Origin of the sequence: Vibrio sp. 10N.247.310.23, assembly GCF_041467155.1 — a bacterium.
GTDB lineage: Bacteria > Pseudomonadota > Gammaproteobacteria > Enterobacterales > Vibrionaceae > Vibrio > Vibrio crassostreae_C.
On sequence record NZ_JBFSTZ010000019.1, the window covers coordinates 1 to 57,671 of the forward strand.

The 57,671-nt window shown below is 40.4% G+C and carries 43 protein-coding genes and 9 pseudogenes (1 of these 52 running past the window's edge); 27 read left to right on the top strand and 25 right to left on the bottom strand.

The window, feature by feature from the left end; genetic code table 11:
• Window positions 1-90: 90 nt before the first annotated feature.
• From AB6D93_RS15035 to AB6D93_RS15050, 4 genes and pseudogenes are all read left to right on the top strand, one after another.
• Window positions 91-360 (top strand): annotated as a pseudogene (locus tag AB6D93_RS15035) (lipase); the annotation flags it as partial.
• A pseudogene (locus AB6D93_RS15040) lies at window positions 350-1,542 on the top strand (outer membrane protein transport protein). The pseudogenes AB6D93_RS15035 and AB6D93_RS15040, both read left to right, overlap by 11 nt.
• Before the next feature lie 194 nt (window positions 1,543-1,736).
• On the top strand, window positions 1,737-3,044 hold the full coding sequence (locus AB6D93_RS15045) for an efflux RND transporter periplasmic adaptor subunit (protein ID WP_102333514.1): 1,308 nt from the start codon (window positions 1,737-1,739) through the stop codon (window positions 3,042-3,044).
• Entirely contained in the window at window positions 3,031-6,108 is a 3,078-nt protein-coding gene (locus tag AB6D93_RS15050; protein ID WP_102333513.1) for an efflux RND transporter permease subunit, read from the top strand. Before AB6D93_RS15045 ends, AB6D93_RS15050 begins: the two co-directional genes overlap by 14 nt.
• An 88-nt stretch (window positions 6,109-6,196) precedes the next feature.
• Here the strand turns inward: AB6D93_RS15050 and AB6D93_RS15055 are convergent.
• From AB6D93_RS15055 to AB6D93_RS15075, 5 genes and pseudogenes are all read right to left on the bottom strand, one after another.
• Window positions 6,197-6,948: pseudogene (locus AB6D93_RS15055) on the bottom strand (DUF481 domain-containing protein).
• A 191-nt stretch (window positions 6,949-7,139) separates the two neighbouring features.
• Window positions 7,140-8,036, bottom strand: coding sequence for a hypothetical protein (locus tag AB6D93_RS15060; RefSeq protein ID WP_065584767.1), 897 nt, complete (start codon window positions 8,034-8,036; stop codon window positions 7,140-7,142).
• Window positions 8,037-8,311: 275 nt separating this feature from the next.
• Window positions 8,312-8,602, bottom strand: coding sequence for a putative quinol monooxygenase (locus AB6D93_RS15065; protein ID WP_065584768.1), 291 nt, complete (start codon window positions 8,600-8,602; stop codon window positions 8,312-8,314).
• A gap of 192 nt (window positions 8,603-8,794) precedes the next feature.
• Window positions 8,795-10,165, bottom strand: coding sequence for an endonuclease/exonuclease/phosphatase family protein (locus tag AB6D93_RS15070; protein ID WP_065584769.1), 1,371 nt, complete (start codon window positions 10,163-10,165; stop codon window positions 8,795-8,797).
• 279 nt (window positions 10,166-10,444) lie between these two features.
• The gene (locus AB6D93_RS15075; RefSeq protein WP_017062601.1) at window positions 10,445-11,587 is read right to left on the bottom strand and encodes a fatty acid desaturase; all 1,143 of its coding nucleotides are present in this window, start codon (window positions 11,585-11,587) and stop codon (window positions 10,445-10,447) included.
• Window positions 11,588-11,753: 166 nt separating this feature from the next.
• On the opposite strand from AB6D93_RS15075, the gene AB6D93_RS15080 reads away from it, so the two are divergent.
• On the top strand, window positions 11,754-12,299 hold the full coding sequence (locus AB6D93_RS15080; RefSeq protein WP_017062600.1) for an N-acetyltransferase: 546 nt from the start codon (window positions 11,754-11,756) through the stop codon (window positions 12,297-12,299).
• 169 nt (window positions 12,300-12,468) lie between these two features.
• Here AB6D93_RS15080 and AB6D93_RS15085 read toward each other — a convergent pair whose 3' ends face one another.
• From AB6D93_RS15085 to AB6D93_RS15095, 3 genes are all read right to left on the bottom strand, one after another.
• Window positions 12,469-13,494: a GGDEF domain-containing protein gene (locus AB6D93_RS15085; RefSeq protein WP_065584644.1), complete on the bottom strand. Its 1,026-nt coding sequence runs from the start codon at window positions 13,492-13,494 to the stop codon at window positions 12,469-12,471.
• 282 nt (window positions 13,495-13,776) lie between these two features.
• The gene (gene ylqF / locus AB6D93_RS15090; RefSeq protein WP_086714176.1) at window positions 13,777-14,721 is read right to left on the bottom strand and encodes a ribosome biogenesis GTPase YlqF; all 945 of its coding nucleotides are present in this window, start codon (window positions 14,719-14,721) and stop codon (window positions 13,777-13,779) included.
• 896 nt (window positions 14,722-15,617) lie between these two features.
• Window positions 15,618-16,616 carry a hypothetical protein gene (locus AB6D93_RS15095; RefSeq protein ID WP_133154074.1) on the bottom strand — a complete coding sequence of 333 codons (999 nt, stop codon included), beginning with the start codon at window positions 16,614-16,616 and terminating at the stop codon, window positions 15,618-15,620.
• A 393-nt stretch (window positions 16,617-17,009) separates the two neighbouring features.
• On the opposite strand from AB6D93_RS15095, the gene AB6D93_RS15100 reads away from it, so the two are divergent.
• Window positions 17,010-17,666 carry an inovirus Gp2 family protein gene (locus AB6D93_RS15100; RefSeq protein ID WP_086714178.1) on the top strand — a complete coding sequence of 219 codons (657 nt, stop codon included), beginning with the start codon at window positions 17,010-17,012 and terminating at the stop codon, window positions 17,664-17,666.
• Between the two features lie 37 nt (window positions 17,667-17,703).
• Here AB6D93_RS15100 and AB6D93_RS15105 read toward each other — a convergent pair whose 3' ends face one another.
• From AB6D93_RS15105 to radC, 5 genes are all read right to left on the bottom strand, one after another.
• Window positions 17,704-18,204 (bottom strand): lecithin retinol acyltransferase family protein, encoded by a 501-nt coding sequence (locus AB6D93_RS15105; protein ID WP_102333512.1) that lies wholly within the window; start codon window positions 18,202-18,204, stop codon window positions 17,704-17,706.
• A 102-nt stretch (window positions 18,205-18,306) separates the two neighbouring features.
• Window positions 18,307-18,867 carry a tyrosine-type recombinase/integrase gene (locus tag AB6D93_RS15110; RefSeq protein WP_102333511.1) on the bottom strand — a complete coding sequence of 187 codons (561 nt, stop codon included), beginning with the start codon at window positions 18,865-18,867 and terminating at the stop codon, window positions 18,307-18,309.
• A gap of 211 nt (window positions 18,868-19,078) precedes the next feature.
• Window positions 19,079-19,507, bottom strand: a complete 429-nt coding sequence (locus AB6D93_RS15115) for a DUF2787 family protein (RefSeq protein ID WP_017102422.1) — start codon at window positions 19,505-19,507, stop codon at window positions 19,079-19,081.
• Window positions 19,508-19,533: 26 nt separating this feature from the next.
• A complete protein-coding gene (locus AB6D93_RS15120; protein ID WP_102333510.1) occupies window positions 19,534-19,959 on the bottom strand; it encodes a DUF2787 family protein in 426 nt (141 codons plus the stop codon).
• A complete protein-coding gene (gene radC, locus AB6D93_RS15125) occupies window positions 19,956-20,432 on the bottom strand; it encodes a DNA repair protein RadC (RefSeq protein WP_102333509.1) in 477 nt (158 codons plus the stop codon). The genes AB6D93_RS15120 and radC overlap by 4 nt, the downstream gene beginning before the upstream one ends.
• Window positions 20,433-20,651: 219 nt before the next feature.
• Here radC and AB6D93_RS15130 point away from each other — a divergent pair, with 219 nt between their 5' ends.
• The 5 genes and pseudogenes from AB6D93_RS15130 to AB6D93_RS15150 all read left to right on the top strand — a co-directional run bounded on the left by AB6D93_RS15130 (window position 20,652) and on the right by AB6D93_RS15150 (window position 25,503).
• Complete coding sequence (locus AB6D93_RS15130) at window positions 20,652-21,089, top strand: RNase H family protein (protein ID WP_102333508.1); 438 nt, start codon at window positions 20,652-20,654, stop codon at window positions 21,087-21,089.
• A 118-nt stretch (window positions 21,090-21,207) separates the two neighbouring features.
• The gene (locus AB6D93_RS15135) at window positions 21,208-21,414 is read left to right on the top strand and encodes an AlpA family transcriptional regulator (RefSeq protein WP_102304078.1); all 207 of its coding nucleotides are present in this window, start codon (window positions 21,208-21,210) and stop codon (window positions 21,412-21,414) included.
• Between the two features lie 152 nt (window positions 21,415-21,566).
• Window positions 21,567-21,752: pseudogene (locus tag AB6D93_RS15140) on the top strand (DUF2913 family protein); the annotation flags it as partial.
• Window positions 21,753-22,076: 324 nt separating this feature from the next.
• Window positions 22,077-23,993 carry a TonB-dependent siderophore receptor gene (locus AB6D93_RS15145; protein ID WP_016787628.1) on the top strand — a complete coding sequence of 639 codons (1,917 nt, stop codon included), beginning with the start codon at window positions 22,077-22,079 and terminating at the stop codon, window positions 23,991-23,993.
• Between the two features lie 4 nt (window positions 23,994-23,997).
• On the top strand, window positions 23,998-25,503 hold the full coding sequence (locus AB6D93_RS15150; RefSeq protein WP_102333507.1) for an AbgT family transporter: 1,506 nt from the start codon (window positions 23,998-24,000) through the stop codon (window positions 25,501-25,503).
• Window positions 25,504-25,893: 390 nt separating this feature from the next.
• Here the strand turns inward: AB6D93_RS15150 and AB6D93_RS15155 are convergent, their stop codons facing one another.
• The 4 genes and pseudogenes from AB6D93_RS15155 to AB6D93_RS15170 form a co-directional block, all read right to left on the bottom strand.
• Window positions 25,894-26,202, bottom strand: coding sequence for an AzlD family protein (locus AB6D93_RS15155; protein WP_086714187.1), 309 nt, complete (start codon window positions 26,200-26,202; stop codon window positions 25,894-25,896).
• Window positions 26,199-26,930 (bottom strand): annotated as a pseudogene (locus AB6D93_RS15160) (AzlC family ABC transporter permease). Before AB6D93_RS15160 ends, AB6D93_RS15155 begins: the two are co-directional and overlap by 4 nt.
• 284 nt (window positions 26,931-27,214) lie before the next feature.
• On the bottom strand, window positions 27,215-28,384 hold the full coding sequence (locus AB6D93_RS15165; RefSeq protein WP_086714188.1) for an MFS transporter: 1,170 nt from the start codon (window positions 28,382-28,384) through the stop codon (window positions 27,215-27,217).
• A gap of 31 nt (window positions 28,385-28,415) precedes the next feature.
• Window positions 28,416-28,838 carry an IS1-like element transposase gene (locus AB6D93_RS15170; RefSeq protein ID WP_086714189.1) on the bottom strand — a complete coding sequence of 141 codons (423 nt, stop codon included), beginning with the start codon at window positions 28,836-28,838 and terminating at the stop codon, window positions 28,416-28,418.
• A 396-nt stretch (window positions 28,839-29,234) separates the two neighbouring features.
• Between AB6D93_RS15170 and AB6D93_RS15175 the strand changes: the two genes are divergently transcribed.
• Window positions 29,235-30,209, top strand: a complete 975-nt coding sequence (locus tag AB6D93_RS15175) for an alpha/beta fold hydrolase (protein ID WP_086714190.1) — start codon at window positions 29,235-29,237, stop codon at window positions 30,207-30,209.
• Between the two features lie 161 nt (window positions 30,210-30,370).
• Here the strand turns inward: AB6D93_RS15175 and AB6D93_RS15180 are convergent, their stop codons facing one another.
• The gene (locus tag AB6D93_RS15180; RefSeq protein ID WP_086714191.1) at window positions 30,371-31,264 is read right to left on the bottom strand and encodes a LysR substrate-binding domain-containing protein; all 894 of its coding nucleotides are present in this window, start codon (window positions 31,262-31,264) and stop codon (window positions 30,371-30,373) included.
• 210 nt (window positions 31,265-31,474) lie between these two features.
• Between AB6D93_RS15180 and AB6D93_RS15185 the strand changes: the two genes are divergently transcribed.
• The 3 genes from AB6D93_RS15185 to AB6D93_RS15195 all read left to right on the top strand — a co-directional run bounded on the left by AB6D93_RS15185 (window position 31,475) and on the right by AB6D93_RS15195 (window position 35,430).
• Entirely contained in the window at window positions 31,475-32,242 is a 768-nt protein-coding gene (locus AB6D93_RS15185; protein WP_086714192.1) for a carbohydrate deacetylase, read from the top strand.
• 108 nt (window positions 32,243-32,350) lie between these two features.
• A complete protein-coding gene (locus AB6D93_RS15190; RefSeq protein ID WP_102333506.1) occupies window positions 32,351-34,198 on the top strand; it encodes a hybrid-cluster NAD(P)-dependent oxidoreductase in 1,848 nt (615 codons plus the stop codon).
• A gap of 482 nt (window positions 34,199-34,680) precedes the next feature.
• Window positions 34,681-35,430 carry a 3-oxoacyl-ACP reductase family protein gene (locus tag AB6D93_RS15195; RefSeq protein ID WP_086714194.1) on the top strand — a complete coding sequence of 250 codons (750 nt, stop codon included), beginning with the start codon at window positions 34,681-34,683 and terminating at the stop codon, window positions 35,428-35,430.
• Between the two features lie 607 nt (window positions 35,431-36,037).
• On the opposite strand, the gene AB6D93_RS15200 is transcribed toward AB6D93_RS15195, so the two are convergent.
• A complete protein-coding gene (locus AB6D93_RS15200) occupies window positions 36,038-36,745 on the bottom strand; it encodes an SDR family oxidoreductase (protein WP_086714195.1) in 708 nt (235 codons plus the stop codon).
• 168 nt (window positions 36,746-36,913) lie between these two features.
• Entirely contained in the window at window positions 36,914-37,885 is a 972-nt protein-coding gene (locus AB6D93_RS15205; RefSeq protein WP_086714196.1) for a LysR substrate-binding domain-containing protein, read from the bottom strand.
• 1,114 nt (window positions 37,886-38,999) lie between these two features.
• On the opposite strand from AB6D93_RS15205, the gene rarD reads away from it, so the two are divergent.
• From rarD to AB6D93_RS15225, 4 genes and pseudogenes are all read left to right on the top strand, one after another.
• The gene (rarD, locus tag AB6D93_RS15210) at window positions 39,000-39,929 is read left to right on the top strand and encodes an EamA family transporter RarD (protein WP_086714197.1); all 930 of its coding nucleotides are present in this window, start codon (window positions 39,000-39,002) and stop codon (window positions 39,927-39,929) included.
• Window positions 39,930-40,027: 98 nt separating this feature from the next.
• Window positions 40,028-41,058, top strand: a pseudogene (locus tag AB6D93_RS15215) (IS630 family transposase).
• 359 nt (window positions 41,059-41,417) lie between these two features.
• Entirely contained in the window at window positions 41,418-41,579 is a 162-nt protein-coding gene (locus tag AB6D93_RS15220) for a diacylglycerol kinase (RefSeq protein ID WP_102333505.1), read from the top strand.
• A 113-nt stretch (window positions 41,580-41,692) separates the two neighbouring features.
• Window positions 41,693-41,974, top strand: a pseudogene (locus AB6D93_RS15225) (IS30 family transposase); the annotation flags it as partial.
• A 285-nt stretch (window positions 41,975-42,259) separates the two neighbouring features.
• Here the strand turns inward: AB6D93_RS15225 and mrdA are convergent.
• Together mrdA and AB6D93_RS15235 are read right to left on the bottom strand one after the other, a co-directional pair.
• Entirely contained in the window at window positions 42,260-44,146 is a 1,887-nt protein-coding gene (gene mrdA / locus AB6D93_RS15230) for a penicillin-binding protein 2 (protein ID WP_102333503.1), read from the bottom strand.
• 191 nt (window positions 44,147-44,337) lie between these two features.
• A complete protein-coding gene (locus AB6D93_RS15235; RefSeq protein WP_086714200.1) occupies window positions 44,338-45,633 on the bottom strand; it encodes a dicarboxylate/amino acid:cation symporter in 1,296 nt (431 codons plus the stop codon).
• Between the two features lie 563 nt (window positions 45,634-46,196).
• Here AB6D93_RS15235 and AB6D93_RS15240 point away from each other — a divergent pair.
• From AB6D93_RS15240 to AB6D93_RS15260, 5 genes and pseudogenes are all read left to right on the top strand, one after another.
• Window positions 46,197-47,122 (top strand): annotated as a pseudogene (locus AB6D93_RS15240) (alkene reductase).
• Window positions 47,123-47,328: 206 nt separating this feature from the next.
• On the top strand, window positions 47,329-48,120 hold the full coding sequence (gene trpC / locus AB6D93_RS15245; RefSeq protein WP_086714121.1) for an indole-3-glycerol phosphate synthase TrpC: 792 nt from the start codon (window positions 47,329-47,331) through the stop codon (window positions 48,118-48,120).
• 704 nt (window positions 48,121-48,824) lie between these two features.
• Window positions 48,825-49,550 (top strand): EAL domain-containing protein, encoded by a 726-nt coding sequence (locus AB6D93_RS15250; RefSeq protein WP_086714120.1) that lies wholly within the window; start codon window positions 48,825-48,827, stop codon window positions 49,548-49,550.
• Window positions 49,551-49,611: 61 nt separating this feature from the next.
• Entirely contained in the window at window positions 49,612-50,181 is a 570-nt protein-coding gene (locus AB6D93_RS15255) for an AbiV family abortive infection protein (RefSeq protein ID WP_229647824.1), read from the top strand.
• A 28-nt stretch (window positions 50,182-50,209) separates the two neighbouring features.
• Window positions 50,210-50,536 carry a hypothetical protein gene (locus tag AB6D93_RS15260; RefSeq protein ID WP_229647823.1) on the top strand — a complete coding sequence of 109 codons (327 nt, stop codon included), beginning with the start codon at window positions 50,210-50,212 and terminating at the stop codon, window positions 50,534-50,536.
• Between the two features lie 694 nt (window positions 50,537-51,230).
• Here the strand turns inward: AB6D93_RS15260 and AB6D93_RS15265 are convergent.
• Window positions 51,231-52,157, bottom strand: a complete 927-nt coding sequence (locus AB6D93_RS15265) for a LysR family transcriptional regulator (RefSeq protein ID WP_228761174.1) — start codon at window positions 52,155-52,157, stop codon at window positions 51,231-51,233.
• 152 nt (window positions 52,158-52,309) lie between these two features.
• Here AB6D93_RS15265 and AB6D93_RS15270 point away from each other — a divergent pair.
• Window positions 52,310-52,818 (top strand): annotated as a pseudogene (locus tag AB6D93_RS15270) (transposase); the annotation flags it as partial.
• Window positions 52,819-53,098: 280 nt separating this feature from the next.
• Window positions 53,099-53,869, top strand: a complete 771-nt coding sequence (locus tag AB6D93_RS15275; RefSeq protein WP_086714118.1) for a TerC family protein — start codon at window positions 53,099-53,101, stop codon at window positions 53,867-53,869.
• A 770-nt stretch (window positions 53,870-54,639) separates the two neighbouring features.
• On the opposite strand, the gene AB6D93_RS15280 is transcribed toward AB6D93_RS15275, so the two are convergent.
• Window positions 54,640-55,866 carry a tyrosine-type recombinase/integrase gene (locus AB6D93_RS15280; protein ID WP_086714117.1) on the bottom strand — a complete coding sequence of 409 codons (1,227 nt, stop codon included), beginning with the start codon at window positions 55,864-55,866 and terminating at the stop codon, window positions 54,640-54,642.
• Window positions 55,867-56,403: 537 nt separating this feature from the next.
• Entirely contained in the window at window positions 56,404-57,354 is a 951-nt protein-coding gene (locus AB6D93_RS15285; protein WP_102333903.1) for a peptidoglycan DD-metalloendopeptidase family protein, read from the bottom strand.
• 258 nt (window positions 57,355-57,612) lie between these two features.
• Between AB6D93_RS15285 and AB6D93_RS15290 the strand changes: the two genes are divergently transcribed.
• Window positions 57,613-57,671, top strand: partial view of a hypothetical protein gene (locus AB6D93_RS15290; RefSeq protein ID WP_102333571.1) — the 5' portion only. The gene runs 7,303 nt beyond the window's last position; 59 of the gene's 7,362 nt are visible here — the first part of the coding sequence; the start codon lies at window positions 57,613-57,615; its stop codon lies beyond the right edge, outside the window.

The window sequence follows — 57,671 nt, forward strand, 5'->3', positions numbered from 1 at the left end:
GCCTTACCCATGTTGTCACCGCTCTAACCATCATAAAGGATCAGATCGCAGGACTCGAAAAAGGTTCAATTGATTTAGGCAACAACGCCCCCAATAACGGGTACAAAGCGTGATCAGATCGAACTCGGTGGAGTCATAAGAACGACAACCGGTGGACATGGTACGTACTTATTCCCGTATGAAGGCCCCGTTGATGAAAATGGCCTACCGGGTATGCCAGGCGGAAATATGTCAGATGTACGTGAAGCCGTGACAACCCAACAGTTAGCTGTTGCTTCGATGGTGATGACTGACGGTTCGCTTGTTGTCATTAATAACGAAGATCATATCGAAACAGAGGTGCCTCAAAATGAAGAATAAACTTTTTTGGGCACTGCAGTTGCTCTTGTTCCTTGCCTGATTAACGCGGCCGGTTTTCAACTTAACGCACAGTCCGTAACAGGGTTAGGTCGTGCATTCGCGGGTGATGCTGTTATGGCCGATAGTGCGGCAATTGTGGCTAAGAACAGCGCTGCGATGGCTTACATCGAGCAACCAACACTTTCTGTAGGTGCTATCTATGTCGATAGTGGTATTGATGTGTCTAATGTTAGCTACACGCCAATGATTGGTGATACTGAAATGTTGGATGACCAATCATTAGACGCAGGGACATTAGTTCCAAACATTCATTATGTTCATTCTATCGAAGATTCGAAGTTCACATTAGGTGTAACGGTTCACTCCAATCTCGGTACTGACGTTGAATTTGATAACTCGTTCGAAGCTGATGAGTTTGGAGGAAAAACGGCGCTTTCCAGTATCAATGTGGGTTTCGCTGTGGCTTACGAGTTGTCTAAAAAAATCAATTTGGGCATAGGGCTAGATGTTATTTACGGTGAGGGCGAAATATACCGCCAAAACTTGTTAAACGTAGATGCAGACGGTTTCGTTTTGGGGGCTAACGTTGGTGCGACTTACCAAGTCAATGAACATAACAAGTTTGGTATTAGTTACCGTTACAGCCCAGATATCGAAGTGGAAGGTGACATTACCAAAGGCGGCGTTCCTGCCGACAAGATGAACGTACCTCTACCAGACACTCTAGAGTTTTCCGGTTGGCACCAGCTCAACGAACAGTGGGCTTTCCATTACAGCTTGCAGTGGGTGAACTGGTCTGAATTTGACTCGCTAACATCTGACTCTTATGACGACTCTATTAAAGAGTATCAATGGAAAGATGCAGGACATGTTTCTGTCGGTGGTACGTACACCATGTCAAAAGAGGTCGTTCTAAGAGCGGGTTACATGTACGACATTTCCCCGACTGACGAACTCACATCGCTCTCTATTCCTGATGTTAACCGTCACTGGCTCACGGTCGGAGGGACATATAACTTCACCAATGCCAGTTCTGTGGACGTTGGAGTCGGATTTATCATCGGAGAATCACAAGATATTGACGAAAACCTGACGACGATTCCAGGAACGAGTTCCAATATAACTGCTGATGTGACTGCCGATGCTCTTTTGCTTGGTGTTCAATATCAGCATCGTTTTTAACTTTTACTTTGGAGTTCAGAACGTAAAAATTTAGGAATCATATAAAAATTGCAGGGCTCGACAGTGAGTTGAGCCCTTTTCTCATTATTAGCTGTTTTAGCATTATTTAAATAGCTGGAAGCTCATTAAGTAAGAAATAGCTGCTTAGAAAAACGTTTTAATTCAGACGAATTCAACGGTTATGGTTATTAAAAATGAAATTTACAAAGCTTAGCAAAACAATCTGTTTGGCACTGTTTGCCTTACATATCTCTCCATCGTTTGCCCAAGATTCAAACTTGATTCCTGTGACTATCGAAAAAGCGCACAAACAAGCATTCACATCTTCAATCAACGAGGTTGGCAAAATCAGGGCAACGGATTCTGCTGCATTGACATTCAGTGCCTCCGACAAAATTCTCAACATCCATTTCAAAGATGGAGATTCAGTTAAAAAAGGCGAGTTGATCGCTCAATTGGACAATACCAAAGCGAAAGCCGATCTAGACAAAGCAAGAAGCTCTCTAGCGTTAGCAAAGTCGAAATTAAAGCGAGTACAAGAATTACTAAAGAAACAGCCCGACTCTATGTCTCAACAAGATGTGGAAGAACTGGGAGAGCAGGCGAATTTAGCAGCAGCGGATTACCGACAGAAAGAAGCGCTGATGAATGACTATTTATTGGTAGCGCCATTTGATGGGCAGTTAACTAATTTTACCCACTCAGTGGGCAGTAAGATTGATGGCGCAACCGCGTTGGTGAGTTTGATTAAACTCGATCCTGTCGAAGTTCAGTATTCGATTGGACAATCGGATTTAGGCAACGCAAAACTTGGGCAGAATGTCTCTATCCAAGTTGATGCTTTTGTCGATGAAGCGTTTTCTGGTGTGGTGGATTACATTGCGCCCGCGGTTGATGAGAGTTCAGGTCGCGTAGAAGTACACGCGCACGTGACCAATCCAGATCATCGCTTAGTTCCGGGCATGTTTGCCAAAGTAAGCCAAATGACGAGCGAAGACACGACTCAAATGGTGGTTTCCCAAAATTCCGTTCAAGCAAAAAATGCACAACGTTTTGTATGGATTGTGAATGGCGAAAAAATCGAGCAACGCATTGTTGAATTAGGCGTGAACACTAACGATGGGTACGTCGTTGTAGAAAGCGGGTTGAAACTGGGTGATCAGGTCGTAGTGACGGGACAACAGAACCTAAAGAAAGCGTCTCTAGTTAAGGTAATGAACCCTAATGCGGAGCAGAAAACGGTTGAGTTAATAACGGAGCCGGTAGATAAAGTGGTCACTAAGCAGACCGTTCAGCACGAGGTAGAAAAGACCGAAACACAGATTGATGAAGCACATCCGGTTGAGCCTTCGGTTGATTGGACGGAAGCAACAAAAGGTGTAGATGAAGCGATCAATGAAAATAGCGAGCAAGCAGAGACTAGCGCGACTGTTGAGCCGTTATCGAGCGAAACCCACAGCAAGGAAGCCGTAACAAAGGAGAATCTGAATGAAGCTTCCTGAGATTTGTATCAAGCACCCTGTGTTTGCGTCTGTTCTGAGTATCACCATTGTTTTGCTTGGACTTTTGTCGTTTCAAAAGCTCTCAATCCAATACTTTCCTGAACATAAAACACCTTCAGCAACGGTCACTGCTGCGATCAATGGTGCCAGTGCTGAGTTCATGTCGCGCAATGTGGCAGATAAACTGATCACGGCGGCAACGGGCTTAGACAGCGTGAAAACCATGACGACCGACTGTCAGGAAGGAACGTGTAATCTAAAAATCATCTTTGAAGATGACATTAATGACGTCGAATACACGAGCTTGATGAACAATCTGCGTAGCAGTGTTGAAGCGATTGGTGATTTCCCTCCTAGTATGACGGATAAGCCAACGGTAACGGATGACTCTTCTGATACCAGCATGCCGAGTAACATCATCACGTTTGTGAATACCGGCAAGATGTCTAAGCAAGACATGTATGACTACATTAGCCAGCAAGTCGTGCCCCAGTTTAAGCACATACAAGGTGTGGGTGGGATTTGGGGGCCGTATGGTGGCAGTGAAAAAGCGGTTCGTGTGTGGTTACAACCAGATCGAATGATGGCGCTCAATATGAGTGCATCCGATGTGGTTGGAACATTAAGCTCATACAATGCGACATTTACCGCGGGTACTATCAAAGGTCAGGTGCGAGATTTCTCCATTAACCCAGTCAACCAAGTGACCAGTGTTGATGATGTGCGAGATTTGGTGGTTCGTGTCGATAACGGCAAAATCATTCGTATTGGCGATATTGCTGAAGTAAAAATGGGTGAGGAGAGCCTTACACCGAGTATTCTTCGTGTTGACGACAACTTAGCTATGTCGATTCAGGTACTGCCACTGAAAAGTGAAAACCCAGTGACGGTTGCCAATAAGGTTAAGAAGCAAATAGACGTGATTCAACCTCAGTTGCCTGAAGGCATTGAGATGAAGATGGTCTACAACCAAGCTGATTTTATTAAAACTGCAATTGACGAAGGCTTCATGACTTTAGTTGAAGCGATTGTTCTGGTTTCAGCCGTTGTCGTGTTGTTCCTTGGTTCAGTTCGTGTGGCGTCTATTCCTATTATCACCATTCCTGTGTGCGTAATAGGCGTATTTGCCGTCATGCATTTACTTGGATTTAGCATCAACGTACTGACGATTCTCGCTATCATTCTCGCCATTGGTTTGGTGGTTGATGATGCGATTGTTGTGGCTGAAAACTGCTACCGTCATATCGAAGAGGGTGAAACGCCGTTCAATGCTGCAATTAAAGGGTGTCGAGAGATCGTATTTCCAGTGATTGCGATGACGCTGACTTTGGCCGTTGTTTACTTACCAATTGGCTTGATGGCAGGCCTAACCGCCGATCTATTCAGGCAGTTCGCGTTCACGCTTGCAGCAGCGGTGATCATCTCTGGGTTTGTGGCGTTAACGCTCTCACCAATGATGAGTGCTTACTTAATGAAGCCAGTATCAACCCCGGCGAAGTGGTATCAAAAAGTTGATGCGAAACTGAATGTGTTATCGGATTTATACACGAAAGAGTTAGGCAAATGGTTTGATCGTAAGGCTCTGATGAGTGGTATTGCTTTAGTGCTGATCGCTTTATCGGCCTTAGCGGTTTGGACAATGCCTCAAGTGTTGCTTCCAACGGAAGATACTGGTTTTGTTGAGGTCACTTCAACGCCTCCTACAGGAGTCGGACGTCAGTATCACCTAGACAACAACGAGCAACTCAACAGTGTGTTCAAAGGTGATAATTCAGTAGAAGCGAATTTATCTTACATCGAAGGGACTCCGACCAATCACGTTTTATTGAAATCATGGGGCGAGCGTGACCAGTCAGCTGATGAGTTGGTGAACGAGTTTATCGCTAAAGCGCAAAGTTCGGTCTCTGCTTATGGCATGTCTTTCAAGGTTCGCTCGGCTGATAACTTGAACATTGCCACTAATATGATCCTAGAGTTAACGACGGTTAACCGTGATACCACCGTATTGTCGGAAACGGCGAATGAGGTGGTGGAGGCGCTTGAGAGTTATGAGGGCGTGACCAACATTAAAAATTCGATGTTGCGTGACCAATTGCGTTATGACTTGTCGATTGACCGCAATGCTATCGTATTGTCTGGTGTGGATTACAGTAATGTCACCAATGCGCTATCTACTTTCTTAGGATCAGTGAAAGCGGCAGATCTACAAGCGGATGATGGCTATACGTACCCAATTCAAGTTCAAGTAAATCTTAGTGATCTTGGCGATTTCAAGGTGCTCGATAAGCTGTACGTGGATTCACAGTCGGGTCAAAGGCTTCCTTTATCTCAGTTTGTATCAATCAAGCAAGTGACATCGGAATCTAATTTCAAGACGTTCATGGGTAAAGACAGTGCTGAAATCACCGCGGACTTGATGCCCGGATATACGGCGAGCGACGTGAAGGCATACATTGATGACACGGTACCAAGTCTGTTGAAACCTGCTCAGAGCTACGAGTTCAATGGCGTAGTTAAAGACCTGGTTGATTCAACCGCGGGCGCACAAGTGCTGTTCGTATTGGCGTTGATTTTCATCTTCTTGATCTTGGCGGCGCAGTTTGAAAGCTTTGTTGACCCAATGATCATCTTGCTAACGGTTCCATTGTGTATTGTGGGCGCGATTTTGACGCTTTCGGTATTTGGTCAAAGCCTCAATATTTACTCGAAGATAGGATTGCTGACACTGGTTGGTCTCGTGACCAAACACGGTATTTTGCTGGTGGAGTTTGCCAACGAGAAACGCAAATCTGGCGCGAGTGCGAAAGAAGCGGCGATCAGCAGTGCACGTTCAAGGTTACGTCCAATCTTGATGACCTCACTGACGATGATCCTCGGTTCATTGCCATTGGCACTGGCGGATGGCCCGGGTTCCTTAGGTCGAATCAATATTGGTTTGGTTCTGGTCGGTGGCTTGTCTGTCGGAACTTTTTTCTCATTGTTCTTAGTGCCAGTCGCGTATGTCGGTATGGCGAACCTAAAGCAAATGGATTTGTTGACTCGATTGAGAACGAAACCAGCGTAGCGAGATGTTTTAGGTTTAGCTAGATACTTCAAGGCCCTCATTGTGAGGGCCTTTTGCTGTTGTGGGCTAGATTAAGTGAGGAGAGCGGTTAGAAGTCGTAGTTTAGATTCATTGAGCTGTAGATTTCGGCGTTACTTTGGTCTGATGCGACAGTGGTGTTGTAGATGTATTCGGTATCAAAAGTCAGCGCCAAATTGCCCATCAATATGTTCTTTAGATAGCCTTTGAGGTTGTAATTGGTGTTCTCTTCACCGTAAGCCATGTTAGCCGTTGCCCACATAGAAAACGTTTCTGTGATCGTCAGAGAGCCATCAACACTGGCATTCACGATTAGTTCATAGTTCTCTTTGTTCGGGAACTCTTCATCGGAGGATTGCCGTTGACTGATTCGGTAACCCGGACCAGCAGAGCCTTGAAGTTTGATTCTTTCAGTATCATAAAAGTGGCGACCCAATCCTGTAGCCGTTATAAATTGCTTACGATAAGTACCAAAGTGGTCGTGTTCAAAACGTGTTGTTGCGACCAAATAGGTGACTTCGTTCAAGTCATAGCTGATGCCATAGTTGGTGGTATAGCGATTGGTGCCGTCTTCATCGTTTTCAGCATCGGTATAGTAGGTATCAAACTGAACTCGTTGGCCCCAGTTCTCTTTTTGTATCCAACAGAGATTCCAGAGTTGATCGACAAAGATGAACTGGTGTTTTGCGAGTAGATAAACCCGAGCTTGGTCAGGGGCGTAAAAGGGGATTCTTCAGTTTCTTCTTATACCTCAGAAGCTTCGCTTAATACAACGTCGTCCTCGAGTACTACTTCTTCAACCTCTTCTCCAAATACGGGCATAGAGAACGCGATGAGAAATAGAGGCAGCTTTGCTAGGGAGCGTGTGTATAAAACTGTGTTTGTTAATGGGCGCGTTGTTTGCGAGATAGCGTGTGTCGACATAATGGTTTGGTATATAAAATGATAGAACACGACGAACGCAAGGTTAGTCGTGAAGAGTCGCCAATGATTGAATCGAAAAAGCTAGTGAGTTACGACGCCATAGGTAAAGGCGAAAAAATCGTTTTTATCGCTGAGAACCCGCTACCTCGATGAGGATTGAAATCTTCAATGTGGACAAAGAATTCAAGTATCTCAGAAGGTTTATCGTCTTCGATTAATAAGAACTCGAGTAGCCCTTGTTCGACATGCCATGAAACTATGGTCTCGCTTGATTGATCTGCTGAAATCTGTTCAACATTGATCACAACGCTCGTCTCGGGTAAGACATTGAAAGCATCTTGCGCACATTTGAGAATACAGCTGGAGACATACTCTCGATATAAAGCATTGCTTTCAGAAAGAGACATCGTTTCAAGCTTCACTTCACCTTGGCACATTACCTTTTTTTCTTTAGGGATCACGTTGTGCTTATTAACCTGAATATTGATTTCTAGCAGGTGACCATTCTTATAAGTATTGAAGTTATGGTTAATCAGCTTAGTGTCGGCTACCGCGGCGTTAATAGAGTTCTGCTGAGCTTCGGAAAGGGCAGAAAGCTTTGCTTCGCTATCGTTGTTTAAAATACCTTTCGATAATTGATTGCCCTTGGCCCAGTAGCTGTAGCTTTGAACCCAATGCACAAACTCTGTCTTGTATTGCTCGATGTCCTGTTCGGCGGCACGCTCAATATTGTTGGTGAGGGTGTACAATTTCGACTTGTTGCCTAGCAGCATATCTAGCCAGCTAGGCTTGTACTCATCGAGTGCTTCCATGGCTTTGACTTTATGATCGAATCGAACTGTTGGCATTACCGGAGCAGGCTCCATCGCAATCGACTCCCAATTCATTTTTGGGGCCGGAATGGTATGCACGGATTGGATTAAGTATAGGTGCTGATTGAATAAGTTCACTTCACTTACAGCGTCCTCAAGTTGTTTGGTATTCATCTACATTCCTGTCGACTGTTGTTCTTGTAATTTGGCGCTTAGTTTATGGTCAAAGCGCGCGAACAGTATTTAAATGAATGTGAATGATCTTTCGTGAGGTTACTTGATATTGGTTTAGGAATATTTCGACTGTGGAGAGATTAGCTTCTGTTTATGAGGGAGGAAGCGGCACATCGAGCCTGGCACAAAATGAACTCGAAACAACATGACAGGCAAGAAAAGCGAAACCCTGCGTTGAAAGCAGGGTTTTTATTGAATCAGTACTGAGTGACTGGTTAGGCAATGTGCGTCATTTTGTTAATCACAAAGGTTTCAATACAGTTTTCAGTCGCAGCCATGTACTCGGCGATGTGTTGGCTCGCTAAGTGTTTCTCTAGATGAGCTTCAGAATCCCAGTTCTCATGAAAAACGAAGTGAGCAGGGTTACTGTTATCTTGATGGAGGTCGTAGTTGATACAGCCTTCTTCGGAGCGGGTTTTATCGATCAATTTAATCATCTCTGATTTAACTAGCTCAGTTTTATCTTCTTTAGAGACGATCGTTGCAATAATGGTTAGCTTAGTCATTGTGAATTCCTAGGGCAATAAATCTCTGGGTCCGGGTAATATAAGTATCTATAAACCAAAGAAAAAGATACGATCTATCCAATGACTATGGCTGTTTGTGTCCATAATTCTCTTTGTAATCGCGAGATTTTTAATGAATTACGCTCATAAGAAAGCCCGACACTAAGCCGGGCATTTTAAAAAGTGAATGAATTAGTTACTGAAATCAGCCTTTACCCAGATCATGCGGTGGTCAGATGAAACATCTTTACCGTTACCATAATCACCAATTCGTGAGTCATTGAATAGCTTGCGTCCTTCTTCATAAGAAGCGGCCCAGTAAACACCAGAATCAACGATGTTAAGTGTTGCTGAAGGCAGTGCGTAATCTACAGCAAGTCCAAATGTTGAAGTGATACGGTTCGGTTGTGGGTGAGACGATGATTTATCTACCGCATGTTCAGCTGCGCCATAACTTGTTGGATACAAGCTGCCATTGGTGACGTCTTGGTTAACTAACGAGTCGTTATGCAAATCTTGCATTACAGAGCTAATGCCGTCGCCATCAACAGGATCTAGGTTTTGGTCACCCATCATAACAAAGTGCTTGCCTTGCTCTAGGCCACCTGTTTTTCCAGTGTCATCATAGATGAACGACTTGTTTTGGATGTATTGGTGCCAGAAGTCGACTTCCGCTGCGTTTTGCTCAATGTTCTTACCCACATCAAAAGCTGGAGGAGTAGGGTGTGACATCAACAAGTGAACGGTTTCTGTCCCGTTTTTAGTTGGAATTAGGATCGGCGCGTCAACGTGGTTTTTTGACGATAGACGAACTTCTTCCCATTCAGCTGCTGTGTACCACTCGTCGCCACAGTTCATGCCGACAGGGAACTTACTAGGATCATCACAAACTGTGATTGTTGGGATGGTTGCACCTTCAAGATCTTTCCATTTAAATTCTTGGAATGTGCGAGTGTTGGCCGTGTCTATCTCATATTTAGACATTAGAGCAAACGCATACTGACCATGGTAGAAACCGAAGCCCCACGCATCACCGGGAAGTGTTCCAAAATTACCGTCATTGTCTAAATCAAAACCAAATTCGTTCAACAAACCTGTATTGGTCGAGTAGCTTTCAAAATATGGATATGAAATTGGTTCTAGGTTCGCGTCGCCACCTGCACCTTCGATACTTTGAGCAACAGAAAGGTAGTTCTTCTGGAAGCCTTCGAGCGCTGATTTGTCGGTACCAGTACCATTATTGTTAAATTCAGCCATCATCAGCACATCAGGTCGATTCTTTTGAATCACGGCAGCGACGTTGCGGATCTGGATAACCTTGGCAGCTGTTACTTTGTCAGCGTCATCAATCGTGTTATCCAAATAGTCGGTTACTAGTTTTGTTTGAGCGCTTGGTTCAATCTGCATTTCTGTTACAAGGTCTTCGAAGGTGGCACGATCAAAAGACAAGTTATAAGTCGCGATCTTTACTTCTTCAGGTTGAACGTAATCTGTGTCACTGCTGCAACCAATCAAAAGTGCAGAAGAGATGGCGAAAGCGATAGATGTTTTTAACAATTTCATAAAGTGGGTCCGCTAAATGCTGAAAGAAATTTGGGACGCGCATGTTATGAGATGGATATCATTCTGTAAGTGATTCTTGTCACAGGCAAGGCTCTGAAGTGATATCTTGTTGCATTGAAAATGTGACATTTGGAACTAGTGTCTGTAATTAGAATAAAGACTTAAAATTCATAAATTTAATTAGAACTGTGAATTAAAAAAGCCCTCATAGCAATATGAGGGCTTTTGAATAAGAATCAAACTGTGTTGTTACTGGGGTGTTAAGCGTACTGTTTTAGCTTAAGCGTATTGCTCAACCGTCATTGCCCAATTTTTCTTCTGTTGTTCGAAATTCATTTTGATTTGCTGATAACGAACCTTAAGAACAGAGTGTTCGTACTTCTTCACAACGTCTTCGCGCTTGCTTTCAAGTAGCTGTTTTTTAACTTCGTAATATTCGTTCATGTTTGATACTAGAGCATCAAACTCTTGTTGAAGCTTCTCTGCGATTTGTTGCTTGTCGGCACGATGCATGATTTTTTGCTGGGTGCGTTTAAGTAACATTGACGCTTCAGCTTTCTCAATACGAGCTTGAGGGGTTTTCTTAAGCTTACTTGCCAGTCCCATCAACGAAGCACTCTTAATCAACCATTTTGTTGGATCGTATTGCCACCAGTAGATGCCGTTACGGTAGTCGTTCTCAAAGATGTGGTGGAAGTTGTGGTAGCCTTCGCCGAAAGTGAGTACTGCTAACACACCGTTATCACGCGCTGTGTTTTTGTCAGTAAAAGGTTGGCTACCCCAGATGTGAGCAAGAGAGTTAATAAAGAATGTTGTGTGGTGGTTAAGTACCAAACGAACTGCACCTACGATTAACAACATGCCAATCACGTCACCGTAAATCACGCCTAAAGCGATAGGAACACCGAAATTCATTAGTAATGCTAACAGAACATAGTGCTTGTGCTGCCACATAACAATCTTATCTTTTTTAAGGTCACGGCAGTTTTCGTAGTTTTCGTACATTGAGGTGCTGTAATTACGAATCATCCAGCCAATGTGTGAGTACCAAAATCCACGTTTTGCAGAGTATGGGTCTTTGTCGTTGTTATCGACATGCTTGTGGTGAACACGGTGATCAGAAGACCAGTGTAGCGCGCTGTTCTGCAGGGCAAATGCACCACCTAATGCAAACAGGAATCTTAGGCTTGAATGCGCTTCAAACGCTTTATGTGACCATAAGCGGTGATAACCTGTCGTGATTGAAAGGTTACAGAACGTAAAGCAGATTGCTAGCCATATCCAGTGCTCCATGCCATAGCCAAAAAAGTAGCCATAAACGGGAGCCGCTACAACAGCAAGCAGCATACTAAAAGAGAACACAAAAATATTGAGCCAGATTAATGGCGGCTTTTTTGTAGATTGTTTGTCGGCACTATTCATTAGCAAATTTCCATTGGGCTTACATCTGTGCGCTAGAATATCAGCGTACACGTGTAAGTCAATATTGAAAGTGTAAACGTGTATTAGTATGTTTTGCTTAAATATTGTATAAAGGTAGTGTGAAATGTAGTAGCAAGTCATAAATGGAAGTACTAAGGGCTAATAAATGGAAATTAAGGTAGCTGAATATAAAGATTATGAGCGGATTGCCCAATTACACGCGGATAGCTGGAAGCTATATTACCGTGGCATTCTTGCTGATGATTACCTAGAACATGATGTTTTGGAGGACAGATCTGTTATTTGGCAGACTCGTTTGATTAATCCTCCTTTCAACCAACATGTTTTATTGCTTGAGGAAGGCGGTTTACTGGTTGGTTTTGTCTGCGCGTTCGGTAATCACAACTTTGAGCGTGGTACGTTCATCGATGCGTTACATGTAGATAATAATTATCGTGGACGAGGTGTAGGCAAGCGTCTGTTGTCTGAATTGTCGAAGTGGTTGCAGCAATACTATTCGGACTCAGGGCTTTACCTAGAGGTGATGTCTGAGAACCACCAAGCGATTGCTTTTTATCAGGCGATTGGTGGCAAAGAAGAACTAGAGCAAGTTTGGAACGCACCATGTGGCAGCCAAGTGAATGAAAAAGTGATTTCTTGGAGCTCTCCCGTTGAACTTGAACAGAAAACAGCGAGCGTTGTGTATTCTTAGTCGATTCTTGTTGAATACTGTTTTTTTGCTGAGTAGCAGGTTCTTAACGAAGCTATTTTAAAGCAGAAGAACAAAGACAAAAGCCCCGAGTATTAAGTTGCTCGGGGCTTTTTTGATTGAATTAGTGGTCGTTTTAATGATTCGCAAAGATGCGTGAAATATTGGGCGATTAATCACACCATGTGATCTTATTCCTACCGCCTTTTTTCGAAATGTAGAGTGCTTGGTCAGCGTCGTCGATAAGCTGCTCGACAGAACCAAGGGCTTGAGGGGCATGTTTCACACCGATTGAAATTGTTACTTCTAATCTAAGGCGAGTAGGGGATTCTAAAAGGGCATTAACCAGCGATTCAATTGAAGCCTCGGTTTCTCCTTGGACCAGCACCAAAAACTCTTCACCGCCGTATCGAAAGCAGTTACTGCTAGTCGGTAGTCGTTTTTGAATCTCATCGGCCAGTTCTTTAATCACCATGTCACCCATTTGATGGCCGTAGGTGTCGTTAATCGATTTGAAATGATCAATATCTATCATGAGCGATGTAATGGATCGCTGACGGTCTATGCTCGGTTCTATCACCTGATGAAGATAAAGGCGGTTGTAGCAGCCCGTTAGTGCGTCTTGATAGGAAAGGGCCTCGAACATATTAGATTGCTTGCGAAGCTGAATCGCTTGTTTGCGGAGTTGCTCGGATTGAGCGAAACGTTTGTGTACTTCCAGGTCACGTCTAACACAGGCCGCTGAGATTAGGATGTAAGCCGAGATATAAACGGAAATTGTTTCTATTTCATGCTCTGGCTCCGCTTCATAAAGCAGTGGCGCAAGGCCGATGAGATAAGCCAAAAAGATAAACGACAGCGTAGATATACTGTATCTGGCTGACAATCTTGAAAACGTACCAATGTAGATCATCACTAAAATGATGCCACCTTGGTAATCGAAGTTGTTCAGCTCGATGGCTAGTCGACCGATATAGACCAAGAAAAGTGAGCTAATTACAAGGAAGGCACTTTCTACGAGTTCCAAAACGTTGGGTTTGTTTGTAATACAGTATCTGGCGGCGGCCATCATCAATAAAAAAAGTATGACTCGGAAAATGATAGGCGTAATGCACTCGCTACCAAAGTGGATGTAGTCGGTGACGATAAAAGCACAGAATATTGAGATAGGGATGTAGATGAAATTTATGTACGGCAAATAAATTTCATTATCGAAATAGGTTTTAAATCTTTGATTCTTGAACCCAGAATAAGAGCGCATTGAGAAATTAGCCGAGATTGATACACAATAATTTGCGTAGTATGTCACAGTCTTTGGGATTGTAAACGACCATTTCTATAGATTTGTCAGTATGTTAGCTAGATCAACAAACGGTAGCGGGCAATATTCACGCTCTATTATCGATAGAGCGTGAATATCTAGAGGCTGGTGTAAGAGTGGTAAACAGAAATTAAAGCAGATTATAAAAACTAATCGCGATTAACGCTTGTTCTTCAGGTAACGCTTACGACGCTCTTCTTTTTTCTTAATCTGTTGTTCCGCTTTCAGCGCAGCCGCTTCTTCAACTTCGATCAGCTCTTGTGTGATCATTTCTGGCAACTCAAGCGTTACCTTACCTAAAGTGCCATTACGCAATTCGTGAAGCAGGATTTCTGAACATTTGTGAATGTCGATATGACCACCGGCACGAAGTGCACCACGCTTACGGCCAATCGCTTCCATCAGTTCGATGTCAGACTCAGGCAGCTCTTCAATTTGGTAGCGCTCTTGCAAAAGGTTAGGGTACTGTTTTGCTAGGTACTCTACTGTGTAAAATGCCACTTCATCGTATTCCATTGCTGTATCTTTTACAGCACCTGTTGCAGCCAAGCGGAAGCCACTGTGTGGGTTTTCTACTTTAGGCCAAAGGATTCCTGGAGTATCTGAAAGGATCACGCCATTTTGCAGATTGATACGTTGTTGGCGACGAGTTACCGCAGGTTGGTTACCAGTAACCGCAATCGTACGTCCAGCCAAGCAGTTGATGATGGTCGATTTACCCACGTTCGGGATGCCCATGATCATTGTACGAATGTTTTTGCCCATCTGTTCACGGTGCGGTGCCAGTTTACGTACCAGCTCCATAACGTGGTTAACTTCTTCTTTTACGCTAGTCGTAATCGCAATCGCTTTAACGCCTTGCTCCTTCTCGAAGTGCTCAATCCAACGTTGAGTCAGTTCAGGATCTGCAAGGTCACGCTTGTTCAGCACTTTTACACAAGGCTTATCGCCGCGCAGTGAAGAGATCATTGGGTTTTCACTACTGAACGGGATACGAGCGTCCAGTACTTCGATGATCACATCAACTTGTGGGATAACTTCTTCGATTTCTTTGCGGGCTTTATGCATGTGACCCGGAAACCATTGGATTTTACTTGCAACCATATGAAAAATATACCTTTTGTTTTTATGGTAAATCTGATGGGGTATCAGGTGGGGTACCAAAAGAAAAAATCAGATAGTGGGGGGACTAGAAGTATTTTTACGACCACCTTAAGCCCCATCAACATTGTTGTGATCATTTTAACACTTTAACTGTTTGGACGAAAATCATAGTCAATTTAATAAATTTCACTTAGGTAGGTGGAAGCTGTCTGCGAAATACATCATTCTACTTGAACGGGTTCAGCTCATCAGATTGTTGGTTGGGCGTAACTGGAGTCCAGACTAAATTTTAGGAGTTTTAACGGGTGTAGGAATACCCAGGAGGCATGTGCTGATTTATTGATATATAGCTGAAGAGAAGGCTAATAAAGATAAGCTCTGCCGACACTTTAGGCAAGGACATAAAGAGTATCGCAAAGGTAAAAGGATTAAAGTTGTAGCTATTATGAGGGTACTGTAAATTAGATAAAGGCGTCGCAGAGAGACAACCTTGAATATACTGATGCCTTACAAAAGGCATGAAGGCACGGTTTACAGCCGACAATGATCGTTATTTTAAGAATCTCGAAGCGATTGGCAAAACATTAGATGCTTAATTGCAGGCCGAAGAAGTGTCTCGAGTTTTTGGCAATGAGCCTTCATGTTCAGAGAAATATGCGTGGTTACTTAAATGGTGAAGTTTCGCTTTTGGACTTGAATTCGGTTTTTTAACGTATAACTATGGGCACCAGATGGACGAAAATAAAGAAAAGCCCTATAAATAGGGCCTTATTGAAGGTTGTGAATTGAGGCTGAAAGCAGTTAGTATTCTGATTTTCAGTGTTGACTTTTTTGTTATTTAAAAAAAGGTTTGATTTTTTGTTAACGAGAGTGTCGCATTGCAACCACAACTTGTGCTATTTCAGTTGCTCAAAGCGCATATCAATGAGATTTTTTATGATTTCATTGATGCTACTGTCTTCTTGTTCGACCAACCACATCAATCGCTTTTTCGTCCTGTCTGTCATCGATACGCTATAGGGCCTCTTACCATTACATTTATCTCGAAACTTTTTTTGACTCCATGCGCGCTTCATTTTACCAATCAAGAGTGATTTACGATCTGGCTTATCGTGAAGCATATCGAAAATCGCAACAATAGCGGCTCTTTTGTCTTGTTCGCTTGAAACGCTCCAGACTTTTGACTGAAGTCTGTAACCTGTATCTTTTATATACTTCCATGACCAATTGCTTTGAGCTGTTTGGTTTTCTTCAAGCCAGGCTGACATTCTCGTATCTTCCAGAATGGACTCCCAAGTGTTTAGCAGTGTTTGAATAACTTTACGCTGCTGTGATAGTTCTAGTTCGGAACTCCGAAAGCTATCAATGATATTGCTTTTCCTTGCAGTGAAATTATTACTCATTGGCTTAAAAGCGTCATGTGATAATCCATCAAAGTTTCTGCCAATATCAAGATCGAGGCCAAAGTCATGTAGTTTTATTTTGTTGGAGTTACCTCTTCTAAGCTGATCTCGAAACTTAATTCTGTCAAATATCTTGCTTTGTTCCCTCAGATAACACCATACCCAGTTACAGAAACGTTCATCTGAGTTATGGAGCCATAAAAAATCCTCACCAGATAGTTGACAGTTTTGAAAATCAGTCTTCATTTTCTTAATGTGATTACTGTTAATTTTCCCATTTTTTTCTAGGTAGGATAATTCCTGTCTAAGAGCATTCAAACATTCTTGAACGCTACTGAAACCTTCCACCGATTGAAAAGTATCCTGATTAAGGGCTTGATTTAGGTAGTTGATATAGAAGCTGCATTCGCGGAAGGAATAAGCATTAAATGGTTCTTTAGGTACGTGAAAAGCCATAGTTGATATGCCTCTGTCGTTAAGTTCAGTATCCAATATATATCATTAATTATAATTACTGTGTAGTAATTTTAGTGATATATATGTGATTTTTTGGTGGTTATTATGTGGTTTTAGTGTGAGTTATTAGTGAGGTTATTCTGCATTTTATTGTGGCAATTCATTGGTATTGTTGCTCTGAACGGTGAGCGGAACTAGGCTAGATGTACATAACTTCTGAGTGGATTACAGGACACCCGTATTACGTGCAGCATTGTCCTATAAGGTTTGTGACCAAGTAGCTGAAGAGCAGGAGTGTCGGTATGACTATTATCTGATAGTAAGGTGGGTAACTATAAGCGTTACACCTACCCTAAGTAGGTGATAGAGATAAGGTAAAAAATAAGATGAGTGGGGATACCTGTAGATAAACAACACAGGAACTAACTCATGAAAGAATCAACTTACCATGGACTAACTATTCAAGGTTCGCAGGAAGAAAATAACATGCTCTATCTCGATAGATTGCTTACTACAATGAACAGTGCGCTTGAAGAATACACGCGAGTGTACGCTATTCGAATTGATCTCAGATTGCCAGTCGATGATAGTTTCTTTGATTGTCTTAGCCGAGATGAAATTGTTAGTTATAACCTTAGACGAACAAACTTGATGAAACGCTTTACAGAGTCTTTAAGCGCCAGAATTGAAGCTCAGGCGCGAAAGATACGTGGAGAGCGAAAAAGAGTACATTCCTGTAATGTCAGGTATGCTTGGGTAAGAGAGCGTGATACATCATGTAACGATCATTACCATTTAGTTCTGTTTCTCAATAAAGAGCGCTTTTGCAAGGCAGGTGACTACTCAGGGCAAGATAGCTTAGCCGCTTTAGTGATAAAATCCTGGGCGAGTGCGCTTGGCTGTGCAGCCGAAGATGTTTGTCGTTTGGTCTACTTCCCGAGAAATCATGGTTATCACCTGGATTCAAACCACAAAGATTTTTCTTATTGGTACAGTAAGCTGTTTTATCGAATTAGCTATCTAGCAAAGAAGAGAACTAAGCGCTATGGCGAGGGGCATCGTTGCTTTGGCTGTAGCACTAGGTAACCTCGACTAAGAGATTAAAAAAGGGGAGAGAATCCCCTTATCCTTTGTGACGATCCCTCAAGTCCCACACGCGCCATTGACTCGCTTGAATGTGCAAAAGAGCGTCACGTTTAAGCTGAGTCAAGGTGAAGGTATTTGAGAAGATGTCACCACTTAGGCAGTGGCTACAGAACTGATGGCAGTTTTCATTTAACAGGGAATAGTCTGTTTGTACATCAAGCATAGCGCCTGCTATTTGAACAGTAGACTCATTGCCAACGGCTCTACCTTGGGCGTTGCAACTGACGTAAATTGAAAGGGCTGTGGTATCTGCTAGAAACTGACGAATTGATGCAGCTTCGATAAGGCCTTTGCCATTACGATGGATGATACGTCCATTTCCCATGTACACACCTGAATGCTCAGCATATCCAAATGCGAGATCGCAATACACAATGCTCCCCCTTACTGGACCGTCGGTTTTCCAGAATAAATTTTGGATTAAACTTTTCGATAAGCTGCCTACAACAAAGCTCCCTATTGCGTGATATGGATTCATGTTATTTACCTCTCAAATGTGATGATAACGAAACTCAAAAGGGCTCTGAGCTTAATGTTAATAAGGGATTAGCGGTCCCGCCCCCTGAGTAAATGATTAGGTTTAAAGTTCAAGAGAAACAAAGTCTTTATCGACTTCATCTTGAGTGATTCCTATATAGCGAAGTGTGACTCCCTCAGATGTGTGACGAAGCATTTTCATGACACGTCCTATATCTTTTGTGGATTGATAGAGAAAGTAACCTCGCGTCTTTCTCATCGAGTGAGTACCTAAAGCGATATTCAGTTCTTGGCCTACTTGCTGAAACGCCATTGACACGGCGCGTCGTGAGATTGGCTGGGGTGGTTTGTTTTTCAACTGTTGGCATCGGTGGGATTGAAACAAATAGATGTGGTCGGGATGTTGCTCTCTCAACCTAGCAATATGCTGCTGCGCTTTGGTATTGAGTTGAATGTTGGCGAGCTTTCCGGTTTTACTCTCTCGAATAATGACTCGGTCGCCATGAATGTCTTCAAAGCGAATCGACAACAAATCAGAAATCCTCAGTGCTAGGTTTAATCCGATATGCCATACATCGGCCATTTGTGGATGACAACGAATACTCAATAAGTGACCAACCATACGTATGGTGTCATCGTCTTTAATTGCTTGGACTTCAGCCATAGTCTGCTTCCTTTTTTGTCTGTAGAAGGGTGTTTTGGGAAGCACAGAGCAGACGATATTAAAGAACCCTTATACAGCAAGGGATGGAAGCTTCCCGTTTTAACAATATGGGAAGCAGCCTCGTTTTGGCTCTGTGCTGGTGGTTGTGCTGAATGTTTGTGATATGAAGTGGAGCGGGACGGTTAGTGGATAGGGTTGCTACGAGTGATGATTAACTGTACTCAACCTGAACTTGGTCGTAGGCGTTCATTTCTACATAAGCTAGAAAGTTACACTCCCACATTTCATATAGCTCGGTTGTTTCTTGCAGGTACATACCAAGCCATCCGCTGAAACGAGCGAAAGCGACGTTGTTAGCAAAATCAAAAGCCAAGTCAGGAACGAGCTCTGGTGTACCGGTTCCCACATAAACAAGGTCAGTGATTTCAATAAGAGCGATATGGCTATCTTTGATATCTACCGTAATAGATACAGGGTGAAAGCCGCCGTCCTTCGGGTGGTAATTGGTATCTTGAAAACAGATGGTCATTTTTCCTCGGTAATTAACATCATCAATAGATCGTTTGATTAAGTCTTTCAGTTGATGTGAAGGCTTAGCTCGCTTGCACGCGAACATAGCCAGATTGGCTGCTTGATTCATAGGAACCTCTTTGAAATAAGTTAGGATTAACGAACGGATATGATGTTGATTGAGATAGCCGGTTGCGTGATGAGAGTGTGAGTGATGGCTTTAAGCCAGCTAGCAAGTAAGGTTTGAACTTCTGGCCGTTGTAAGTTGCACTGCTTAATCTCTGGGTGGTAGAACCAACACCCTGCGAAGTTGAAATACAGCGATAACTCTTTTTGTGGCTTACCAGTAACCATCACATCAAAGGTGGCAATAAAGCGAAGTTGCCAAGGTGTTTTGCTTGATGTTCGCTCTAATTGAATTTCGATTGGTTGAAAGCGACTATTTATATCTTTAGAGCGTATGTTTAACGCTACCCGCTCGACTGTATTGGGGATGACGTTTTCAGACATAAGTGCTTCAAGAAAACAATGCATGGGACTAACGAGTTCATCATTTACCCCAGAGATAGAAAACTTATTCATATCCACCCCTTTTCTGCAAATGACACATAATCCTCACCCACAACGATGTGGTCCAACACTCGGATATCCACCAGCTTGAGAGCATCTACTAAACGCTGTGTAATGCGTCTATCTGCTTGAGAGGGCTCAGCAATACCTGAAGGATGGTTATGAGCAAAAACGACGGCAGCAGCGTTATGGTTTAGTGCTGCTTTGAGTACTTCGCGTGGGTAAATAGAGGCAGCATCAATGGTGCCAAAGAACAACTCTTCAAAACTGATCAATTGATGTTGGTTATCAAGAAACATCACCGCAAACACTTCTCGGTCATGAGCTCCTAATTTGAGTTTTAAGTACTCTTTGACATTAGTTGGGTTAGTGAACGTGCCTTCACGTTTGTATTTTGCAGCCAGTGCGTCGGCTGCACGTTCTAGCAGTTCATTTAACTCTGAAGTTTTAAATGGGTAATCGTGTTGGTTGTTGGCGTTACGCATAAGAGCTCCTTGGGTTATCTGTTTGGTTATGCGTACTGATGAAATATATCTGAGAGCATTTTGAATCGGGGTGTGAAGGAGAGTATTTCCAGAGACAGGTAAAAAATAACTCTCTTGCCGTTGTTATGTAGCAATCGCAATAGAGCGACGAATGAACAATCAACACAATTAGCTGGTGCAAAGGATGTATCGGCTTTTCAGTCTCTGGAGAGTATAAAAATGAAAAAAGAAATTTATGTAGAAGCAGCCATCGTAGAGAAGCGAAGAGGACGACTCTCTGCTGGGGTAGGGCTGGTTGTATTCGATGACTATGAAAGAATAGCGGATGAAGACTGGCTGCTCCTTGATAGCATCACAGACCGTAATTACGCAGACTTATCAGCACTTGCTTTGGGGTTGGAGCGTGCTTGTGATGGCGATATTATTTATTTAAGCAGTGACTATTGCGTTGATGGTTTTAATGACTGGCTTGATGGTTGGAAACGTCGAAATTGGCGTAAAGCAAATAAAAAGCCGATAGCTCATCAAGACCTTTGGGAGCTAGTGTATAAACGAAGTACAGATAAGCAAGTTGAGGTAAGAAAAGTCGCTGCTTGCTCCGCAGGAAAAGATGCCGCTTATAGATACGCTCTTGCAGCTGCGAATCGTCAATTGTAATGATAAGGAATCACTTGCTGACATAGCCAGCAGGTGTTTTTTGTTGTTACTGGGTTTGAAGTTGGCATTGAACACCACAAGGTACAAAACGGTATTTTTCTACGTGCCAGGTAATCACATGGGAACCAATAACATAGGAGGACGTCCCATGAGATTTCTAAAGCTAAAAGAAGTAATGCAAAAGACCGCCCTTAGCCGTTCAGCGATTTACCGAAAAATGAATGAAGATCAATTTCCTCAGTCTATCAGTCTGGGGGGGAGGGCAGTAGCTTGGGTTGAAAGTGAAGTTGATGCGTGGATGGAGGAGTGTCTAGCTTTAAGGTAATTCAATGCCGCTTTGTTTTTAAGGTAGCCGTCACACTCTATCAGTCTTTTGTCATTTTTCAGGCAGTCCCTAAAGTCTATGATAATCAAGGCAAACCAGTAACGGAACAAGTGTCCCATCAGCCCTTGAACTTGACGTGAATCACCTTACCAATGCCTGAATGTTCATATCATCAACTACTGAAAGTTACTTTCGAAAATACCCTTCTCCACCTTTACTTTAAAGTGGAGGCTTCTCGTGGTTTTGTCAAAGAAGAGCAACGAAATAAGATCATCATTAACTTCTTAAAGCCAAAGGTTAAACAAGCTAGGTATAGTGCGATTAAAAAGAGATTGAAGCTCGATAATCCTGAAGGCTTATCTGCTTGGGAGCAATTTTACGCACTAGCAACCTAATTGCATCTGAAAACCAGTACATTTGTTTGCGGAACAACCCTTTAAGCCATACATTCAAAGTATGGCAATACGGCATCACACACTTATCAATCAAAAAACAATTAAACATCATTTTAAACTATCAATAAGTCTGAATTATTATCCAAAAATATATTAAATTTCAATAGAATATAATCAAAAGAACTTTATGGTGAGTGGTATTGTCAATGAGATTTATTTTCATTATATTCTAGGCCAGTCCTCATTTAAAAACCATGAAGTCATTACATGTTAAAACTCAAATCAAGTCATGCTGTACCGTGTCTGTTTAGCCTGACCTTTATACCCGTTTCTTTTGTTATGGCGGAATCGGCAATTGATGAAACCGTGGTTGTCACCGCAAACGCTGGCCAAAACACAAGTCTACTAGAAGCCCCTGCAACCTTGACCGTGATAGACGTTCAAGAGCAGAGTAAATATCAGATGACAGGGGACGTAGGCGATCTGCTTATTGACGCACCAGGCGTTAGCGTGTCGACCCAAGCAAATGGCTCTCGTGGTGTGCGAATTCGTGGTTTAAGTAGTGACTACACGCAAGTGTTATTGAACAGCCGTCGATCTTATACCCGAGAAGCATTATGGCGTGGTAGCGACAATGCATTGAGCCTAACGCCAAGTATTGCTATCGATAATATCGAAGTGATTCGTGGCCCAATGTCCACTCTATATGGTGCCGATACCATGGGCGGTGTGGTCAATGTCATCACTCGTCAGCACAGTGGTACCGCAGAGGGTGCGATAAGCGTTGAAGGGCAATACAACCAAGGTGACAAGGGTGGTAGTGGACAAATTTATGGTCTGTATTTTTCAACCCCTATTACCGATGCTTTGGGTTATACCGTATATGGTAACTATTTAGACACCGACGAATCTTTTTATTCCGAACAGTCGAGCTTCACTAAACGTCGTGCGCAAGAAAATTACAATTTAGTGAACTCTTTTGATTATGCGCTGAACGACCAACACACGATTGACTTGGAAGTCCAACTGTCGAATGAGGATCAATCGGGGACGGCAATGTATCGTGGCCGCTCGTATGAACAAGAGCGTCAACTCCAAAGTTACACGTTAGGGTATGATTACCAATCGTATCTTGTGAGTGTCGATGCCCACCTCTACTACAGTGACTTTGATGTTAAATACGACACCCCAAGTTCAGACATCACCGAACAAAACTATGGCGGTGATGTACAAGCCGTTTTCTTTGTCGATGATCATACCGTGACAGTGGGAGCCGAGGCTCGCAATGCCGAAATCGAAAACGTCGGCATTACAGGAGGCTCTACCGATAGAACCAGTACTGCTGTTTATCTTGAAACCAACTTAGCCGTTGCCGATTCGACCATACTGACACTCGGTGGACGTTTTGATCATGACTCCCTGTTTGACAGTGAATTTACTTATCGTGGATACATCACACAAGGTTTAACCGACAACTGGAGCTTAAAAGCCGGAGCTGGAACCGCATTCAAAGCACCGACCATGGCACAGATCTCACCGTCTTATACCGCGCCAGCCAGCGGCCCAGCTTGCCCTGATAGACCCGCGGCTTGTAACGTCTATGGCAACCAAGATCTCAAAGCAGAAACCGGCACCTTCAGTGAAATTGGCGCCTACTATGCCAACGAAGCCACCTCTGCTAACGCCACCGTATTCTATAACCGCGTTGACGACATTATTCAGCAAGTTGAAAGATCCAATGGGAGCGACGGCTACTATACGTTTATCAATGTGGATAAAGCGACGCTCAAAGGCTTAGAGTTGTATGCCGAACACCAGTTCAAGCACGTTGGATTTGACGCTTCATATACTTACCTTGATGCGACAGACGACACAAGCGGCGAACGCCTTGTCGGCACCTCTGAACATGAAGCTTCAGTAAAAGCCAATTGGTATGTCACTTACGATACCGATCTGTTTGCAAGAGCCCATTACCGCAGTGAAGTACGTGGTGAGCTCGGTAACAATGATGTCTCTGACCCATACACAACCTTTGATATTGGCATGCGTCATACCCTAATGGAGGAACTGGAGCTGAAACTCGGTGTCAACAACGTGATGGATGAAGATGTATCAAGCCCTGAGACTTATACTGAAGTCATTCAAGGCCGAACGTATTACGCTGGCTTGAATTACGCTTTCTAACCTGATGCCAAATACGTTTTTTGATAAGTTAGAGCGATGGGGAAATAAACTTCCCCATCCTGTCTTCTTGTTTCTATGGTTGTCGTTGATAATCATAGTAACCTCATTCTTCACGTCCAACGCCCAAGTCTCTTACACACTGCCCGGTGGAAACATTGAACACGTCAACAACCTGTTGTCTTTAGAGGCGATAAGAACTTGGCTCGGTGGCAGCGTCAAAGAGTTCATCAGCTTCCCACCATTAGGCGTCGTCATTATTGCCACCATTGGAATTGGCTTGGCGGACTCTTCTGGCCTCATCAGTTACTCCGTTCAGCGGTTAGTCAGTAAAACCGGCAAGTGGCAGCTGACAGTAAGCATCATGATCTTGGGCATTTTATCGAATGTCGTCGGTTCTGTAGGCTATATTGTACTCATCCCCTTGGCTTGTCGAGCATACCAAGCCGCCAATCGCCCGCCGCTTGCTGGGCTTGCCACCGCATTTGCGGGGGTAGCAGGGGGAACTCACGCCACCGTATTCTTAACCACTTATGACGTTGTGATTGCAGGCATCACGACCTCTGCTGCTCAACTGATTGATCCGACTATTATCGTCAGCCCTCTGGCTAACTATTTTTTTATGAGTGCCAGCGTATTCGCTCTCGTTTTAGTAGGCTCGTTTGTTTCGATTAATATCGTTGAAAAGCGTCAAAGTCGATTCGCATGCCATTATGCTACGCCTGAACAAAGGTTCACTGACAGCTATGATTTCGATAACAACAAAGCTGCCAATAATGACAAAGCCATGTGGGCCGCAGCCGTTGTATTCGTCATGGTTGCCGTGTTTGTTGTACTTTCAACCGTCCTACCCAACGGCTGGCTAGCCCCATACGAAGGCCAACCTTTAGGACGCAGCGAAGTGATGCGTGGACTACCTATTATTATTGCCGTTACATTTGGTTTAAGTGGATTAGCCTATGGCTACCTCTCTGGAAGCTTCAAGTGCGAGCGCGATCTGCTGAATGCTTGTCAAAAAAGCATGAGCCAACTTGGAGTGTTTTTACTGATCATCTTTGTTGCGTCGCAGATGATCTACCTCTTCAAGCTCAGCCAGTTGTCGGGTGTATTAGCCATGTCGATGAGTAGCTTAGTGACAGAGGTACAACTACATCCAGCAATAATTCTCTTATTGGTCGTTATTTTGTGTGCCTTTCTGAATATCTTTATGGGATCTCCGATTGTTCAATGGAGCATGATAGCGCCCGTATTGATCCCTTCATTGTTCTATGTCGGCATTCCACTAGAAGTGACACAGGCGGCGTTTCGGATTGGAGACTCAGTCACCAACATTATTAGCCCACTGTTTGGCTATCTCGGGTTAATTTTAGCGGCCGCACAAGATTACGATAAGGAGGCTAAATTAGGTACCCTGATGTCATTAATGTTGCCTTTTAGCTTGGCGTTTTTGTTGGTGTGGACGACCTTACTACTAGTTTGGGTATACGTATTGCAGTGGCCGATGGGGTTATAGACTTGACTAATTCTGTGTAAATCCATTGTTATATTGATGTGGGTGATGTGGATTGTAATAACCAACTGGAAAAGCAGGGGTAGACTCACTTGCTCGAGAAGTTTCAGACAAGTATCATGTCGCTACTGTAATGGAATTGTTATGTATAGGCGATTAGATTATGAGCTTTTTTAACAAAATTATTTTTATTTCTTTGACCACTCTATCTCTATTGGGTTGTAACAATAATGAACAACCGTCATACTGATCTGCACCAGTCAGACTGGTGCAGATCACTTGGTTTATATCCGTCACTTTCAGGTATTGGGTAAGCCTTGATAGCATCGAAAGATGTGACCAAGGCGCAGATGTGGTTTAGCTATTTGGGGAGTTTCGTAGTAGTGGTAATGGCTACAAAGATCGTACTGCCGCCGCGGCAATGATTCCTGCTGCGATTGCTGGTAGAGGTTTTTTGATGACGAACATGACGACAGCTGTAGAAAAGAGTGCAGCTCTAGCTCCGTTGTCACCTTCTACGGCAAGAGGTGTGAGAAGGGCGACTAATACAGAACCTGACATCGCTGTAATAAAACGTTGAACACGCTCGCTAATTGGAACAAATGACATGACATATACACCACCCCAGCGTGTAGCTAATGTGACCAATGCCATTGCAATGATTATCAATAAAGTACCACCAACATTTGTTTCAATACTCATGATTTCTTCTCCTTCCAACAAGCACCCAACACCCCACCAGAAATAGCACCAACAACAACATGGCTGTTTTCAGGTAAATACCAATATGCCAATATTGAAGATGCCGCTGCTGTGGCCCAAATAATAAAGATTCTTGAGTTTTTAGGCCCAACGACGACCATGGAAAGTAAAAAGCAGCCCATAACCATATCGAGCCCAAGCCCCACTGGATCTTGGATTACGCTGCCAAAGTAAATGCCAACCCAAGTGCCGATGATCCAAAATAACCAAAGTGCTAAACCACCGCCAACGAGCAATCCAAAACCGGGTTCCTTCCTTCCAAAGGCATGGAGTGCCATTGCCCAGTTTGCGTCCGAAGCTATCAACATCACACCATATCGTTTTGTCGGGGGGAGTTGACGTAACTAAGGATATAGCGTGGCCCCCATCAAAAGGTGGCGAGCATTGATCGCAAATACGGTAATAAGAACTGGAATAAGGGGGACTTCTGCTCCCCACATATCCAACGTAGCAAACTGTGAAGCACCTGCAAAAACAAGTGTGCTCATTAACATAGTTGGAAAAGAATTCAGTCCAGTTTGTACTGCAGCGACACCGAATGCGAAACCAAATACGATCACAAACATAGAGAGAGGCAAAAGTTGGGTGAAGCCGCTCCAGATGTCGGTACGTGTAAACTCGTGTAACTCAATCGAGGAGCGTTGAAGGTGTTGAGTGTTTTCTGTCATAGAGGTCCTAGCCAGTAGGCAAAAGAGCAGATCCATTGAAGGATCTTTGTTGTTATTTTTTAAGCCGCATGTTTAACATCAATTAGTTAGGCTTTCAAACGTTATGTCACAGATGAAAAAACATAAACGGTGGTGAAGATAGGATCTTGAAAGGGCTTTGTACGTAATTCAGGAGAAATAAACAAGCCCCTACGATCTGAACAGCTGTTTGGGGGATGGAAACTCAAAAATAATGCAGGCTTTCGTGATTAAGGCTCTAGTCACGAAAGCCGCATTTTCATAGACTAATTCACTTTTGAAAGTTTGAGATCTGAACTTTTCTTCTGGTTAAGTAAGATGCTAACTAATGCTAACATCGTAAAGACTAAGCTTGATAAAAATAGATTTTCTACGCCGAATTGAGAGATAAACCATCCCGCGATAACTGAGCCAAGAGTAATTCCTAAGTTAGAAAAAGACACAAAGAGGCTATTTGCAAATACTTTTGAATCACCTGCATTTTCCATTATCCATGTCTGGCTCACGATCAATCCTGCAGAATGCACTGCACCCCAAAACGCGACCATGCCGATCATAAAGTAGAATGAGAACCCCATGAAGTAAACAATTATGAAGGTAAGACCGAATATTATAGGGTACAGCATCACTGTTTTAAGAATATTTTTACTGAGTAGCTTACCAAAAATGAAGTTTCCAAAGATACCAAAGATACCAAACACCATCAGCATTGCACTAATCCACGTACCGTTCATATTCGTTACAGTACTTAAGTATTGAGTAATAAAACTGTACGAAGAAAACATCGCTGCAAAGATGAATATAACGGTGAATAATGACAACCACATTGATTTGCTGCGTAAGATAGTTACTTGAGAGCCGAATGACATTTTTTCCTTAACGGGAGCACTTTCCATCAAGAACATCACACTCACTAACGCAATGGCGCAAGCGGCTAAACCAAAGTAAAAGGCATAAGCGAGAGAATATTCTTCAGCAAGAAAAGCACTAATCGGAATACCAAAGACTAATCCTACGGCTACTCCACCAAAAACTTTAGCAGCGGCGTTGCTTTGTTCTTCAACTGGAACCATTGATGTGACAACCACTAAAGCGACAGAAAAGAATACAGCATGTACTAACGCCGGTAGAACGCGAAATATCATCATGGTTGTGTAATCTTGCGTCATAGCGTACACAAGGTTAGAGACAACGAATAGAGACAAAATGCCGACTAGAACATGCTTTCTATTCCATCCAGACATCATTAACGTAATAAAGGGGCCACTCACCGCGACGACAATAGCGTAGACACTGACTAATAGACCAGCTTCTTGTACATCAATATTGAAGTCTTTCATGACTTGTGGAAGGAGACCAATAATACCAAGCTCTGTCGTGATAACGCCAAAAACGGCTAAAGATAGAGCAAAGATAAACAAGCTTTGTTTTTTCATTGTTTCAACTCAAATTATTAATATGCGGTAATTACGTACCGTCGATATTGGTTGTTGTTAGAGCCCTAAGTCCAAGTGTTGGAAAAGTGGCACAAAAATGTTGTTTTTTATCCAATAAAAATGCCGTTTTCAATGTGATTGAATTCGGCAACGTATCAGAATTCGTATTATCAAAGGGTGGAGACTTTTTTCTTACCCGATGACATGTGCTTAGAACTGTGTTGTAGGCAACGTGTAAATGACGACTGGTTTCTCGCTTTCCATGGTTTTGTGCGGTCATTTCAATAATCCTATTTCGAATTCCTGGTTTGCAGGCCTCGTAACAATAATTCACTTGAAAGGTACGGCGGCAAGCAAGACAGCGAAATCGTTGATGGCCATTGGGGCCATAACCATGCTTTATGACACTGTCACTCTTATGACAGAAGCGGCAGTTGGGTTTATTCGTTGTCACATGGAACCTTAAATCTCACCAAAAGATATCTGTAGTCGTTTAAATTTAATTATCAACTTGGACAGCATAATAACGGATAAAATGAATTCAATTAAGTCTTAATGTTTATTAATAGATATTCCAATTGGGACTTAATGTGTTATTTAGAGGTATCGGTCGCCAAATCAGAAATAGAATGAAACTAGTTAAGTTATTGTTTTTAATGTTTTTTATATTCAATTTTTCTTTGGTGGCTGTTGGGAGGATTAGTGCGCGAAATGAAGGCGTTACTCTAATTTGTTAAGAAATGTCCTGTTGACTGCTCTGAAACATCATGACACATTTTGCGCCCTGCTTCGGTATGCCATTAACTTTAAGTGCATATCGACTTAACACGTTATGAGATGATTTAACTTTATGAAAAAATGGAAGAAAACACTTTTAGTCGCATCGGGCATTTTACTTTCCTCAATGGCTTTTGCGGGTAATGAGCAGAGTCAAGCGGACAGTGAGTTTCCAATTCCTTCTGGTTTTGAAAGCAGCTTTAAAGAAGTTAACGGAGTGAAGCTTCATTATGTAATTGGAGGGGAAGGGCCTTTATTGGTAATGGTCCATGGCTTTGCTCAGTCATGGTACGAATGGCACCAGTTAATGCCTAAATTAGCAGAAGATTACCAAGTTATTGCTATGGATCTTCCAGGTCTTGGTTTATCTGAGCCGCTAGACTCCACTTATACAGGGCAGGACGTATCACCTTATATCCATTCTTTAGCTAAGACCTTTAGCCCGGATGATAAATTCAATGTCATAGCTCATGATATTGGTGGCTGGGTCACATATCCTATGCTAGCTCAACATCAGAATGATATTGATAAGGTCGCTCTACTGGAGACCATCGTACCAAGCGACTTAATATACACGTTCCCAGCTTATACTCCTCAGGGAGAGTCGACCGCGTGGCACTTTAGCTTTTTCTCTGCGAAAAACGAATTGGCTGAATCACTTATATCAGGCAATGAAGATAAGTTTTTTAAGCACTTCATTCTTGAGCATGCAGAGAATAAGAATGCATTTTCAGATGAACTGTTCGGTATGTATGCGGAATCTTATAAAAAACCTCAAACTCTAAACGCTGCTTTTGAGTATTACAGAGCACTTCCTGAATCTGTGATTCAAAATGACAATCTATCAGAGAATAACTTGTTGAAAATGCCGATTCTGACGATATCAGGTAATGGTCAAGGCAGTTTAGGAGCGACTCAATTTAATCAAATGAAAGAATATGCTAATGATGTTCAAGGTCATGTGTTGGAGTCATGTGGTCACTGGTTGATGGAGGAGTGTCCAGTCCAGGTTGAAGATCTAGTTATTGATTTTTTTAACAAAAAATAACTTACAAAACGAGAGCTAAGTTTTGTTGACAATGCAGTCTTGATTACTGTCGTAGATTGCCTATCATTGTTAATTCGTACCCTAGAGCCACTCTAGGGTATTTTTATATTTGAACTGCTTATAATTTGTACTCGGTTATGTAGCAATATAACGAGAACTCTTTATCCGTTGTCTATCTCAGAATGTACCCAGCGAGAAAACGCTTGGAACTTCGCTCTGGTTTCCATTCCTTTAGGGCAAACCAAATCGTAGCCTTTTCCTGATTCAATATGTGGAAATGGCGCGACTAACTTACCCGCTTGAATTAAAGGCAGCGCAAATTCTAATCGAGCAAGAAACACACCGAGTGATAATTCCGCTGCTTCCATCGCCAGTCTGTTATCACTATAGAAATCACATCGCTTTTCGCAGTCGATGCCTACACTTATCTCATCTAACCAATACTGCCACGCACTTGTATCCCCTCTATGGATAAAATTAACGTCTGATAGAGTATTGATTCCATTGTTAAGACAATGCTCCTCGGCGTAGTCAGCACTGCACACAGGTGTTCTCTTTCCAGAAAATAAACGCTCACTGTAGTGATTTGGGTATTCTCCTTTACTATAAAAAATAGCTACATCGTATGGCTCAAATTCAAAATCAGATTGGTTTTGTTTGGTTTGCAGCTTGATGCTTAAGTGTGGGTATTGCTGACGAAGTGAGGGGAGTCTCGGGATCAGCCAAGCAGAGGCGAAATAAGGTGATGTGGCTATATGTAAGCTACCAGTCAGCTCTCCGGTTTGAATGTCAGAGAGGGTGGAAAATATGGACTCAAATGATGAGTTTAAAACACTCAGAACTCTTTGCCCCTCTGGGGTGAGCTCTAGCTTTCGGGTCTTTCGAATAAACAGATTGAATTGAAGCTGTATTTCCAGTTTTTTTATTCTCTGACTGACTCCGCTTTGAGTAATAAAGAGCTCCTCTGCTGCTTGGGTAAAACTCAAGTGGCGCGCTGCAACGCTAAAAGTATGAAGAAGAGAAAGCTGTTGTTGTTGATTGGTCACTAAGTTCATGCATTACTCTAGTTAATTTATATTGAAGTTTTGTTCGTTTGTCAGAAGCTTTTAGCTATTATAGAGTAATTTTTGTAATGGGTCATGGGCGAAGTGTTAAATTTTACTCAATCAACAAACGCAAAGTTGTTGTGTGAGATGTTTAAAATAGACGTCGGGTCTTATAGATACGTTACAAGAATTGATTATTTATAAATTGGACAAGATACGATGAAACTTATATTAAACGCTGATGATTTCGGTCTGACGGAATCTGTAAACTTGGGTATCGCTGATTGTTTTCGCGCCGGGACCGTAAAATCGACCACCATAATGATGAACCAACCTGGTGTATCTCACGCGTCACAACTCTATCAGCGTGGTCTTATTCATGAAGTTGGACTGCATTTTACAGTGACATCAGGTAAATCAATATCGTCCCCTAAATTAATTCCAACACTGGTTGACGAGAATGGTCATTTTTTTGATAGAAAGGCCCTGTTTAATAAATCTGATGTGTCTTCTGATGAAGTCTTTAGAGAGTGTATGGCGCAATATCAAGCGGCTTTAGACGCGGGATTTAATATTAATCATATCGATAGCCACCATTTTGCTGGTGCCTACCGTCCTCTTAAGATAGGTTTCACGCAGGCAGCGAATGAAATAGGTCTTCCAGTTAGGCGTATTGATAGCTTTATACAGGGTCAAAGTTTACTGTCGGTTCCTACCCCAGATGCGTTTGATATGGGCTTTCATGCTGAAGGTGTCAATATTGAATACCTCAAAGCAGTATTGCTGGCTTATCAAGACAGCATGCCTAACAGTACGATTGAATTAATGTGCCACCCAGCAAGGACGCTAACTGAAGAGCTAGAGGAAATCTCTAGCTATGCTCATGCTCGTGTTGAAGAGTGGAAGATTTTAACCAGCGATGAGTTTTCTCTCTGGCTAAGAAAAAATGGTATTGAATGCGTTGGTTTCGATGCGCTTCATGCTTAAGTCCGCGAGGTAATCTTCGTAGCGACAAGATAAACCATCTGCCTTGTTAGGTCGTTAAAACAGTTCCTTTCGGTTCAATAAGTCAACACAATAATAAAGGGTGACATTGTGGTAAATCCTACCGTACTTTCCCAAGTTAATATCTATCCAGTCAAATCCATTGGCGGGCTTTCTCTCTCTTCTTCATGGGTCGAAAAGCAAGGCCTTGTTTTTGATCGTCGCTTTATGTTGGCGTTAACTGGTGATGATGTCTCCGCCTCGGCTAAATACCCAACCATGGTGACGGCGCGCCAGTATCCAAATATGGTGAAGGTGAGTTCTAGTCTAATGCCAACCGGTGTCATTTTTTCTTACCCTGGGCTGGCGGCACTAAAATTACACTACTCTACCTTCAAAATGCAGGCGACAGATGCCAGTGTTTGGAGGGACAGCTTTTCAGCCTACACAACAACCGATGAAGCGAATGACTGGTTTAGCCAAGTAATTGGGAAGCGAGTTGAGTTACTGTTTACTGGCGAGCAATCTAAGCGTGTGAAAGAAAATCTTGGTCATAATGTGAGCTTTGCCGACGGATTTCCTGTTTTGCTTATTAGCTCTGGCTCATTAGCGGAGCTAAATAGACGCAGCAGCGAAGTTCACACCATGGAACAGTTTCGTACCAACCTGGTGGTGCAATCAGACGAACCTTTTATCGAAGACTCATGGAAGCGTATCAAAATAGGTGATGTCGAATTTGAAATTGTAGAGCCGTGTGAGCGGTGCATTTTAACGACACTTGATCTGGAAAATGGAGAGTTTAGGAACAGTAAAGAGCCATTGACGACCTTTTCGCGCTTTAGAGCCAACGAGCAAGGCAAAATATTTTTCGGGCAAAACCTTGTAGCGAAAAACGAAGGTGTTGTCTCCATCAATGATGCTATCGAAGTACTTGAGTATAAATCCAAGGAGTTTTATGAAGATCTCGATGCCAAAAAACAAGAGTTGATTTGCGTTGAAAGAGAATCAGTGGCAAGAAGTTTCGAGACATTTTGGTTTGAGCCCAAAAGCGGCATGGTGCCTGAGTATAAAGCGGGGCAACATCTTCCTATTGAGCTCATGATTAATGGCAAACTGACCAAACGAATGTATACGCTGTCATCTAGCCCCTCTCGGCCAGAACGTTTGTCGATTTCAGTGAAACGAGTCCATGGTGGTGAAGTTTCCAACTGGTTGTTCAACCACTTACAAGTTGGCCATACCATTATTGCGGATCAACCCAAAGGCACTTTTCATATTACTAAAGAATCGAATGAGCCGCTGTTGCTGCTTTCTGCCGGTAGCGGTGTGACGCCCATGATCGCTATGCTTCGGTATTTGACAGACCAACGAGACACGCGTGATATTGCGTTTTATCATCAATGTTTGACGAAAGCGGATATTCCATTCATGGAAGAGCTCCTTATGCTAGAAAAACAACACGCCAATGTCACTGTGACTCTAGCCCTTAGCGAGCCATCAACTGATTGGCTAGGCGAAAAGGGGCATTTTAGTCGTACTCATTTAAATCAAATTTCAGAGTTTCACAAACGTCAAGTTTTTGTATGTGGTCCTAGTGGTTTCATGGAGAGTGTAAAGCGCTTGATGATAGAGAGTGGGCTGCCCGAAGAACAGTACCATCAAGAGACATTTGGCGTTGCAAGAGTGGCGGACGGGAGCGAGAAAAGGGTTCAAATCAACCTTGATGGTGTCGTGTTTGAAGGAAGCAACCAGCGCACCGTTCTGGAGCAAGCTGAAGCAGCAGGGCTTTCTATTTCGAATAACTGCAGAGCTGGTTTCTGCGGCGCCTGCAAAGTCACTGTGAAATCAGGAGAGGTTTACCAGCCCGATGCCCCAGGAATTGAAGACAGTGATAAGGCGAAAGGAATGGCCCTAGCTTGCTGCGCGATACCTAAGACAAATGTAAATATTGTTAGCTAGTATGTAGGTTTTATGATGATTGAGGCCACTATCAAACTTTGATAGTGGCCTCAATATCGTTGATCTAACTAAAAACAATGACACCTAAAATATCTGATTTACTCTTATTTTAGGTAGAATGTAAGGCGTTTTTATCTAGATAAAAATGATCGCTCCTTTCCTAATGCTCTTATCTAAGTAGCTAGCTCGAGTCACAGGAGCACCCCGTTACTGATAAAATCAGTAGGGCGACGATTAAAGGTGAGCGATAAATCGAATGACTCGAACTTGGATGTTAATTCTAGTAACTTGGGCAAAATTGCTTAACTTCGCTACGATAACCAAGTGACAAACTTCTATAAGCTGACTTTGTATTTACAATTAGTTCCTATAGGGACTTTTTGATTTTAACTTTAAGGACTTAATAATTGAGATTTAATCGGTTATGATGCAGACATTAAAAAGATGATTCACATTGACTACTTTTAATTAAGGCAAACATAATGAACAACTTAAATAGATTTAAAGGTAAGGTTGCATTTATCCAAGGCGGCAGTCGCGGTATTGGTGCTGCGATTGTTGAGAGATTGGCTTTAGAGGGCGCGTCTGTTGCTTTTACGTTTGTGTCATCCCAGGGTAAAGCAAAAGACCTTGCTGATAGCTTAATTTCAAAAGGTGGTAAAGTTATCGCGATAAAAGCGGATAGCACGAAGCCGGAAGATATCAGAAATGCAATCAGTGAAACCATCAAGCAACTTGGTAAGATTGATGTTGTCGTAAACAATTCAGGTACGCTTATCTGGGATAATATAGAAAATTTGACGATGGATGATTGGGACAAGACCATCAATACTAACGTACGAAGTGTATTTGTAGCTATTCATGAAGCCTCGAAGCATATGAATAATCATGGCAGAATAATTAATATCAGTAGTACTAATGCTCAGCGTATTCCTTTTGCTGGCGGTTCTATATATGGAATGAGCAAGTCTGCACTAACCGGATTGGCCAAAGGTCTCTCTCGCGATCTCGGCCCTAGAGGTATTACGGTCAACAACATTTTACCTGGTCCGGTCGATACTGACTTAAACCCAGACAATGGCGATACTTCAGAGCCTGTAAAAGCTATCGGTGCACTTGGTCGTTATGGTCAAGTGGAGGAGATTGCTAGCTTAGTAGCATTCGTCGCTAGCTCAGAAGCGGGTTACATCACTGGTGCTGATTTGATGATCGACGGTGGCTTTTCCGCTTAATAAAAATATGTGGTCGAGTAACTCGTTACTATCAGTCTAACTTCATGTAATCATCAATACGTGATGAGTAAATATAAGTATGATGATTGGCCTATTTCATAGGTCAGTCATTTAGAAGCTATTGGTTTTAATCTGCTCCAGTAGGAGAGACCCCCGCATTAACCGATACCTTACTTTAGAGTTTTTCGAGGATGGTGGTGGCTCTTTGTCCAGTTTCTAGTTCTTCTGCCCATTCGATTAGCTGCCGTTTGAGCTTGGCAGCATCTGCTGCTAGCTCCTCGCTCTTGCTGATTAGTTTAGAGTCTTCCTTCGAATTCTTTCACCAAGCGTCGATTTGATATTCATGTAAATAAAGCTGTCTTGTTGCCACAGCCCTTCTCACTTTCTCTGCTAGTTTTGTTGCATCTCCTTTTAATTTAAGGATTCTAGTTTCCTTAGACGTCGTTGTTTAAGTCGTTAGTGATCACTTAATTCAGTGTCTAGGAATATTGGTGTAGACCTCCCAGGTTACTCTAACTTTTTATAGTCGAACGATGGCCGTTATAGACCACTACAGTGATGTTAAGTATGGTATTAAAGGTGTTAGAGTTTCTCTGAACGTTCTTTATTACTCTAAGTCTATGATACGACAGCGTATGGAGAGTGTGCTTACGGCTGCCGCAGAAGATAAGCTTCGAATAAAATCGAGTGCTTTTGTTAAATCTTGAGTTTCAATTTTTAATTTATTATCAATTCGACCATCGTTAGTCATGTCTGTGTTTACGACACTTGGGCATAAACAACAAACTTTTACACCAAATGGGAGAAGCTCATGATAGAGCGACTCGCTATAACTGACAATGGCCGCTTTTGAAGCTGCATAAGCGGCTATTTTGGGGACTGGCGTCAAACCTGCAGTGGAACCGATGTTATATATTTCTCCAAACCTTTGTTTTTTCATTTGTTCTGCAACGATATTACAAGCAGTGATGGTAGACAGTAGGTTTACATTCATTAATTCAGAAAGTTTGACTAAAGGTAGTTTAGTGTTGCCTGCTGCCAAAATACCAGCGCTATTGACCATGACCTCAATGTTTTTATTTTTTTTGATGATTGATGTGATTGTTGCTTCTACCTCGGACGGGACGTTGAAATCGATAGGCACTACTTCTACGTTGCACGATGGAAAGAGTGTGTTTATTTCTACTTTTGCCTGTTCAAGATTCAGCTTATTCAAGGACATTAAAATTAAAGAGTATCCTTCCTGAGCGAAATAGTGAGAAATTTTTTTCCCGATACCGCGGCTAGATCCTGTAATTATGGCAACTTTAGTCATGGTGAGCTCCTAATTTAACGTATGAGACGTTGTTGAAGTAACGTATCTAAGATTTTCTTGAATACGAACATATCTCATAAAAAATAGATAGTAGTGCAAATTTTTGCATATAATAAACAGTTGGAGGTTATGTGTCACATTCTTAATGACTTGAGAGGGTAATGGTTGTTACTTATAAGTATGTAGAGGGACAGTCTTAAACCAATCTATTATTTCCGACTTAGTCATATGCTTGGTTTGTTCAATCACTACTTTTGTGAGGTGTGGTGCAAGCTTTTCGATAAAATCATACATGTATGTCTGCAAATACACGTTTTTACCAAAACAAAGCCATGCGTAACAATCGGGAAAAAATCCTTCTAATGAGCGTACGGTAAAAGAATCATCTATTGAGTGGGCAGCAACTGACGCTATGATACCAATACCGACCCCTTTACTGACATATTCTTTTATTACCTCTACATCCATTGCTGTGACAATATAATCTGGGGTTAGGCCTAGTTGAGAAAACGTATTGTCTATAGCGATTCGCCCTGTTGATTTTAATTCATAGCTAATGAGTTTTTCTTTTGCTATTTGTTCAAGGGTTAATGTGTGTGTCTTTGATAGTGGATGTTCAGAAGGGATAATTAAGCTCAATGACCACTTGTAAACTGGGAGTACCGTTAGGCCTGTCATCTCTTCAATATCCTGAGCCACAATCGCAATATCACCGGGTCCAGCCGGCAAGGAATTATTAAGATGACTTGGTTCGATTGTCGACATGTGCAGAGACACATTTGGGTAGCTTGTCAGTAAGTAACGGACGCTTTTAGGTAGTATGAAATTTGCAATGGCGTTAGTTGTAAAGATATTGAGTTTCCCTTTTTTTGGGGATGTAACTTCGGATGAAATAGCCTTGATTCTATCCTCAATCTCTAAGATTTTAATGGCTTCGTTTAGGATTTCCTTACCGACATTTGTAGGACCAGATAAGTGTTTACCTTGTCGATCAAAAATTTTCACGCCCAGTTCATCCTCTAAAAGTGAAACTTGTTTACTGATACCGGGCTGAGACGTATATAGCTGATGTGATGTAAGAGATATGTTATACCCATTTTTTTTTATTTCATTAATGTAACGAAGTTGCTGTAGTTTCATTTTCTGCTCCTTGTTATATATGGTTTTATAGCGTGAACTCTAGCTGAAGGGGTGTATTAATTAAAAAATAGGTATTAGGCGCAACGCCACTGTAAGTTTTTTTAAAAGTAAAATTAAGTTAAAAAATAAAAGTGTCTTTTTATAAATCATTCACTTAATTTAAAGTTAAAACCAGGAAAAATATTCAACTTTAAGGCGTCACCTTTTTCAGTCATCATTAATCATTTTTTCTTGTTAGTTGGAAGTGTAACTTCTGTTCTAGATAATCTATTGTGAGCTCTGATTACTTTGTATAATGTAAAAGATATTTCTATTGTTTGATATTTTTTAAACATTTTTCATGATGTTAAGTCATCTCGCTACGTAATAAAATTGGGAGCTGAATTGTAATGGTATATACCGTTTTCTTTGAGGAATGTGTCATATTTCCTCCCATTTGGCAAGGCGGTTTTTATGTAAAATTAAAATACTATCTAATTTTTTTGTACCACTTCTCTACCAGGGTACTTCAGTTTAAAATATAACAAATCAATATAAAACAGGTGCTTAGGTTGGGTGTACTTGTCTGACTTTGTTATTAATGATTAAGTCCTGCGGGGACTGTGTGTTTATTTCTATGTGGTCTTAATTGACGGTTAGATTTGAACTATGATGCCTGCTCTTTAAACAATTCTTTGAAATAAAAGATAAATGGTAGTAAGGGTACTAGTAATGATTTTATGGGAGTGAGAATGAAAGTGGTAACCGAAAAAATATCTAGACAAATTTGTAATGAAAATTTTTCTTATAACTCTGTGTTGATATTTTAAACTGGTTTTAATAAAAATTGCTAATTTAAATAAGGTATTAAAAAATATAAGCCAGGTTGGTTTTTTATTTGCAATGCATTGCGTGAATGGTTTATATACCTATAGATTTAATGGGTGAGAATCAGTCAGTCACTCATTTATTAATTTAATTAAGATGAATTGGCATGCGTGGACTATTTAGATTTTCTAAGTGGCACTTATTTTTAATGTTTTAGTTCGTTCGATTGATAACGATCCAATAAAACAATAAATTAAAAAACTAGTATTTTCTTGAACGCAGCGCCGTAAAAAAGGCCATATTAATCATGACGTGTTTCTATTTTTCATTAAAGTGCCACATTAAAACCTTGCCAGCAGAAACCAAAGGTATTATAGCATCTATTCTTTGTTCATTTTTGTTTGCATTCATACCTGTATATGTCCAGTTTCAACCACCACTGCCCCCAAGTGAGATTACAGGGGGGGAAAGCCATTGGTTAGCAGTGCAGCGTATACTGTGGAGTACAATGTTACTCTGCTTATTATTATTTATCTCCAAAAGAACTCACCTACTACTGCAAGCTTTAAAGGTGTGGAAAATGTGGCCCAAATACTGTGTTTCAGCACTTTTGGTTGCACCGCAATACTGGTTGTTTGTTTGGGCGCCTGTGAATGGAGAGACTTTGTCTCTTGCATTAGGCTATTTTACGATGCCAATCGTAATGGTTTTAATTGGTCGATTGGTATATCGAGAAACGTTGTCTTTTTATCAAAAGCTAGCGTGTTATCTCGCACTGTCGGGTACGCTTTATACGTATGCTTTATCCGACGGAATCTCTTGGGTGGTACTAGTGATAGCTTTGGGTTACCCAGCTTATTTTATGCACCGAAAAACAATACCATTAGCTACCGATATTGGATTGGCTGTAGATCACCTATTCCTTATGCCATTGGCTTTGTTCGGTTTTTTCTTGCTCTATCCATTAGACTTTTCTTTATCTCTTTCTGTCGGTAATTATGCATATTATGCTGGCTTAGGTATCGTATCTGTAATACCTATGCTTTGCTATCTGTACGCTTACTCTAAATTGTCAGTTTCTGTCTTTGGGTTGCTTGGTTACGTTGAGCCTGCTTTTATTTTTGTTGTTGGGTTATTGATTGGTGACGCTATTACAGTACAAGAAATACCAACTTATTTGTTGATTACGTTATCACTGTTCGCACTCGTATTAGATGGGATTAAAAGGTTTAGGTAAACTAGATTAGTAAAATTTGGGTACGAGTTAATAAGATCTATACCCGTGATCATTGAAGATGCTTGATTTTAGCCAAAATGAGGATCATGCTAGGTGACATGAAAATAACTCTATCCAATGAACAAAAGCTTACGCTGATTAACCAACATGATACAACTCGTGATGATCGAGTTCGCGACCGTATCAAAGCTGTTATTCATGCCAGTAACGGGTGGAGTCCTGAAGAAATTGCCGATGCACTACTTATCCATGAAACAACGGTTAGACAGCATCTCAAAGATTACTCGCTATCGAACAAGCTCAAGCCTGAAAACGGTGGCTCAAAAAACTACCTATCTCAGCAGCAAACCCAAAGTTTAATCACACACCTAACCGTGCACATCTATCATCATACGCGTGAGATTGTTGCTCATGTTTTCACAGTTTATCGAGTGCAATATAGTGTTGCAGGGATGAACAAGTGGCTTCACCAAAATGGTTTCAGCTACAAGATGCCCAAAGGCGTACCTCATAAATTCGATGAAACCAAACAGAAAGCTTTTATTGAGGCTTATGAAGCGCTCAAAGCAAGCTGTAGTAAAGATGAATCGATTTTATTCATTGATGCCGTCCATCCTACTCAAGCAAACAAAATATCACATGGTTGGATACGAACAGGGCATGATAAAGCCGTTGAAACAACGGGAAGTCGAAGTCGTCTCAACCTCATTGGTGCTTTGAATCTTAACGACATTGGCGGCACTATTATTAATGATTACGAGACCATAAACAGTGAAAGCATCGTTCGATTTTTCTGCCAAATTAGAGAACGTTATCCATTGGAACACAAGCTCCACATTATCTTAGATGGTGCGGGGTACCATCGTAGTGATTTAGTCAGAAATGCTGCTTTTGTCTTGAATATTAAGCTTCACTACCTTCCACCTTATAGTCCAAATCTAAATCCAATCGAGCGGCTTTGGAAGGTGATGAACGAATATTCAAGGAACAACGTTTATTTAAAAACTAAACGGGAATTCAGAGAAGCAATCGAGAATTTTGCACCGTGACTCTTCCAGAGATCGCAAGCTCTTTGACGTCTCGAATAAATGATAATTTTCAGGTGTTCAAGCCAGCATCTTCAAGTTGATTGGGTATAGTACCTGGTTACTCAACGACTAACCGAAGCTGTTTGATGATTGGTTTCATAATAAAAATTCGAAATAGGTGAACTAATTGATATCAAACAATAATATTTGAATTAGTGGCTGGTTTATTATCTATTTAACTTATTTAAGGGAATATATGAGATTAGATAAGGGGGCTCTAGGTTTAAACCGATTCGAAAAATTAGGAGAGAACTTAGAGGTGTCTTGCTGTCCTTATGGATTTTTCCGTCGCTTACAAATTAGCACTTTTTATCATATTGATGATAGGGTTTTTCTATTTCAGTCAATGGTTAGATTTTAGTTTGGTATTCATTGCGACCGTATTAGTCCAGTATCAGAAATGTTTAATACCGCCATAGAAGCACTATGTGACTTTGTTGAATTAAATCAAAATATTAAAATAGGTCGAATCAAAGATGTTTCTTCTGCCGCAGTAGGTGTAAGTATATTTGTATCGTTTATAATAATCGAAGTATGTCGAGTTTTTTCTAGAGTTGTTTGATTGACATGGGCAATAACGTTTCACTCGATAGATTTTTAATTTTCAGAATTTACATTATCGCGGTTGAGTGTTTAAGAATAATAATGTGCATGATAACAAGAATAGGTTTTTGCCTGACCGCCGATAACGGTAGTGAGTTTGCGAACCACAAAGAGATAGCAACAGCATTAGACGCTGAATTTAACTTTGCTCATCTATGCGGTTCATTGGAGCGTGGATCCAATGAAAATACAAATGGACTCCTTTGTCAGTATGTTCCGAAAGGGAAAAACATAAGAGAAGTTGGCGATGATGTTATCTTGTTTGCTATAGCGAGGATTAACTATAGGCCGGAGAAGTGTTTGGGTTTTAAGCAACTTGCGGTTATATTCAAAGAAATTTGCATGGCTGCTTAAATGGCGAAGTGTCGCACTTAGGACTTGAATACGGGCTATTATTTTTGTCATAAAAACTAATGCCCTAATTCATGTAGCCCCCTAACTACTAAAATCAGATTTCTGCTAAGGGGGTATTTACACTTGTCGGTACAAAAAGCTCAAATATTTGTTGTTCCACCCTGCTTATCGGTGGAGGAACGTTCGTACTAAGAGAAAGTAACATCGATACATATTGAAAGATAGTAAATAGCTTTTCGTTATTTCTACAGCTATAGACGATTAACAACTTATCACTATCACTATCTATTGAACGTCATTCTTCTGATTGTCGAAAGCGAAATCTAATAACTTTCTTATGTAAGGCGCACCTACTTTAGAGCCGCCATTACCATTTTCAATTACGACCGTTGCGATATACTGTGGGTACTCGTACGGTGCAAATGCAGTATATAGCGCTTGGTCATGTAAGCTCCTCGCAAGTTTTTTAGAGTTATAAACCTGGCCTTTCGCAAGATTGAAGACTTGTGCAGTTCCGGATTTACCACCACTTATATATTCTACATGCTTGAAAGCATTTCTAGCGCTACCACGGCTACCATGGTTTACCAGACGCATTGCGTTAAGTGGAATATCCCAAACTTTATTTGACACTTCCTTCATGACTCTTATCGGTGCCTGTACAATTATCTTTTGTGTACTAAAACTTTCTCCATGGTTTAACGTTGCTTTAAGTAAATGTGGAGCTGTAACCTGGCCACGATTAACCAAGATGGATGTAGCTTTCGCAAGCTGAAGAGGAGTGGAGGTCCAGTAACCTTGACCAATTCCTACTGGAATAGTGTCTCCTTGATACCATGGGATACGATAACGATCCAGTTTCCATTCTCGAGTCGGGAGGTTAGCGGTACTTTCTTCATAAAGGTCGATTCCTGTCGGTTCACCAAAACCAAACCGTTTCATCCAAGAAGATATTCGGTCTATACCTAAATCAAATGCTGTTTGGTAAAAGAATGAATTGACTGATTCTTCTATAGCTTCGGTAACGTTTACTGGACCGTGCCCCCACCTGTTCCAGTCTCGCCACACTTTCGAGTTTGGTGCAGATCCCGGGATTTTCCATTTACCATGATTATCGCGAATCGTGTTGTTAGAAATTACACGTTCTTGCAAACCAGCGATGGCCATAAAAGGTTTTATTGTTGAAGCTGGAGGGTAAACGCCTAATGTAGCTCGGTTAATCAATGGACGGGCAGGGTCATCTAATAATTTTTGGTAGTTTTTATTAGATATCCCATCGACAAAAAGATTTGGGTCATAGCTAGGAGCTGATGCCATCGCTAATACGCTGTTGTCTTTTGAGTCTAGTAGGATGGCACTACCTGTATGCGGAGCTAGTTGATGAAATAAGTAATTTTGTAGTTCCAAGTCGATGTTTAGAACGATATCTTTACCTGGTAATGCCGGTATGTATTTAATTGTTCTAACGATGCGGCCTTGGCTCGTGACTTCTACTTCTCTGTACCCTTTTTTACCGTGAAGTAAATGTTCATAATATAGTTCGACACCAAGTTTCCCAATCACTTTAGTTGCTTGATAGTTAGCCACTACACCTTTTTTATCCAGTTTTATCAATTCGTTATTGTTAATCCTTCCCACATAACCTAACACATGAGTAAGGACTTCACCATGAGGATAAAAGCGTTTTTTTCTGGCTTCGATAGATAAACCGGGAAATTGATATTTACGAACCGAAAACTTCGCGACCTCTGTTTCATTCATGTTTTCTAAGAGCGTCACCGATTCAAAGGAACGTTTGTTGTTTAAGCGGTGTTTGAAGTTATTGATTTTTTTTGTATCTAGGACTATGAATTTGCTAAGCCTTTGTAGCATCAATTCTACATCAACTGTTTGCTCTGGAATCAATGTCAAAGTATATGTGATCTTATTTTCGGCAAGTAAAGAACCGTTTCGATCATATATTAATCCACGTGTAGGAGCAATAGGAAGTAATTTTATTCTGTTACCATCAGCTAATGCTTTATAACGTTCAAAATTTATCACTTGGAGCCTGTATAAATTCCCAATTAAGATTAAAGTGAGAAAGATTATTCCAGAATATACAACAATTATTCTGGTCCTGAAAATACTAATTTCTCTTTTATGATCACGAAGCTTTATTTTTTTTATTATTCATATCAAACTCGACCTTCTATATATTAGAGGCTTTTATATTATGTATGAAACATGTAATTTTTCATTGGTTTGAAGTTATGTTTTATTTTATAGGATGCACTCGTTTATATAGATTGAATTTAAACTTAGTTTTTAGAAGCCTGATATTATTACCAGGCTTTTTTTTTGGAAATAGAACGAGGAATGATTTAGGAGTTATTTCGTATTGGGTGTTCAGTTAAACCTGCCGTTGGATCATTGAAACGAGCTTCGTCTAATGCTCCTTCAGATTTTGCGACAATAATTGTTACTGCGCTGTCGCCTGTAATATTTACCGCTGTACGAATCATATCCAGAAGGCGGTCAACGCCCATAATTAGCGCTATTCCTTCTAAAGGTAAACCTACTTGATTTAATACCATTGCTAACATGACCAACCCAACACCAGGAACGCCGGCTGTACCAATAGATGCTAGTGTAGCAGTCATGATTACCATTAGATAATCGCCCATTGTTAAATCAATATTAAACGCTTGAGCTATAAATGCAGTAGCAACGCCCTGCATTATTGCAGTACCGTCCATATTTACAGTTGCACCTAAAGGTATTGTAAAGGAAGATACTCGGTTTGCTACGCCCATGCGGTGTTTTGCAGTTTCCATTGTTACCGGAATAGTGGCATTAGATGATGCTGTCGAAAAAGCAAACATGATCGCATCTTCCATTTTTCGCAGAAACAAAACAGGATTCAAACCTGTAAAGCCTTTTAACATTAAGCCATACGTTACAAGACCATGTAAAATTAAGGTTCCGGCTAGAACTAAAAAGTATTCAGCAAGATTGAGTATTGCGCCAATACCCAAGCCACTGAACAGTTTTGCCATCAAGAAAAATACACCATATGGCGCTAGATTCATCAGTAAAGCAACCAACTTCATTATTACTTCATTTAAGTTGGAAAATAATTCAGCAATTTGTTTGCCAGGTTGGCCTGAAATGCTAATGGCTATGCCAAACAGGACTGCAAATACGATAACTTGCAGTGTATTACCCTCAGCCATGGCGCTTATTGGGTTAGTTGGAAACATGTCGATGATCACTTGGCCTAAAGACGGCGCTTCTACCGATTTAAATGAACTAGCAGCTGTGAGATCGGCACCGGATCCCGGTTCAAACAATACGCCCATTGTAAGTGCGAGTGTAATCGCGATAGCAGTTGTTGCTACATAGAAAACTAAGGTTTTCCCTCCCATTCTTCCTAATGTAGATATGTCTTTTAAGGAACTAGTACCACAAACGAGTGAAACAAATACTAGTGGTACAACTAACATTTTTAAACTAGCAACGAAGATTTGCCCCCCGACTTCGAATAGTCCATTTACAATATAGGAATCAATAAACTCGTTATAGGAAAAAAATGTGCGAATTATAAATCCTGTCAAGACGCCTATAACCATCCCTGATATTACACGGCCGGTTAAAGACATCTGCTTGTTAGTTTTCATGAAGATACTCCATTATGTTGAAATCATTTAAAAATGGTTGAGAATACAGTAGGTGGAAATACATGCTCAGTTGTGGACTTGGTGAGAACCACTACTAAAAATTTTAACAAATAAACTATAAAATCAGGTATTTACTTTCAGTTAATATTAAGATTATCAATTTATAAAAATAATGATGTTAAATCTTTTCCCCTGCTATTTTTCTTGTTTAGAAAAATTTCAGTTAAACTATATTTTTGATGTCGGGAAATATTGATTTTATCAATTTATCTATATTTATATTTATATGTTTATGTAAGTTATAAAAGTCCATGTTAAGCTAACCCGGTTTTATCTGGTTTTCAATACTTTGATTGAGTCTCGGTGGGACTTTGTGTTTATACTATAATTATGAAATAATTTATAATTATCTTGGAATATAAATGGTACATTTAAAATTATTTTTTATGTCAATTTAATAATAGGCATTTAAATTTTTGATATTAAAAGAAAGGATTGATATGGTTGATGTGTTATTGCATCCTATTAATTTAGGTTCAATTGTTTTAAAAAATCGTATCGTTATGCCACCTGTAGCATTTTCTGAAGCCACTAAATCCGGAAACTTCGTTAACGATATGATGGCAACATATTATTCTCGACGTTCATCTGCGGGATTGAGAATCGCTGTGGGAAATCTGTTTTATCCGAAAGAACAAGAGTATTCGTTGCCTTCTGCTCTCGATACTCAAGAACAGATTATGGAATGGAAAAAAATCACTGATTCAGTTCACAAAAGTGGTGGCGTGATTTTCGCTCAATTATGGTACGGTGGTCACCCCGAAAATATCGATGGTGGACAATCTATTACTTCTTCCGTAGTCAAAAAAGATAGTGTTAAGGTTTTTGTTGATACTAAAAATCGTAATCAGGAGTTTGTCGGGGCAGCAATACCAAAAGAAACTACAAACAGTATTTTCGACATCGCTGAAAAGTATCGACAAGTTGCTTTGACTGCTATGACGTCTGGCTTTGATGGTGTCGAACTACATGTAGAAAATGGCTATTTCGCTCATCAATTCATAGAATCAGAGGGCAATACCTTCGTTTATGAGTATGAAGGTTTTACAGAGAATCGCCTGCTTTTTTGAATGTGGTTGTTGATACTCTTATTAGTGCTATAGGAAAAGACCGTGTAGGGGGTCGCTTGGCTCCATTTGCACCTCTAAACGGAGCTGTCGATAAAAATACAGCAAAAACTTATATATCAGCAGTTAAATCTCTCAATAAATCGCGAGTTGTCTATATTCATATAGATGAATTTGATTCGGGTGATGACCCAGCAATCCCTATAGAGTTTAAAATAGCTATTCGAGATTTATATAAAGGAATAATAATTTCTACTGGTCGATATCATTCCGAACAGGCCAGAATAGCAATAGAGTCTGATTTAACTGATATGGTAGGGTTCGGTCCACTGTTTATGCCCCCCCTCCAACTTACTGAATAGAATTAAGAATAATTAGAAATTTTGTAAATATAACTCTAAACTTTATTCACAATTGGTAGAATAGGATTGGTTGATTATTTTTTATTTTATTAAATTGATATTTATTAGCATCTTACGGTACATATGACAACTAATGATGATTTGATTTTATGTTAAAATGGTTTTTATATGGAAGCTACTATGGATTATATTAAGGAAACGTTATTATGGATATACTTAAAAAGATAGAAAATTATAAGCTTGAAGAAATTAAGGTCGCGAAATTAACGCGTCCAGAAAAAGAGGTTAGGGAAATAGCTCTTGACCAGCCACCAACGCGTGGGTTCGTCAAAGCATTAATGAACAAAGAACAACAAGGAAAGTTTGGTCTAATTGCAGAAATAAAAAAAGCCAGTCCGTCTAAAGGGTTGATTCGGTCAGATTTTAATCCGGCAACATTAGCAGATGGTTACGAAGTAGGTGGTGCTGCTTGCTTATCAGTTCTGACGGACACGCCAAGTTTTCAAGGCTCTTTAGATTATTTGGCTCATGCGCGCCAAGCCTGCAAGTTACCTGTGTTGCGAAAAGATTTTATATTTGATTATTATCAGATATATGAATCTAGAGCTTGGGGAAGCGATTGTATATTGTTAATAATGTCCGTTTTGAGTGACTCGCAAGTTAAAGATTTCGAAGGTTTGGCTATTGAACTTGGGATGGACGTACTAATTGAAGTTCACAATCAAGAAGAAATGGAGCGAGCATTATTGTTAGAGTCTCCTCTGTTAGGGATAAACAACCGTAACCTCAGAACTTTTGAGGTGAACCTCAACGTTAGTGAGCATTTGTCAAAAATGACGCCCAAAAATAAATTGTTAGTTAGTGAAAGTGGTATTTTTACTAATGACGATTGCCTGAGACTAAGAAAATCAGGTTTTAATAGTTTTCTAGTGGGGGAGAGCTTAATGCGGAAAGATGACGTAGCACATGCAGTTAAAGAGTTAATTGAAGGTATCTAAAGAATTATTGTTGCTCTATGAGAAGTCGATTATTATTTGTACAAAGTATGATTTCTAAAGATTATTTTAAACAAACGTATAACGATAGCATCAGTTTTTTGTTGGCTTTTAAAACCACCGTCTATGCCGGTGGTTCTTACTTTTAGAGGAAATAACCACCATAAGTGCAGATGTGGGAGGCATGGCCCGATCAAAGGAGAGTGGCATTCTTTTGATCGAAACTTTATTTTCTAAGCTTACCTAATTAATTACTTTACGATTCATAATTTATCTCACTATCGTTGGTTATCATGTTTGGATTGCTTTTAGTGCAGTCTCGATTGCTAGGCTCACAATGGACGATAATCTTGTTCAGCAAGCCACAGAAAAACTTTGATAATGTAGCTGCTATTTCTCTTCAGCTTGACTAGATCAGCGACTTACCGTTATCTATAAACCAGCCTTGCTGTTAACGCTTTGTGCCACTTCTCTGGTTAGAATAGGAACCTTATTACTTGGTGGAGTGTTTTCGATGTTGTCAAAATGGTTGTTTATGGCTTTGCAAGTTAATATTTCAAACGTTCATTTTTTATGTATCAAGTTTTGAACTCTAATTAGGTCTTGTTAGGACTAAGAGAATTGTATTTCTTTAAGTTCTATCAAAGAAGTTAATAGGTTATTGTAAGTACAACTATGATAATTTTTTTAGAGGTGCATTCATCATAATGAATGACTTGGTCTTTTTTTATCAACCTAAGGTAGCTGCTAAGAAGGACGGTACTTTCTCCATATACGGCTATGAGGCTTTGTTACGCTGTAAAAAAAATGGGGTTTATAATGTTCCCCTTGATATACTTGAAAAGTGTAAAGATAACTATGAGTTTGATATATTCATTATTAGGTTGTTAAGAGATAGCCTAAAAAAAGAGAGTTGTTTCTCAAATAAAAACATCAGTGTAAATGTACACCCTTCCTTTTTTGAATTTTTTAAAATTTCAGAAAACAAAATTTTTGATGGTTTTAATTGTGCTAGTTTGGATCTTGAATTATTAGAGAGCTCAAGAGTAAACGATTTTTCTAAAGTAAATAAAGTTATGAATTTCCTGACCTCAGAATTTCCCTTTATAAGGTTAGCTCTTGATGATTTTGGAAGAGATTATACATCCTTAGAAAGAATAATTAATATTGAGAATATTAATGTAATTAAGTTGGATAGATTTTTAACCAATGATATTTTAAAATGTGAAAAAAAAAGAAAAGTTTTAAAGTGGCTTGTCGAGTTTACGCATAAAGAGTTAAATATTGAAACAGTTGCTGAAGGGATCGAAGATGAAAAAGTCCTAAAATTTTTATTAGATTTGGGTGTGGTTAATTTCCAAGGTTTTGTCTTTGGGAAGCCAATGCCTATTAATGAAATAAATAATTTTAATCTTTCATTAAGAAATGTTTGACTTTTTTATATGAAATTTTTAATTAGTGGGATCTTTTTGGAACGTTTATTATTAGGAAATAATGGCTAGTGTTATGAAGCATTTAAGTCGTAAAGAGTATAATTTGGCAATCTTTTACGTTGGTGAACTGATAGAGTCAGCTTACGTACTTTTTCTTTCGAAGAAGTATGTATCTAGTTCTATTATTCTAAGTTCAGTATTTGACGAGATATCGAAGATTAAAAAATGGCAAATTGAAATATACGGAGGTTCAAGTGTAGAAGAGCAACGTATAAACTTAGTTAAGAGCACCAAAAAACATGATACTTTGCTCGGTCTTAACTCTAGTGTGGCTAAAAGATTAGCATTAATTATTAGTGATGATCGTGTGAAAGACATTTTTCATAGATACGCATTAGGGGTAAATTTTGATAAGGAAATATTAACTCTTAATAGAGATAAGGATGGGTTAAATTCACCTTTGGATAAATTTGATATTATATTTACTGCTGAGTATTTTATTACAGTAATTAGTGTGTTTAGTAACGAGTTTTGGGGGGTTACATCCGAGTCATCAGTTATTTGTGACTCAATTGATAGTTTGTATAAAGAGGTTGAATTATGGTTAAAAAGCGCTAGAGATAACGGATAATTTGACATTTTATTTTATGGGGTTAATTTTGGGAAGTGGACAATATTTTTGTAATGCCACCAATTTTGATTTAGGGACTGTTATTATATCAAATGGTATAAATGGTTTGTTAGATAGAAATATAGGGGCAAACTTGTGGGTAATTTTTCAACGTCATCGAAATGCTGATTGGGGGCTAATTGATACAAATAGTAAGATCGAAAACGACCTTTCGACACATCGGGGCGGCGTGATCATGTCAAAATACAATTTTTGTAACGATATAATATCAGTAGTGACTAACCAAGATAGTATGGAAACTACAGTCTCTTTGTTTTCTGAGATTAGAGAACTACACGAAAATCTGAATAATTAATGATTGAAAATATAAATTAATCACGATAAAAATATGAAAATAAAGCTAAAGCCTTACTTACTCAAGTATATGGGATTATTATTACTCATTCCACTAATCTCTTTAGCTAAATAATATTTAGGCGAGACTATGATTGTAACTGCCAATGCAGGTCCAAGTGTTGATATTAATAAGGCTCCTGCCATAATGTCGGTGATTGATGTTCAAGAATAAAGGAAATACCATTTAATACTGTTACTTCTTAAGCTTAATTGACGGCTTTGATCTTTCCCAGTTCCAATTGGAGAAGAGAAAATAGATTGGGCGCGAGTTCAGACTTCTATGTCAAGATAGAGGGAGGCATAAAAGTATAGCTATCGTTATATTAATAAATAGCAATGCTCGAATGAAGTGAACTTTATTTATCAAGAGCATGACTATACCACCAAGCTCTTATCAGCACAGAAAACCATTTATTAAATTGTCACACGTAAAAATTGAGGCCTGAATGTGGGGCTCTAAATTACTGTATTGAAAAATCCTGTTTAATATTAAAAAATGATCGCAGCTTCTCTATCAAACGACAGCTAATAAGATTTTAAGAGATAATAGTTATGGATACTATTGGGAGCCCACTTTATTTGGGTTACCAGTAAGTGGGCTTGATAGAGAAATATATAACGTTGTACAACTATTCTTACTAAAAATGAGTGGTTTATTCGTCTAATGAAGCATTGAAAATATTTGGGTGAGAGCTCGCTAAAGCCACGAGTTCATCTATGATGACTCTAATTTTTGGTAAAATATAAGGTGTCTTAAGCCAAATTACACTTATTGGTGAACTTTCACCTGAGATATTTTCCAATACCGGGGATAAATGTCCTTTCTCAATATGCTCTTGAACTAGCCAGACAGGTAATTGCGCTAAACCCGTGCCAGATAAAGCTGACTGTAAGATACCTTCGCAATCGGCTATTTCATGGCGGGCATCAATATGAAACGATTCATTCATACCTTTTTTATTCTTTAATAACCAACTATGCCTTTGTCCTATAGGCCAACCGACGATGCAATCGTGTTGGGCGAGATCCTCTTTTTTGGTAATACGCTCTCGAGTAGCTAAATAAGAGGGTGAAGCGCATATCACCCTTTTTTGCTCCCCAATTTTACGCGCAACAATATCGCCTGAGTTTTCTAAGTGGCCAACTCGAATCGCAAGATCAATCCCGTCGCTGACTAAATCAGTAGGACGGTCATTAAAGGTGATTGATAAATCTAATTGCTCGAACTTGGACGTTAATTCTAGCAACTTGGGCAAAATTGCTCTTCTACCGAGAACAGCTGGTAAGTCGAGACGAACACGTCCAGAAGGCAGTAATTGTTGGTTGTTTAATCGCTTTTCAGCTTCCTCTAAAATCGTCATTGCCTTAAGGCAATCTGCAAAATAAGAATCTCCATCATTGGTTAATGCGATGCGTCGAGTCGTTCTATGCAGTAGTTTTGTACCCAGTTGCTTCTCTAGTCGAAGAACGCTTTTACTTAAGGCTGAGCCTGTCATACCGAGAGCTTGGGCCGCAAGCGTAAAACTACCTAGTTGAGCTACTGTAATAAAGTGGCGAATTTCAATAATATGGCTTTTCATTATACCATTAATTCCCATGTTGACTTTGTATTTATAATTATACGGACTTAATTGGTGTCTGTGAATTATTTAATTTACTCATGTCGGTTTAGGATGAAAATCAGTTATCTTTCTTACACAAATAACAACAATATAAATAGCTTCATTCGATTCTGACTTTTTGGAGTGATGAAGAGGTGATAATCAGGTGGGCGCGAAGTAAACCGAATAAGCGCTGGAGATCACGTCGGTACAGTGATTTGGCCATCACGACAACGCTTTTAGTGAAACGAGTGTTTTCTATGCCACTGAGATCTCTGCAAGGATTTATCGAACAAAGCAAGTTGAGGTCTCATTTAAGACTAAAACGAGAGGAGCGATACCAACACCTAACCATTGATGCAACTGGCCTTAAGGTTTATGGCGAAGACGAATGGAAAGTCAAAAACACGGGATGGATGGCAAGCGTAGAGTTTAGCGAAAGCTTCATATTGTAGTCTAGACAAACACTCATGAAATTATTGCAGCTAAGCTAAGTTTATCGACGGTTACAGATGGAGAAGCACTCCCGAACTTACTTAAACAAACACACCGAAGCATCCTTGAGGTGTCTGGTGATGGCACTTACTACACGACAGCTTGTCACGCTGCGATTAAGATTAAGAGAGCCGTATTGGTTCTATGACCCCTATGTAGCTCTGTGGCAAAGTTGTTGATTTAAATCATTAGGTCGATCTATTGGGTCTTCATTGGACTAAGTGTTGTGATTTTTATTGTCTTAATCGAGGTGCGTGAATAAGCTATTATTTAGCTGAGTTATTACTGGTTGTTTCTATTATTCGTAACGAAAAGATATTAGAAATTAATTTTTAACCGTTAACAAAGAGGTAATTTATTTCTATGGACGACTCCTTTAGGTGCCGTTGTATTCAATCGTCTTCTTTTATTGAGAGGGCAAGACAATGTTAGAACTCTTTCTACAACCCGAAATCTGGGTAGTATTTACAACCTTACTGATTCTTGAAATCGTTTTGGGTGTCGATAATGTTGTCTTCATTTCTGTTCTGTGTGAGCGACTTCCCGTAGAGCAGCGTAAAACCGCACGTAATTTGGGGATCGGTTTAGCCGTTTTAACCAGAATAGGTTTGGTCTTTTCTATTTCTTGGGTGATGTCTCTTACTCACCCTTTGTTGAGTTTAGCCGATTTAACGTTCACCGGACGAGATATAATTATGATTATGGGCGGTGGATTCTTGTTGGTTAAAAGTGGTAAAGAACTTTGGTCATGGTTGAAGCATACACCATCGTCTTACTCAACTCGTGCCAAGGCTGGACTGGCTGTAGTACTCCTTCAGATCGTAGCGGTAGATGCCGTTTTTTCAATGGATTCAGTTATAACCGCTGTTGGTTTAACGTCTGAAATACCTGTTATGGTAGCTGCTATTTTGACTTCCGCTGTTTTTATGATTTTGACCGCGGAAAAAATAAACAATTTGGTTGTGCGTTATCCCGGGTTTAAGACACTGGCTTTATTGTTTTTGGTTCTCTTAGGCGGATTGTTGATGGCCGAAGGGTTAGCAATTCATATTAATAAAGGTTATGTATACTTTGCTATGGTGTTTGGTCTTGCGCTTGAATTATGTCATATACAAATAAAAAACAAACAAAAGAGAACGTTAATTATCCATCGCATTAAAGTACTTAAGTCTAAAGCGAATCAGATGACGTTATAATAATATAATTTTCTGCATTGACGAGGTTATCAAGTAGAAGTGGAATTGACTACGACTCATTCCACTTAACTGATTGAACTTATTTTTGGTGGGGTGTTCAATAGACTTAGGTTCTAATTTAGGCCGGTTTTTCTTTGTTTACTGGAGACAACCCATTATTTATTTAATATGGCAGTTGTCGGTGCAGTAACTTATAGGTAGTAATCAAAGTCTCTTTTTACCATAATTTGTGTTCGGTGTTCTTGGTATCCACTTGGTCTTCTAGCTTCTATACCCGATTTAGATAATAAGTGCGACATTCATGAAAAGGTGTAGAAGAGGCAGCCAACTGCTGAAAATGGTATGCTCTTCTCGCCAAAGAAACAAGAAGTACTACCATGAGTTTCTGTCCTGTTAATGCTATGCTATTTGACGTGTGGACGCATATTGAACATTGCGCTCAAGCCTTAAGGCATAATAAAATGGTGTGCGGAATTATTTTCCCACGTTAGTTTCGTTTGCTTAAGTTATTGTCCTTTGGACTAGCGTTCAAACAGTTTTGGTTTTTCAGAGGAAGTTGTTTCCCATTTTCTTTACGTACATTAAATGTGTTTGCGGGCATAGATTAGTAGTTGCCATATGGCAGAACCATCCTAAGCTCGCTTATATAGTTGCTTAATTTACCTGCAGACGTTGTTGGGTCACTCCAGCTATTCTCTATGTTTTGGCCTCTTTAAAATAGAGAGTGCTCCCGAAAGTTAACTAGAGTTATTAAATTTCAACCACCTCATTTACGTTATTCTATCGCTGCTATGCGCTTGCGTTATATACTCACTCCACCAGCGCATGAGCACTTTCCTTTTTTCGAAAAAGTCAGATCTGTTATAACTTGCTCTTGTCGTATTTTTGTCCATGTGTGATAGGCAAGCCTCAATATGAAGCGTATCGTACCCTTGTTCATGTAACGCGGTAGAAGCTATGGACCTCAATCCATGTGCTACAAGTTCATCTTTGAACCCTAAACTACGCTTCAAAGCTGCATTGGCCGTATAGATACTTATATGACTGTTTGGGTCTCGTTCTCCCGGGAAGATGAACTCCTTATTTTCACTTTGAATTCTAATGTATTTAAGAATATCTATTGCTTGTTCGGTTAGAGGTACTTTGTGTTCACGCCTACGCTTCATTTCTTCAGCAGGTATAGTCCAGCAATTATTTTTAAGATCAATATCCTTCCAGCGCGCTCTGGCCGCCTCTTTTGGGCGAGCGATGGTATGTAACTGCCACAGTAGAAGTAGTTTGGTTTTATCTTGGATGTTTTCGTTCTGTGACAAGCGAGACAGAAATTCGCCTAAAAGCTCTGGGCGTATAGTGGGCATGTTTTCAACTTGGTGTTTCTCAAACGAATGGATCATTTTTGTTAGGGGATTAGCTGCTATGACGTCGCTTGCGACAGCGTATTCCATTATTTGATTTAGACTTTGGCAAATTCTTTTAATAGTTGATAGTTTACCGTCGGTTTCCAATGGTCTCAGTGTTTCAATAGCATAACGTCGACTGATCTCACTTATGGGAAGTGCGCCTAAATGGTCGAATACGTATTTCTCCAATGTTCTCCAGGTTCGTTCTGCATGAAAGGGGCTAACAGATTTACGTTTTCTTTCAAACCACATCGTTGCAACAGCAAGAAAGTTATCGTTGTGCTTACGCAGCTCTTCAATTCTCTTATCTTCTTTAAGGCGCTTAGGGTCTAAACCTTCCGCAATTTGTTTCCGATACTCTGCTGCTTCTAATTTGGCGGCTGCCAGTCGTAAAGAAGGATAGGTTCCCATCGAAATTTTGGTTACTTTTCGCGTTACAGGGTGACGATATTTAAACTGCCAGGCTTTCGTTCCAGTTCCTGCACTAGAGCGTTTAGGTCGAATACGGAGCTGTAAGCCCTCTTCAACAGTGTAGGTATATTCCTTGTCTTTGATAACGAGCGCTTTTATTGATGTATCTGTAATCCGTTTAGCCATAATCATAATCACATAGATGAGAAAATAGAGACCATTGTATAGCAAACTAGTCTGGTGGGGTACCGGGTGGGGTACCAAAATGTTGAATTGGAGTGGGATTTACTGGAATGTCCTGGGATGGTTTCTCTATTTAAATGATTGATTTTGTGTTGATTTTGGTATTTATTGGTTGTTCTTGGAATTTTAATTCAGTTGACCCGGAAACCATTGAATAGACATAGAGATAAACCTTGATAAATATATTTGCTGCACATTGTAAGGGTTCGTTAGGGCGTGTAAAGCGCTATGTTGCCCTAGATTAATCAGAGTGAAAGTCCTTACAGGCAATATTATTGCAGTGAGCGATTGTAAGGGGCGCATACGTAGAGATTTCAAATGCTGTAATCCATCTAGCAGGCATTTGATTTAACAGTTGATGATTTGAAATGGATTCGGCGAAAAGTCAGTTTTTGTGTGTCGCCAATTGTTGAAAGATAAAATACTATTGCATTGAGTGTTTTATCTCGAAGATCCGACTGGAGACATAATCCTATGGGGTTATGTCTGTGGTTGATTTGATTGAACGAGATTTTTCATCAACTGTTTACGTTCTGCTTGAGCGATATAAATGAATTGGTTGTTATAACTTCTGTCTGTATTGATATATTGTTCGAAATCCACAGGCACTCCCGCAACCGATAGTTCTATATGTAAGTGAGGACCAGTAGTTCGACCTGAATTTCCAGTGAGTCCAATGATTTGACCTTTAGTGATGAACTCTCCGGCCGAAACGTGTTTTTCTGAAAGGTGTAGGTAGCGAGCGTAGTTTCCATCAGCGTGTTTTATGGTTAGATAGTTACCAGCAAAACGGTTATACCGGGACTTCAAAACGATGCCATCTGACAATGAATGAACCTTTGTACCTATTGGTGTTGCGTAATCTGTTCCAAAGTGGGGGGCAATGCGGTTCGTTATTGGGTGTTTTCTGCTTAAATCGAACGGTGAACTTACGCGAAAATGCTGAGGAAGAGGGAATACATAGTCATTATTTAACTTATATCCATTCTCATTGTAAATATTATCATCAGCCCCTCTCATGGCAAAAAACTCTACGTCACTACCTAAATAGTAAAAAGCACTAACATATTCTGTATTAGAACCGTCATATTGTGTCCTTATTGAAAATTTATCACCATTATTAACCGATTTTATAATGTCAAAATTATCACCTAATAAATTCAACAAAGATTTTAATTCATCGTTTGTTAGACCTGAAGACAATATGGAACTGATAAAAGAGTATTTAACAACCCCTGAAACCATTTCAGATGTCGGAGCTGGGGTTGGAATATGAATGCTTTTGGGCTTGGCTATTTTAGGTGCCTGTTTTTTATCAGTATTTGAATGATTGTAGCTTAGCGATATGGCTGTTGAAACGATCAAAAAAACCATCAAAAGGCCAAAGGAAAGGGTACGGCGACTTAAATGGCTATTTATTTTCAAATACATAAATCATCAATAAAATTCGGTTAATGGACAAAAATAAGAATTAGATCATAATATTTATTTGTTTTTTTTGCATGTTATTTTAGTTCATTCCTTCTTAATGACTGGCTAAAGGCATAGGGTGTGTTTCTAGAGTGATAAAAAACAAACCTTTCACCTTTTGATTTAGCTAAATTGTACTTTGCAAGTAGTTATTATGTCATGTTGAGAAAATTTTAGACGATAATATAATCGCGGCAAAATATACTCTGCCAGAATACTATGTTCACTAAAAATACGCTGAAATCAACATTAGGTCTTATTGTTACGTCGCTTATCTT

What these genes read in the sequence shown, in the direction of transcription:
- AB6D93_RS15045 (WP_102333514.1), top strand. Translation starts at nt 1,737, where the DNA reads ATGAAATTTACAAAGCTTAGCAAAACAATCTGTTTGGCACTGTTTGCC.
- AB6D93_RS15050 (WP_102333513.1), top strand. Translation starts at nt 3,031, where the DNA reads ATGAAGCTTCCTGAGATTTGTATCAAGCACCCTGTGTTTGCGTCTGTT.
- AB6D93_RS15060 (WP_065584767.1), bottom strand. Translation starts at nt 8,036, where the DNA reads ATGAATACCAAACAACTTGAGGACGCTGTAAGTGAAGTGAACTTATTC.
- AB6D93_RS15065 (WP_065584768.1), bottom strand. Translation starts at nt 8,602, where the DNA reads ATGACTAAGCTAACCATTATTGCAACGATCGTCTCTAAAGAAGATAAA.
- AB6D93_RS15070 (WP_065584769.1), bottom strand. Translation starts at nt 10,165, where the DNA reads ATGAAATTGTTAAAAACATCTATCGCTTTCGCCATCTCTTCTGCACTT.
- AB6D93_RS15075 (WP_017062601.1), bottom strand. Translation starts at nt 11,587, where the DNA reads ATGAATAGTGCCGACAAACAATCTACAAAAAAGCCGCCATTAATCTGG.
- AB6D93_RS15080 (WP_017062600.1), top strand. Translation starts at nt 11,754, where the DNA reads ATGGAAATTAAGGTAGCTGAATATAAAGATTATGAGCGGATTGCCCAA.
- ylqF (WP_086714176.1), bottom strand. Translation starts at nt 14,721, where the DNA reads ATGGTTGCAAGTAAAATCCAATGGTTTCCGGGTCACATGCATAAAGCC.
- AB6D93_RS15100 (WP_086714178.1), top strand. Translation starts at nt 17,010, where the DNA reads ATGAAAGAATCAACTTACCATGGACTAACTATTCAAGGTTCGCAGGAA.
- AB6D93_RS15105 (WP_102333512.1), bottom strand. Translation starts at nt 18,204, where the DNA reads ATGAATCCATATCACGCAATAGGGAGCTTTGTTGTAGGCAGCTTATCG.
- AB6D93_RS15110 (WP_102333511.1), bottom strand. Translation starts at nt 18,867, where the DNA reads ATGGCTGAAGTCCAAGCAATTAAAGACGATGACACCATACGTATGGTT.
- AB6D93_RS15115 (WP_017102422.1), bottom strand. Translation starts at nt 19,507, where the DNA reads ATGAATCAAGCAGCCAATCTGGCTATGTTCGCGTGCAAGCGAGCTAAG.
- AB6D93_RS15120 (WP_102333510.1), bottom strand. Translation starts at nt 19,959, where the DNA reads ATGAATAAGTTTTCTATCTCTGGGGTAAATGATGAACTCGTTAGTCCC.
- radC (WP_102333509.1), bottom strand. Translation starts at nt 20,432, where the DNA reads ATGCGTAACGCCAACAACCAACACGATTACCCATTTAAAACTTCAGAG.
- AB6D93_RS15130 (WP_102333508.1), top strand. Translation starts at nt 20,652, where the DNA reads ATGAAAAAAGAAATTTATGTAGAAGCAGCCATCGTAGAGAAGCGAAGA.
- AB6D93_RS15135 (WP_102304078.1), top strand. Translation starts at nt 21,208, where the DNA reads ATGGGAACCAATAACATAGGAGGACGTCCCATGAGATTTCTAAAGCTA.
- AB6D93_RS15145 (WP_016787628.1), top strand. Translation starts at nt 22,077, where the DNA reads ATGTTAAAACTCAAATCAAGTCATGCTGTACCGTGTCTGTTTAGCCTG.
- AB6D93_RS15150 (WP_102333507.1), top strand. Translation starts at nt 23,998, where the DNA reads ATGCCAAATACGTTTTTTGATAAGTTAGAGCGATGGGGAAATAAACTT.
- AB6D93_RS15155 (WP_086714187.1), bottom strand. Translation starts at nt 26,202, where the DNA reads ATGAGTATTGAAACAAATGTTGGTGGTACTTTATTGATAATCATTGCA.
- AB6D93_RS15165 (WP_086714188.1), bottom strand. Translation starts at nt 28,384, where the DNA reads ATGAAAAAACAAAGCTTGTTTATCTTTGCTCTATCTTTAGCCGTTTTT.
- AB6D93_RS15175 (WP_086714190.1), top strand. Translation starts at nt 29,235, where the DNA reads ATGAAAAAATGGAAGAAAACACTTTTAGTCGCATCGGGCATTTTACTT.
- AB6D93_RS15180 (WP_086714191.1), bottom strand. Translation starts at nt 31,264, where the DNA reads ATGAACTTAGTGACCAATCAACAACAACAGCTTTCTCTTCTTCATACT.
- AB6D93_RS15185 (WP_086714192.1), top strand. Translation starts at nt 31,475, where the DNA reads ATGAAACTTATATTAAACGCTGATGATTTCGGTCTGACGGAATCTGTA.
- AB6D93_RS15195 (WP_086714194.1), top strand. Translation starts at nt 34,681, where the DNA reads ATGAACAACTTAAATAGATTTAAAGGTAAGGTTGCATTTATCCAAGGC.
- AB6D93_RS15200 (WP_086714195.1), bottom strand. Translation starts at nt 36,745, where the DNA reads ATGACTAAAGTTGCCATAATTACAGGATCTAGCCGCGGTATCGGGAAA.
- AB6D93_RS15205 (WP_086714196.1), bottom strand. Translation starts at nt 37,885, where the DNA reads ATGAAACTACAGCAACTTCGTTACATTAATGAAATAAAAAAAAATGGG.
- rarD (WP_086714197.1), top strand. Translation starts at nt 39,000, where the DNA reads ATGACGTGTTTCTATTTTTCATTAAAGTGCCACATTAAAACCTTGCCA.
- AB6D93_RS15220 (WP_102333505.1), top strand. Translation starts at nt 41,418, where the DNA reads ATGTTTAATACCGCCATAGAAGCACTATGTGACTTTGTTGAATTAAAT.
- AB6D93_RS15235 (WP_086714200.1), bottom strand. Translation starts at nt 45,633, where the DNA reads ATGAAAACTAACAAGCAGATGTCTTTAACCGGCCGTGTAATATCAGGG.
- trpC (WP_086714121.1), top strand. Translation starts at nt 47,329, where the DNA reads ATGGATATACTTAAAAAGATAGAAAATTATAAGCTTGAAGAAATTAAG.
- AB6D93_RS15250 (WP_086714120.1), top strand. Translation starts at nt 48,825, where the DNA reads ATGAATGACTTGGTCTTTTTTTATCAACCTAAGGTAGCTGCTAAGAAG.
- AB6D93_RS15255 (WP_229647824.1), top strand. Translation starts at nt 49,612, where the DNA reads ATGGCTAGTGTTATGAAGCATTTAAGTCGTAAAGAGTATAATTTGGCA.
- AB6D93_RS15265 (WP_228761174.1), bottom strand. Translation starts at nt 52,157, where the DNA reads ATGAAAAGCCATATTATTGAAATTCGCCACTTTATTACAGTAGCTCAA.
- AB6D93_RS15275 (WP_086714118.1), top strand. Translation starts at nt 53,099, where the DNA reads ATGTTAGAACTCTTTCTACAACCCGAAATCTGGGTAGTATTTACAACC.
- AB6D93_RS15280 (WP_086714117.1), bottom strand. Translation starts at nt 55,866, where the DNA reads ATGGCTAAACGGATTACAGATACATCAATAAAAGCGCTCGTTATCAAA.
- AB6D93_RS15285 (WP_102333903.1), bottom strand. Translation starts at nt 57,354, where the DNA reads ATGTATTTGAAAATAAATAGCCATTTAAGTCGCCGTACCCTTTCCTTT.